Source organism: Roseateles hydrophilus, assembly GCF_026712245.1.
Classification (GTDB): domain Bacteria; phylum Pseudomonadota; class Gammaproteobacteria; order Burkholderiales; family Burkholderiaceae_C; genus Pelomonas; species Pelomonas hydrophilus.
The window spans coordinates 898,350-953,571 of the sequence record NZ_JAPPUY010000002.1; the positions used below are offsets into that span (position 1 = coordinate 898,350).

The window sequence follows — 55,222 nt, forward strand, 5'->3', positions numbered from 1 at the left end:
GCTGCACACGGCGCGCTTCTACTTCGCCAAGCTGCTGCCTGAGACAGCGTCGCTGATCCGCACCTGCCGCGCCGGCCTGTCGCCGCTGATGGCGATGGACGAAGCCCTGTTCTGACCCCGGCCTCACCGCTGAACGATTCACTGGACGACAAGGACAACGCCCGATGAAATCCCTGTTCGCTGCTGCACTGCTGCTGCCCACGCTTGCCTTCGCGCAGGCCACCCCCGTGGGCCTCTGGAAGACCATCGACGACGACGGCAAAACCGCGAAGTCGCTGGTCCGCATCAGCGAACAGGCGGGCACCTTGGTCGGCAGCATCGACAAGCTGCTGGACCCCGCCGCGCAACCGGACGCCAAGTGCGACAAGTGCGCGGACGACCGCAAGAACCAGCCCGTGGTCGGGCTGCAGATCATCCGCGGCGTCAAGGGCGAGGGCGATGGCATCTGGGGCGGCGGCGAGATCCTCGACCCCAACAACGGCAAGACCTACCGCACGCGCTTGAAGCCCGTGGACGGTGGCAAGAAACTGGAGATGCGCGGCTACATCGGCCCCTTCTACCGCACGCAGACGTGGATTCGCGTCGAGTGAGCTGAACACCTTTAGGAGATATCCCATGAGTCGATTCCAAGTCCGCAAGGTCGCCGTGCTCGGCGCCGGCGTGATGGGCGCGCAAATTGCCGCGCACCTCGTCAACTGCAAGGTGCCGGTCGTCCTGTTCGACCTGCCCGCCAAGGAAGGCCCCAAGAACGGCATCGTGACCAAGGCGGTCGAGGGCCTGAAGAAGCTCAAGCCCGCCCCGCTGGGCGACAGCGCGGAAGCCGCGCTGATTCAGCAGGCCAACTACGAAGAGCACCTGGACGTGCTGAAGGGCTGTGACCTCATCATCGAGGCCATCGCCGAGCGCATGGACTGGAAGCTCGATCTGTACACCAAGATCGCGCCGTTCGTCGCCCCGCACGCCATCGTGGCGTCCAACACCTCGGGCCTGAGCATCACCAAGCTCTCCGAAGTGCTGCCCGAAGAAATCAAGCCGCGCTTCTGCGGCATCCACTTCTTCAACCCGCCGCGCTACATGGCGCTGGTGGAGCTGATCAACACCCCGACCACGCAGCCGGTCATCCTCGACCAGCTCGAAGCCTTCGTCACCACTGCGCTGGGCAAGAGCGTCGTGCGTGCCCATGACACGCCCAACTTCGTCGCCAACCGCGTCGGCATCGCCGGCATGATGGCCACGATGATCGAGGCCGAGAAGTTCGGCCTGTCGGTCGACGTGGTGGACGACCTGACCGGCAAGAAGCTGGGCCGCGCCTCCTCCGGCACCTTCCGCACCGCGGACGTGGTGGGCCTGGACACCATGGCCCACGTCGTCAAGACGATGCAGGACAACCTGAAGGACGACCCGTTCTACAGCACCTACGCCACGCCCAAGGTACTGGCCGGCCTGATCGAGAAGGGCGCCCTGGGTCAGAAGACCGGCGCCGGCTTCTACAAGAAGGTGGGCAAGGACATCCAGCGCCTGGACTTCGCCACGGGTGAGTATGTCGCCGGCGGCAAGAAGGCCGACGAGATCGTCGCCCGCATGTTGAAGAAAGCCCCGGCCGACCGCCTCAAGCTGCTGCGCGAAAGCACCAACCCGCAAGCCCAGTTCCTGTGGGCCATCCTGCGCGACAGCTTCCACTACGCCGCCGTGCACCTGAACACCGTGGCCGACACCGCCCGCGAGATCGACTTCGCGATGCGCTGGGGCTTCGGCAGCAGCCAAGGCCCGTTCGAGCTGTGGCAAGCCGCCGGCTGGAACCAGGTGGCCGGCTGGATCGCCGAAGACATTGCCGCGGGCAAGGCGCTCAGCACCGAGCCGCTGCCGGCCTGGGTCACGTCCGGCCCCGTCGCCGACGCCGGTGGCGTGCACACGCCGCAAGGCTCGTGGAGCGCCGCCGAAGGCCAGTTCAAGCCGCGCAGCGAGCTGCCGGTCTACAGCCGCCAGGCCTTCCGTGAATCGCTGCTGGGCACCGGCGCCGCCGACCCCCTCAAGAGTGGCACCGAGCTGTTCAAGAACGACGAAGTGCGCGTCTGGACGCTGGATGGCAAGGTCGTCATCGCCTCCATCACCGCCAAGCTGCACCTGATCAGCCCGGCCGTGACCGAGGGCCTGATCAAGGCCGTCGAGATTGCCGAAGCCGACTATCAAGGCATGGTGATCTGGAGCCCGGACGACGTGTTCTCCGCCGGCGCCAACCTGGAAAGCCTGATGCCCGTCTTCATGAAGATGGGCAGCAAGGGCATCGCCCCGGAAGAGAAGAAGCTGCAGGACGCGATGCTGCGCATCCGCTACGCCTCGGTGCCGGTGGTGGCTGCGATGCGTGGCCTGGCGCTGGGCGGCGGCTGCGAGCTGGCCATCCACTGCGCACGCCGCGTGGCGCATGTCGAGAGCTACGTGGGCCTGGTGGAAGTGGGCGTGGGCCTGGTGCCGGGTGCCGGCGGCCTGACCTACATCGCCCGCCGTGCCGCCGAGATGGCCGCGGCCGGCAATGCCGGTGCCGACATCCTGACCTTCCTGAAGGACGGTTTCCTGACCGCCGCCACGGCCAAGGTCGCCACCTCCGCGCACGAAGCCAAGAAGAACGGCTTCCTGCTGGACAGCGACGTGATCGTGCCGCACAAGGACGAACTGCTGCACGTGGCCACCGCCACCGCGCTGGGCATGGCCGAAGCCGGCTACCGCCCGCCGCACAAGGCCCTGTTCCCGGTGGCCGGCCGCAGCGGCATCGCCACCATCAAGGGCCAGGTCGCCAACATGCGTGACGGCGGCTTCGTCAGCGCCCACGACTACCACCTGGCCGCGGCGATTGCCGACGTGGTCTGCGGTGGCGAGGTCGAGGCTGGCTCCCTGGTCACGGAGGAGTACCTGATGGCCCTGGAGCGCAAGCACTTCTGCTCGCTGCTGGACAACCCCAAGACGCAGGAACGCATCATGGGCATGCTGCAAACCGGCAAGCCGGTGCGCAACTAAGCAGGTCTGCGGTGAATCGGCTTCAACGCACCCTCGCCAAGCTGGACGGCCTGCCCGCCCCGCTGCGCGGCGCTGCGCGCAACTTCGCGCTGCGGCGGGCGGTGCCCCTCACCGGCACGGCGGGGCTGGACTTCGTTGCGCTCACGCCCGAGCGCAGCGAGATCCGCATCGCCAACCGGCGCCCCGTGCAGAACCACATCCGTGGCGTGCACGCGGCGGCCATGACGCTGGTGGCCGAAACCGCCACCGGCATGGTGGTGGGCATGAACGTGCGAGACGACTGCCTGCCGCTGTGCAAGAGCTTGAACGTCGCGTTCAAGAAGCGCGCGACCGGGGCGCTGCGCGCCGAAGCGCATCTGACGGCCGAGCAGCGTGCGCTGCTCGCGTCGCAGACCAAGGGTGAGGTGACGGTGGCCGTGACGGTCACCGATGAAGCCGGCATCGAGCCGATCCAGTGTGAATTTGTCTGGGCCTGGGTGCCCAAAGAGAAGCCCCAGGCTTGAAAGGAAAAGTCATGAGCAAGCAAGTCCAAGACGCCTACATCGTCTCCGCCACCCGTCTGCCGATCGGCAAGAGCGGCCGCGGCTATTTCAAGAACACCCGCCCGGACGAGATGCTCGTCAAGGTGATGCAGGCCGCGCTGGCCCAGGCCCCGGGCCTGGACCCCGCCGCCATTGAAGACGCCATCGTCGGCTGCTCCTTCCCCGAAGGCGAGCAGGGCATGAACATCGCCCGCGTGGCCTCGGTGCTGGCCGGCCTGGGCAACACCATCGGCGGCGTGACCGTGAACCGCTACTGCGCGTCGGGCATCACCGCCGTGCAGATGGCCGCCGACCGCATCCGCGTGGGCGAGGCCGACGTGATGTTCGCCGGTGGCGTGGAGTCCATGTCCATGATCCCGATGGGCGGCAACAAGCCCAGCCTGTCGCCGCTGATCTTCGAGAAGGACGAGAACATCGGCATCGCCTACGGCATGGGCCTGACGGCCGAGAAGGTGGCCGCGCAGTGGAAGATCAGCCGCGAAGCGCAAGACGCGTTCTCGGTGGAATCGCATCGCCGCGCCGTGGCCGCCATGCAGGCCGGCCACTTCGCCGCCGAGATCACGCCGTTCGACGTCATCGAGCGCACGCCCAACCTGGCTGACGGTTCGGTCAACGTCAAGACCCGCACCGTGAGCCTGGACGAAGGCGCCCGCCCCGACACCTCGCTGGAAGGCCTGGCCAAGCTCAAGCCCGTGTTCGCCGCCAAGGGCAGCGTCACCGCCGGCAACAGCTCGCAGACGTCCGACGGCTCGGGCGGCCTGCTGATCGTCAGCGAAGCCGCCCTCAAGCGCTACAACCTGACGCCGCTGGCCCGCTTCGTGTCGTTCGCCGTGCGCGGCGTGCCGCCCGAGATCATGGGCATCGGCCCGATCGAAGCGATTCCCGCCGCGCTCAAGGCCGCCGGCATCTCTGCCAAAGACCTGGACTGGGTGGAACTGAACGAAGCCTTCGCTGCACAAAGCCTGGCCGTGCTGAACGACCTGGACAGCAAGGGCATCGAGCTGGACCGCGCCAAGGTCAACCCCAACGGTGGCGCCATCGCGCTGGGCCACCCGCTGGGCGCCACGGGCGCCATCCGCGCCGCGTCGGTCATCCACGGCCTGCGCCGCACCGGCGGCAAGTACGGCATGGTGACGATGTGCGTGGGCGCCGGCCAAGGCGCGGCCGGCATCTTCGAGCGTCTGTAAGCCATGGACCGCCGCCGCGCGCTGAAGACCACGACGGTGTTGCTCGCGGCGGCGCCGCTGGCCGGTTGCTCGGGCCGGCTCAAGGCCTTTGCGACTTGGCAGCAGGGCCGCCAGGCCGTGCTGGAGCTGCTGTTCCAAGACCGTCTGGTGCAGGGCAACCCTTGGAACTTGAGCCAAGTCCTGCAGCACCTGGCGCAGAGCATCGAGTTCTCCATGCAGGGCTTCCCGGTGCTCAAGGGCGCCTGGTTCCGCTCCACGGTGGGCTCGGCGGCGTTTGCCGTGTTCAGCGGCCGGGGCGAGATGAGCCACGATCTGAGCGAGCCCATCCCCGGCGCACCCGCGCTGGATGCGGCCCAGTCGCTCAAGGATGCGGTGAACCGTTTGCTGGCGGCCATGGACGCGTTTGCTGAATTCAGCGGTACGCTGCGGCCCCATTTCGCCTACGGCGAGCTGACCAAGGCGCAGTACGAACGTGCGCACCTGATGCACCTGGCCAACCACTGGACCCAGTTCCACGCCAGGACGGCACAGGCCTGAACCGGAGAGCCCGATGACCATCAAGACTTACACCGTCAACGGCGTGGCGACCCTCGAGATCGCCCGCCCCGAGAAGAAGAACGCCATCACCCAGGCCATGTATCAGGCCATGGCGGATGCGCTGCGCGCAGCCGATGCCGACCCCGCCGTGCGCGCCGTGCTGATCACCGGGCAGCCCGGCATCTTCACGTCCGGCAACGACCTGGAAGACTTCATGGCCGGCCCCGTGCGTGGCGAGGATGCGCCGACCTTCCAGTTCATGCATGCGCTGGTGGATTGCGGCAAGCCGGTCATCGCCGCGGTGACCGGTGCCGCCATCGGCATCGGCACCACCATGCTGCTGCACTGCGACTTCGTGTTCGTGGCGGACGAGGCCCGCCTGGCCATGCCCTTCGTGGGCCTGGGCCTGGTGCCCGAGTTCGCATCCAGCGTGGTGGTGCCTCAGCTGATGGGCAATGTGCGCGCGGCCGAGAAGCTGCTGCTGGGCGACCCGTTCACCGGCGAGCAAGCCGTGGAGTGCGGCATTGCCAACCGCGTGCTGCCGGGCAGTGAGGTGCTGAACCACGCCCGCCGCGTGGCCGAGCGCTTCAACACGCTGGCGCCGGGTGCCGTGCGCGACAGCAAGAAGCTGATTCGCGACCCGCAACGTGAGGCGGTGAAGGCTGCCATCACGCGCGAGGCGCAAATCTTCGGCGCTCGCCTGCGCAGCCCCGAGGCGATGGAAGCCTTCCAGGCCTTCTTCCAGAAGCGCGTCCCTGATTTCTCGAAGTTCAGCTGAGCACCTCAGACGGGTGTCGAGACACGCCGTCCGCGGCCCGCTGGTTCTCTGTGCGCCGGTCTGGCCTCAGTCGCGCGAGGGGAAGACGCCCTGCAGCGCAATGCACATCTTGAGGCCGAGGTAGGGGTTGCGCGTGGGCACGGGCTGGCTGCCGCCCGCAGTTGCCACCGTGATGGCACTCGCGCCCAGGTTCGTGTCCGCCGCCCCGCTGCTGTAGATGTTGGAACGTGCCAGCTTGGCCGGCACGGCATTGGCGGGGCTGTCGGTGGTGCCGGCAGCCGTTGTGCCGCGAACCACCGCCGCGTGGCTGTGTACCGGCATCTGGCTGACATTCAGGGTCACCGTCTCGGTGCCCGCCTTCTCGCCGAGTTCGACCGGGGACAGGCCGGACCCCTGTCCGGCGCCGATGGCGCTGCGCCCGCGCAGATCAGGCAGTGCGAACGTTGACTGACCATTGCCGCCGTATGTCGTTCCCAGGATGGCGAACAGCGCCGAGTTCTGGCTGATCGGCAAGATCTGGCCGGCGGCCTCGGCATAGCCTCGCGGGCAGAAATTGCCCGCGAACATGCAAACCGAACCCAGCATGGGTTCAAGGGCGCAAGTGGCGTGAGCCGCCGGTGCCAGCAGGGCAGCAGACAGCGGGATCAGGTAGCGCAGGGTCATGACAGGCCTCCGGGGTGATGGACGTGATGGCGAGACTTGCGGGTCAACCCGACCCGCGCGGGGCTGGGTCAGCCGCGGACCTTGCGGACCAACCCCAACAGGCACAGCGCCGTCAAAGCCAACGGCAGGCTGGCCGGCAGCGGCAGCCTGCCTGGGTCGTCACCGCTGGCGTCGATGCGTTGCAGGCTGATGAAGGCATCAAGCCCGGCGCTGAAGTTGCCTGCCTCAAACACGCCGCCCTCCATCTTCTGCAGCGCCGTGAAATAGCCCGACTGACCTGGTGCCAGGGTGATGGAGAAGGTGTTGGCGGCGCTTGCTGCGGCCTTGTTGTTGCCGGGGTTGAGCGTGTCGGTGAAGAAGTCGGTGTAGATCAGTTCGGTGTTGGCCGCGTCATAGACGCTGAGCGAGGAGGCCGCGTAGGCGTCGCCACCGCTGGCCTGTACCAGGTTGCCTTGCCCGTAGGCGGCTTGGAACAGGATGGTGAAGGTCTGGGTGGCTGAGGTGTTGCTCAGGTCGATGCGGTAGTCGGCAAACACCGGCCCGGCGGTCATGTCGGGGGCAGTCCGGCTGCTCAACGTTCCGCTGGCTGACAGGGCTGCGCCGATGCCATCGCCCGTGGCCGTGAAGGCGCCGGACAACGGGCCACCCGCGGGTGTGTCGTTGAAGACATGGCCGGTGGCGATGCCGCCGCTGAGCAGGCTGAGCTGCCCCGTTTGCGTGGCGCCTCCCGTGGGGGCGGCAGAGTTGGCCAGGTCGAAGCTGACTTGGCCGGAGATGCTCAGGCCTGCAGGTAACGGGGCGGCCTGGGCTGTGACGCCAGTCAGTACCAGTGCGGCGATCAGGCCGAGACGGGAACGCGAGAGGAAGGACATGCGAATCTCCCTGAAAGGCGATGTCCAAGCGTCAGCAGAAAGCATGCCGACGGCGGTTTTCCTTTGCGAGTCAAAGACTTGCGCTGCCTGTGGCGCAGCGCCTGCGCCCAGGTGGCAAAACTGCTGACATCGGGAAACTCGGGCTTGAAAACCGCCGAGGTGCGCGGCGGTGGCCAGCCGCCCGCGGGCCCGCAGCGAGCGGCCTCAGGCCGGCGTGGGCTGCGCCGGATTGACCAGGCGCGGCTTGCCGTCGCGGTCGATGGCCACGTAGGTCAGGTTGGCCTCGGTGACCTTGACGACGTGCAGGTTCTCGGGGTCGCGCTCGGCGAACACTTCCACATGCACCGTGATGGAGGTGCGGCCCACGCGGGTGACGGTGGCGTAGAAGCTCAGCAGGTCGCCGATGGAGACAGGCTGCTTGAACGTGAACTCGTTGACCGCCACCGTCGTGATCCGGCCGCGCGACAGCCGGGCCGGCAGGATGGAGCCGGCGATGTCCACCTGCGCCATGATCCAGCCGCCAAAGATGTCGCCATTGGCGTTGGAGTCGGCTGGCATGGGCATCACGCGCAGCACGAGCTCGCGGTCGCCGGGTTTGTGTTGGGCGGGGATGGAATCCTGGGGCATGTCGTTGAGTGGAGAGAATCCGGCGTCCATATTGTCGGGCCTGCACTTGCGATCCTCTTCTTCAGCACCTTCCATGCCATCGGGCGCCTCTGTCGTGCGCGGCGACTGGGGCACTGTCGCCCGGCTGCTGCCCTACCTGTGGCACTACCGCTGGCGCGTTGGCCTCGCCCTGGCCTTCATGGTGGGCGCCAAGCTCAGCAACGTCGGCGTGCCCGTGCTGCTCAAGCACCTCGTCGACAGCCTGGACCTCAAGCCCGGTGCGCCTCAGGCCCTGCTGGTCGTGCCGATGGGGCTGCTGCTGGCCTATGGCGCGCTGCGGCTGTCCACGTCGCTGTTCACCGAATTGCGTGAGCTGATCTTCGCCAAGGCCACCGAGGGCACGGCGCGCAGCATCTCGCTGCAGGTGTTCCGGCATCTGCACGACCTGTCCCTGCGTTTCCACCTGGAGCGCCAGACCGGCGGCATGACGCGCGACATCGAGCGCGGCACGCGCGCCGTGCACTCGCTGATCAGCTACTCGCTCTACAGCATCGTGCCCACGCTGATCGAGGTGGTGCTGGTGCTGACGCTGCTGGGCGTGCAGTTCGACGTCTGGTTCGCCGGCATCACGGTGGCGGCGCTGGCGGTCTACATCGCGTTCACCGTCGTCGTCACCGAATGGCGCACCAAGTTCCGGCGCCAGCTCAACGAGCTGGACTCGGTGGCCCACAGCCGCGCCATCGACTCGCTGCTGAACTACGAGACGGTCAAGTACTTCAACAACGAGGGCTTTGAAGCCGGCCGCTACGACGAGAGCCTGGAGAAGCTGCGCCGCGCGCAGCTCAAGAGCCAGACGACGCTGTCGCTGCTCAATACCGGCCAGCAGCTCATCATCGCGACGGCGCTGGTGCTGATGCTGTGGCGGGCCACGCAGGGTGTGGTGGACGGGCGCCTGAGCCTGGGAGACCTGGTCATGGTCAATGCGTTCATGATCCAGCTCTATATCCCGCTGAACTTCCTGGGCGTCATCTACCGCGAGATCAAGCAGGCCCTGGCCGACATCGAGAAGATGTTCATCCTGCTGGACCGCCAGCGCGAGGTGGCCGACGCGGCGGATGCGCGCGAACTGGCCGTCAGCGGCGCCGCCGTGCGCTTTGACAACGTGCACTTCGCCTACGACCCGGAGCGCCCCATCCTGCATGGCGTCAGCTTCGAGATCCCGGCGGGCAAAAAGGTGGCCGTCGTCGGCCCCAGCGGCTCCGGCAAGAGCACGCTGGCGCGGCTGCTGTACCGCTTCTACGACGTCGGCGCCGGCTGCATCAGCATCGACGGACAGGACATCCGCACCGTTACCCAGGCCAGCCTGCGCAAGTCCATCGGCATCGTGCCGCAGGACACCGTGCTGTTCAACGACACCGTGGCCTACAACATCGCCTACGGCCGGCCGGGTGCCAGCCCGTCCGAGGTCGAGGCCGCGGCGAAGGCCGCCCACATCCACGGCTTCATCGCCGCCACGCCCAAGGGTTACGACACCATGGTGGGCGAGCGCGGGCTGAAGCTGTCAGGCGGCGAGAAGCAGCGCGTGGCCATCGCCCGCACGCTGCTGAAGAACCCGCCGCTGCTGATCTTCGACGAGGCCACCTCGGCGCTGGATTCCACCAATGAGCGCGCCATCCAGGCCGAGCTGGAGGCCGCCGGCCAGGACAAGACCGTGCTTGTCATTGCGCACCGCCTGTCCACGGTGGTGGACGCGCACGAAATCCTGGTGCTGGAGCAGGGCCACATCGTCGAGCGAGGCCGGCATGACGCGTTGCTGGCCCGCGGCGGCCGTTATGCGGACATGTGGCGGCTGCAGCAATCCGCCGGCTGAAGCGCCGGGGATGCCGCGGACGCGCCGTCAGTGCGGCTTCTTGGGCTTCTCGAAGCTCTTGGGGCGGTAGACGTTGCCGTCCCACTCGCCCTCCACGCGGCCGCTCTGGGCGGACTCGCGGGCGCGGCGGATCACGCGTTCAGCCTCCAGCGCGGCAGCGCGGGTCTGGCGCTGGCGTCGGCGCCAGCCGGTCGCACGGTCGATCTGCGCCCGCAGCGTGTCACCCAGCCGTGCAAAGGCGGCATCCACGCGGCGGCGCAGCCGGTCGGGCAGGGCCATGTGCACGGCCAGCGCGATGCAGGTGGCGAGGCCCAGGGCGGCGAGCACGGTGTTGAGCATGGCGGGAGTGTGAAGCAAAGCCGGGGCGGCATCCACCTGTGTTGAGGGGATGCTGCCTGCGGATCACGCTTTCTGGTGAATCGCCCACAACGCCAGCATGGCGTCAGGAATGCCGCGGCTGGCTTCGTCACGCGCCTCGGCGCCGGCCTCGGCCAGCGCGCCATCGGGGCTGCCCAGCGCGGCGATGGGCGCCAGCAGCGGCGCCGTGGCGCCACCCTCGAACAGCGGCGCCCAGGCCTCGGGCGCCAGGTCCACGGCGGTCAGGAAGCCGGCGGCCCAGTCCTCGGCGTCGGCGTACTCGGTGTCCTCGTCCTCGCCGTCGGCGAAGCTGAAGATGGGCTCCCAGGCCTGCGGACGCTCGGCCCAGGCCAGCGCGATGGACTGCAGGTGGCGCAGCACCAGCATCACCACTTTCTTGCGTTGCTTGCCGCTGGCGAAGGGTGCGTTGTCATCGCCCTCGCCGTCGCCGCCCCAGATCACCGGCAGCCAGTCGGCGCCCGGCACGTCGGCCAGCGCACGTCCGGGCGTCAGCAGCAGGCCGGCGAGGTAGCCGTCCAGCGCCTCGATGTTGAGGGTGCCGTCCGCGGGCAGCTCGGCCAGCAGTTCGTCGAGGTCGTTCAGCTCCTCGTCAGACAGCGGGCGGTTGTCGGAGGCGGGGTTGTAGTGGGGGTAGTTCATGGGTGGGGTTCTCAGCCGTGGCGACCGTGGCGGCTCTTGGGTTTCTTGGCATCGAACTCGGCCAGTTGCGTCTTCAGCAGTGCCATCAGCACGCGGGCGTTCTGCTCGGTCATCACCAGCATGCTGCTGGGTTCCATGCCTTCCAGGGGCTCGCGGTGGGACACGAGGGCGTCCACCTTGAACAGCACCTGGCCATGGATGTTGTTGGCCGCAGCCTTGAACTTCTGGATCTCGATCTGATGCGTCTTCATGCGGCTATCTTGCCATTCCGGGCCGGCCGGCATAAGGTCGCCGCATGGCGCGACCCCCTCGACTCGAGATCGCCGGTGCGGTCTACCTCATCAGCGCACGCTGTCCTGCCGATGGCGGGCTGCAGGCTTTTGCCGACGACGTGGACTGCGCCGAGATGCGGGCGCTGCTGGCCCAGGCCCTGCATCGCTTCGATGCGCAGGCCCTGGCCTACGCGCTGATGCCGGAGCACTACGAGCTGCTGCTGTTCACGCGCCGGGCCAATCTGTCGGCGCTGATGCGCCATCTCAATGGCGTCTACACCCAGTACGCGCAGCGGCGCCATGGCTTTGCCGGATCGCTGTTCCAGGGGCGCTTCCATGCGGTGCTGGTGGACCGCGAGCAGCACCTGCTGGACGCCTGCCGCTGGGTTGACCTGAACCCCGTGCGCGCCGGGCTGGCGCGCGGCGCGGCCGAGTGGGCGGGCTCCAGCTTCCGCGCGCTGGCCGGGATGGAGGCCGCGCCGGCCTGGCTGGATGTGGACGGCCTGCATGGCCACCTGCTGGGCAAGCCCGTGGCCACGGCGGCGCAGCGCCGGCTGGCGGGTGAGCGCTATGCGCGGCTGGTGGCGTCTGAGCCCGGGCTGCAGTTGTGGCCGGGGCGGCTGCGCGAGCAGATCTTTCTTGGCGACGCCGACTTCGCCCGCCGCATGCGCGCGGCCGGCGTGGCACCCCGGCGCGTGGCCCGCACAAGCTGGGCCGAGTGGTTGCGCCGGGCCGGCGGCGAGCGTGGGCAGGCGCTGTGGCTGGCCCACACGGAGGGCGGCGTACCCATGACCGAACTGGCCGAGCGCTTGCGGCTGTCGGTGTCGCGCATCAGCCGCTTGATCGCCGCGGCCGAGCGCACGGCCTAGCGCGGTGCGTGGGCCAGGGTCTTGCGGTCGCTGTGTCGTGACGGCGCCGTCTGCCCGAGTCTGGACCGTCAGCGTGTGGCAGCCGGGGCGTCGAGCCCTGGTCAGGTGAACCCAGGATGTTGAAACGCCGTGCGCTGCTGCTGGCCGGCCTGCCGCTCTCCGCGCAGGCGTCGGCCTATGCCGGCCCGCTTTTCGACGCACACTTGCATTACAACGACGACGCGCAGCAGCCGCATCCGCCTGCCGACGTGTTGGCACGCATGGCGCGTGCGGGTGTCCACGGGGCGCTGGTGAACAGCCGGCCCAACGACGGCACGCTGCGGCTGGTGGCCGAAGGCGGCGCGCAGTGGGTGCCGTTCATCCGGCTGTACCGCAACCGGGCTGACTACAGCGGCTGGTTTGCCGACGACAGCATCCGGCGCATGGTGCTGGCGCACTTGGCCGAGGGCAGCCCGGCGGGGCCGTTCCGTGGCTTGGGCGAGTTCCACCTGTACGACAGCGCAAATGCCGATGGCCCCACGGCGGTCGCGCTGATGAAGCTGGCTCGCGAGCGAGGACTCACGGTGCTGGCGCATGTGGACGCTGCGGCCGTGGACCGGCTGCTGGCGCATGCGCCGGGTGCGTCGATGATCTGGGCCCACACGGGCATTGCGGGTGAGCCGGTGGCGCGCGTGCGCGAGTTGTTCGCCAAGCACGCCGGCTTGCGCGGTGAGCTGTCCTACCGGCCAGGCTTGACGCAGGACCGACGCCTCACGCCCGAATGGCGTGCATTGCTTGAGGGGCATGCGCAGCGCTTCCTGATCGGCTCTGACACCTGGGTCACGCCGCGTTGGCAGCACTATGAGGCCTTGTTTGCCGAGTACCGGCACTGGCTGGGTCAGCTGCCCACCGAGCTTGCGCAGCGCATCGCGTGGGGCAATGCGGCCGAACTGTTCGGGCTCAAGGCGGCGCGCCCATCGCCGCAGTGACTGCGGCCTCGGCGTGATGCCCGGGCCGCCGGCGCCGTGGCAGCTGGCGGCCCAGCGCCGCTGACGCGGTGCATGCGGCACGCAAGGGCGGCGCGGCCGCAGACGGTCGTTCTGTGGCCTGCGCCGACGAGCGCTGCGGCGGCAAGCCCCTACGATGCGCGCCATGCTCAAGCTCCTTGCCCGACGTCCCTGGCTGGCCGCGCTGGTTGGCATCCCGCTGGCGACGCTGCTGCTCACCGCCATCGCGGCGGCCATCGTCTGGACCCAGCTGCCCGCGCTGGACACGCTGACCGACTACCAGCCCCACCAGCCGCTGCGCGTGATGAGCGCCGACGGCCAGTTGCTGGGCGAGTTCGGGGCCGAGCGGCGCCGTTTCGTGCCGCTGAAGGACATCCCCAAGCCGCTGCAGGATGCGCTGCTGGCCGTCGAAGACGCCGACTTCTGGACTCATGGCGGCATCGACTTCGGTGGCATCTTGCGCGCCTTCGTGCGCAACCTCACGCACAGCGGGCCGCTGCATGGCGCCTCCACCATCACGCAGCAGCTCGCCCGCGACACCTACCTCAGCAAGCAGCAGCGCTGGACGCGCAAGTTCGTGGAGGCGCTGCTGGCGCTGAAGATCGAAGGAGCGCTCAGCAAGGCCCAGATCCTGGAGATCTACATGAACCAGATCTACCTGGGCAACCGCGCCTACGGCTTCGCCGCGGCGGCCGAGCGCTATTTCGGCAAGCCGCTGGAGCGCCTGAGCACCGGTGAGATGGCGCTGCTGATCGGCCTGCCCAAGAACCCCAATGGGCTGAACCCCGTGCTCTATCCCGAGCGCGCGCGGCGCCGTCAGGCCGTGGTGCTGGAACGCCTGGCCAGCGTGGGCCAGATCACGTCTGCACAGGCCCAGGCGGCCCGCGACAAGCCGCTGCTCATCCAGCGTCCGAAGCGCCTGTCCGGCGTGGCCGACCACGCCGCCGAGCAGGTGCGCCAGGAGATGCTCACGCGCTTTGGCGAGGAGGTCTACACGCGCGGCATCACGGTGACGACGACGCTGCTGTACGCCGAGCAGGCGGCCGCGCAGCAGGCGCTGCGCCAGGCGCTGTTCGACCTCGAACGCCGCCAGCCCTTCCGCGGCCCCGAGGCGACGGCGAAGCTGCCCGCCAGCGACCAGGACGAGGGCTTCGACGACGCGCTGGACGCCGCCTTCGATGCCCACCCCGACCTGGGTGAGCTGCGCACCGCCGTGCTGCTGGCGCAGGACAAGGCCGGCGCCCAGCTCGTGCTGGCTGATGGCGAGCGCTTCCAGTTCAAGGGCGGCGCGGCGCGGCCGCTGCAGTCGGCCAAGCGCGGCGCCGTCGTGCGCGTGCTCGCCTCGGGCAAGACCTGGCTGCTCAGCCAGACGCCGCAGGCCGAGGGCGCCGTCGTCACGCTGGACCCGCAGACCGGTGCCATCCGTGCACTGGTGGGCGGCTTCGACTTCGCGCGCAATCAAGTCAACAACGCCACGCAGGCCTGGCGCCAGCCGGGTTCGGCCTTCAAGCCTTTCGTCTATTCGGCCTTGATCGAGCAGGGGGGCTGGGCCGGCACCCTGGTCAGCGACGAGCCCTTCATGCAGGGCGAGTGGGCGCCGCGCAACTACGACGGCCAGTACGAGCCCGCGCTGACGCTGCGCGAGGGCCTGGCGCGCTCCAAGAACATGGTGACCATCCGCGTCGCCCAGGCGCTGGGGCCGCAGCGCGTGCGCGGCTGGGCCGGCAAGTTCGGGCTGGACGAGGAGCGCCAGCCGCTGAACCTGACGCTGGCGCTGGGCTCCGGCGCCGTCACGCCGCTGCAGATGGCGCAGGCCTATGCCGTCTTTGCCAACGGCGGCCAGTTGCCCACTGGCTGGCTGATCCAGCGCGTGCAGGACGCCCAGGGAGAGCTGTTGTTCCAGGCCGAGCCGCCCAAGCTGCGGCCCGCCATCAGCCCGCGCAATGCCTTCATGACGGCGCAGCTGCTCGCCGCCGTCACGCGCGAGGGCACCGGCGCCCGTGCCAGCAGCCTGCTGGGCCGCTGGGACCTGTACGGCAAGACAGGCACGACCAATGACGCGGTGGACGCCTGGTTCTGCGGCTTCCAGGCGGCGCGCGCCGGCGCGGTGTGGATCGGCTATCCGACGCCCAAGTCCCTGGGCGAGCGCGAGAGCGGCGGCGGCCTGGCGCTGCCGGTGTGGGCCTCGACCATGGCCGTGGCGCTGCGCGGCCAGCCCAGCAGCCCGCTGGCGCCGCCGCAGGACGGCGGCCTGGTGGAGCAGGACGGCCAGTGGTTCTACAGCGAGTTTGCGGGCGACCTGGCCATTGCCCGCATCGGCGTGGCCGACCAGCCGGCCGAGGCCGCGCCGCCCGAGGGCGGGGCGTCGACTCCGGCACCCTGAGCGGGACGGGCTAGCGGGGCTGCAGCGCAGCGCTTGTGCCGCGCGCGGCGAGGCGCCCCAGCAACACCACGGCGGCCTCCAGGTCCGGGTCGCGGCCGGCCTGCAGTGCGGCGCGGTCCAGCGGCACGGCCACGTCCGGCACCACGCCCCGGCCTTCGATGCGCGGGCTGCCTTGCAGCGCGAAGTCCATCTGGCTGAACGACAGGGCGCCGCCGCCGGGCAGCTCGATGAGGCCCTGCACGCCCAGCAGGCAGCCGCAGCTGGTGCGGCCCACCACCTGGGCGCGGCCCAGCCCCTGCAGCGCCGCCGCCACCAGCTCGCTGGCGCTGGCGCTGCCCTCGTCCACCAGCACGACCACGGCGCCGCCGTAGGGCGTGGCGTTGCCGTGCGTCATCAGCTCGGGCCCGGTGACGTTGAACAGCCCGAACAGGCGGGTCAGTGGCTTGCCGTCGCGCGTGAGCAGCTTGCCCACGGCCACCTTGCGCGGGAACAACTCGGTCAGCAGCGTGGTGGCCATGGCCATGGAGCCGCCGCTGTTCTGGCGCAGGTCGATGACCAGGCCGGGCGTCTGGCGCATCTCGAACAGGGCCACGCCCAGCGGGGTGCGCTTGACGAGGTCGGGGTCGAAGGCTGACAGGCGCAGATAGCCGTGGCCCGAGGGCAGCAGCTGGCTGCTCATCACCGGGCGGTCCGGCAGCAGGGCGCGCGTGAGCAGGTGCTGCTGGCGCTGGCCGCCGGCCTCCACCTCCAGCGCCAGCGTGGGTTCGGTACTGCCGGTATCGCCGGCATTCAGCCGCCGGGCGGCGTTGCGCAGCTGGGCCCGTGGCGTCGAACTCTTGCGCGCGTCCGCCAGCGCGGCGTGCCACCAGTCCAGTGCCGGCTGGCCAGCGATGCGCCGCACCGTGTCACCGGGCTTCAGGCCCTGGCGTTCGGCGTCGGAGCCCGGCGCCACGCCCGTGACCACCAGCTCCCCGGCGATCTCGCTGACGCGCAGGCCCAGCGTCAGCGACTGCTTGGCCTTCCACCACGCATGGCGGCGTGGCGACAACACCTGGGTGTGCGCGTCGCCCAGCTCGGCCGTGAGGCGGTCCAGCAGCTCCCAGAACTGCTCGTCGGTGGCGGCGGCCAGGGCCTGCGGGCGCAGGCGAGCGGCGCTGGCGTCCCAGTCCACGCCGCGCAGCTGCGGGTCGACGTAGTGCTCGCGCACGCGCTGCTGCACGGTGTCGAAGGCCTCAGCCCGCTGCGCGGCGTCCAGCGTCGCGCCGGGCGGCTGCGGCGCCACGGCGGCACAGCCCAGCAGTTGCACGAGCAGCAGCGAGATCAGCATCTTCTTCATGGCGGCATCCAGCGGGCGGGAGGTGTTGCCAGCGCCGCCAGGACCGGCGCGCGCCGTACGACGGTGGCGTCAGGCCAACCGGCGGCGGCCATCGTAAGCGCGGGCTCGGCGCCGGCACACAATCGGGCTCCCACTCGACCCGCACACCATGAGCACCGCCTCCGATTTCGCCGCCACCTACGCCGAACAGGGCTTTCTCGTCATCCCCGGCTTCAAGTCCGCCGCCGACATCGCCGCGCTGCGCGAGCGCGCGCTGCAGATCGTCGACGCCTTCGACCCCGGCGAGCAGCGCCCGGTGTTCACCACCGAGGAACAGCAGCGCCATGTGGACGACTACTTCCTCGACAGCGGCGACCAGGTGCGCTGCTTCTTCGAGGAAGAGGCCTTCGATGCTGAGGGCCGCCTGCGCGTGCCCAAGGAGCTGGCCATCAACAAGATCGGTCACGCGATGCACGACCTCGATCCGGTCTTCAGCGCGTTCTCCAAGGGCGAGGCGCTGCGCGGCGTCGCTGCGACCCTGGGCCTGGCGAAACCGCAGGTCTGGCAGAGCATGTTCATCTTCAAGCAGCCCGGCATCGGCGGCGAGGTGCGCTGGCACCAGGACGCCAGCTTCTTCGAGAGCGATCCCATCACCGTGACCACTTTCTGGTTCGCGCTGGAAGACGCGACGCTGCAGAACGGCTGCCTGTGGGCGGAGCCCGGCGGTCACCGCGGCCCGCGTGGCGTGCTGCGCGAGCGCTTTGTGCGCGAAGGCCGCAAGGCCTGGATGGAGCAGGTCGACCCCACGCCCTGGCCGGCGGCCGACTCGAAAGAGGCCGTGCCGCTGGAGGTGGAGGCGGGCTCGCTGGTGGTGTTTCACGGCCTGCTGCCGCATTACTCGGCGGCCAACCGCTCGGAGAAGTCGCGCCATGCCTACACGCTGCACGTGACGGACGCGGCCAGCCGCTACTCGCCGCGCAACTGGCTGCAGCGTGGCGCGCAGCTGCCCGTACAAGGTTTCTGACAGGCCTCACATCCGCTCACGGGCGTTGCCCGTCGTCCTACAGCCCGAGGGCTGCCACGCCGGCACGGCCGGCGCAGGTGCCGGCCCACAGTCACCTCCATCGCAAACGTCGACAGACGACGACAGGAGGCTGACATGAAGTTCCCGACATCTGTGCACGCCGACGGCTGGGCCCGACACCTCGACACGACACCGTCTGCAGGGCCAACGCGTCACGCGCCCCGGCCGGGTGCGCGCGTGGATGCGCGGGCGCCATGGGCTGGCGAGCCCGCGCAGCCCGAGCGGGTGTCCGCCCTGACCGCTGCGCCCGCACCACAGCAGACGCGGCCGACGGCCTGGTGGATGGCCGTGGGCGCAGGCGCCGTGGCGCTGGCCGGGCTGGCCTTGTGGGATCTGCGTGACCTGGGGCACCCGGGCATGGCGCCCGTGTCACCGGCCGTGATCAGCGGCACGGTGCAGCCCGACCCGGTGCTGGCGGCGGCAGCGCCCTCGGCCGAGCCCGCTGCAGAGCCGGTGCCGGCCGCCGTGGCTGCCGAGCCTGCGGCGGAGGGGCCGACCCTGCGCACGGCAGCGCCGCGCGCCGAGCCGGTGGCACGGGCCGCGCCGCGCACGCCGGCGCTGCAGCTGCCGCCGGCCGCCGAGTTGCCGCTGGAGGTGCCGCCGACGGCCGCCGGCCCTGTTGCGGTGGCATCGCCGGTCGAGGCCGCAGCGCAGCCCATCGCCGAGGACAGCGGCATCACGGCGCAGGTGCGCAGCGCGCTCGCCGCGGACGCCACGCTGGCCCCGCTGCCGATTGCCGTCAGCACCCACGAGGGGGTGGTGCGTCTGGAGGGCCAGGCGCCTGATGCGACCACGCGCGAGCATGCGGCGGTCGTGGCGGCCAGCGCGGCCGGCGTGAGAGCAGTGGACAACCGGCTGACGCTACCGCCTGCCGCGGCCGGTATCGCCTGAGGGCTTGTGCAACGAAAAAGGCGCCCGCAGGCGCCTGGTTGTCCGATCGAGGATCGGTGTGTTCAGTGGCAGAACTGACGGTGCGTCGGCGCGAGCTCGGCGTCGATCAGCGCTTCCTGCGTCAGCTCGCGGGCGGCTTCCAGCTGCAGGCACAGCTCGGTGATGCCGTCGTCGCGGCCGCCCACGACCTCGGGCAGCGGGGCGGTGGCGATGTCGGTGGGCAGATCGGCCAGTGCGCCGATGAGCTGGAACAGCAACTCCAGGCTGGCCTCGCCGTCCTGCGGCAGGTCGCGCGCAGCGCCGAGGCTGCGGGCCAGGTAGTAGCAGGCCTCGGCGGCGTTGTCGCAGGCCTGCGCCTTCAGTTCCAGCGCACGGTGGCGTGCTTCGGCGTCGGCAGCTTGCTGCTGCGACTGCACCCGTTCGAAGGCGCCCAAGTCGGCCGGGACGGCATCGTCGAGCGAGAACGCAGCGAAATCGAGTTCGTGGGCCATGGGTACTACCGAGTCCTGGGTCAGCCGATGCTAGCGGCCCCGAGGTGGCGCCACCACAGCTTGCGTGCCATTTGTGCGACGCAATCGCCGGAATAAAGTCACGGCGACCCGCCTGTTCAGCGCTTCTTGGTGGGGCGGGTCCAGCCGGTCAGCGCCACTTGCTTGCCGCGCGCCACGGCCAGGCTGCCGGGCTCGACGTCCTTGGTGATGGTGGAGCCGCCGCCGATGGTGGCACCCGCGCCCAGCGTCACCGGAGCCACCAGCACGCAGTTGGAGCCCACGTGCACGTCATCGCCGATGGTGGTGCGGTGCTTGTTGGCGCCGTCGTAGTTGGCGGTGATGGAGCCGGCGCCGTAGTTGACCCGCTCGCCCACGGTGGCGTCGCCCAGGTAGGCCAGGTGGTTGGCCTTGGCGCCCTTGGCCAGCGTCGAGTTCTTCACCTCGACGAAGTTGCCGATGTGGACCTCGGCGCCCAGCTGTGCGCCGGGGCGCAGGCGGGCAAAGGGGCCGATCAACGCGCCTTCACCGACGCTGGCGCCCAGCGCCTCGCCGTCGATGTGGGTGAACTCGTGGATGCGCACGCCCGAGGCGATGCGGGCGTTGCGGATCACGCAGTTCGCGCCGACGCGCACGTTGTCGCCGAGCGTCACGTCGCCTTCGAACACGCAGTTCACGTCGATCTCGCAGTCCTGGCCGTGCGTCAGCGAGCCGCGCAGGTCGAAGCGGGTCGGGTCGGCCAGGCGCACGCCGGCACGCATGAGCGCTTCAGCCTGTCGGGCCTGGAAGGCGCGCTCCAGTTGGGCCAACTGCACGGGGTCGTTGACGCCCAGCACCTCGATCTCGCTGTGGGCCTTGATGCCCAGCACCGGCAGGCCCTCGGCGACAGCCATCGCGACGATGTCGGTCAGGTAGTACTCGCCCTGGGCGTTGTTGTTGGTGAGCTGGCCTACCCAGCGCTTCAGCGCGGCGGTGGGCGCAGCCATCATGCCGCTGTAGCCCTCGTGGATGAGGCGCTGCTCGGGCGTGGCGTCCTTGTGCTCGACGATGGCCAGCACGCCGCCGTCGTCGGCGTTGCGGATGATGCGGCCGTAGCCGGTGGGGTCGGCCAGGTCCACGGTCAGCAGCACCAGCGCGTGGCCCGCGCAGGTCTCGATGAGCGCCTTGGCGGTGCTGGTCTCGATCAGCGGCACGTCGCCGTTGAGGATGAGCGTGGTGCCGTCGCCGACCAGCGCCGGCACGACCTGCTGGATGGCGTGGCCCGTGCCCAGCTGCGGCATCTGGCGCACAAAGGCAATGCCCGGCGCAGCGGCCGCGGCCTCCACGGCCTCGGCGCCATGGCCGGTGATGACGATGCGGGCAGCGGCCTCCAGCGGCTCGCCGCTCTTGAGCACATGGGCGAGCAGCGAGCGCCCCGCGAGCTTGTGCAACACCTTGGGTGTTGCCGACTTCATGCGGGTTCCCTTGCCCGCCGCCATGATCACGATGTTCAGCGCCATGCCTGCCTTGCGACTTCGTTGTTTTGCGAAGCCGCGATTATGGGCAGGCGCTGCGTGCCGTCCGGCGTCAGCGCGTGGCCTGGATGGAGACGCGGTGCGACTTGGGCGTCACTTTCGGGAACTCCGCCAGCGACGCCGCAAACAGCGGCGCCAGCAGTGTGTCGGCGCTGGCGTTGATGCCCTCGTTGCTGGCGTGCGCCTCGTACAGCGCTTCGCCGCTGGCGCGGTCGCGCAGCAGCACGGCGACGGCGCGGTCGTAGCGGCGGTCGAAGAAGGGGTCCTGGCGCCAGCCCCAGGGCCCGGGGCCCACGTAGCCGTAGCGCGGCGACAGCAGCCGGCCGCGCCAGCGCCACCACAGCGGGTCGTCCCAGGGCACGGGGTCGTAGGCGGTGACGCGGGCGCCCAGCGTGATCAGCACGTCGGCCGTCTTGGCATCCGCGGCCGGCGTGAAACCGGCTTTCTCCAGCGCCGGGCGCACGGCGTCTTCCAGCGCGGTCTGGCGCTTGGCGGCCTCGTCGTTCTGCTGCTGGGAGGGCAGGCGGTCAAAGGCGTAGGTGCCGGGCTTGCGGTCCGCCGGCCAGTTGCCATAGCTGGAGACGTCAGCGGAAAACATGTAAGGGCCGGCGCAACCGGTGACGGCCAGGGCCGCCGCAGCGCTCAGGCCGGTGAGCACCAGCCGACGGGTGGGGTGGGACATGCGTGCCTCCATGACGGGACGATGGGGATGATCTTCAGCCGGCGAGTTTGCCGCACTGTGTAGCGATGCGACGGAATGTCAGCCGATGCTGCATCAGGGGCTTTGACGCCCCTCAAGAACAACGGCGCGCTCATCCGGAGATGGCGCGCCGTGTCGGGCGGGCGGGGGCGGGCTGCGCCTCAGGCGTCGTCGCGCATCAGCCGGATCACCGAGGCCGGCGCCGGCGTGGCGCAGCTCTCGTCATCGTCGAAGGCGATGTCACCGCCCGCATCCGCCTGGCCGGTGGCCTTGATGGTCTCGAACGGGAACAGCTTCTTGTCCATCATGTGCGAGGGCACGATGTTGGTCATGGCGGTGAAGATGTTGTCGATGCGGCCCGGGTAGCGCTTCTCCCACTCGTTGATCATGGCCTTGACCTGCACGCGCTGCAGGTTCTCCTGGCTGCCGCACAGGTTGCAGGGGATGATGGGGAACTCGCGGTGCTCGGCCCAGCGCACGAGGTCGGGCTCCTTCACATAGGCCAGCGGGCGGATCACGACGTTCTTGCCGTCGTCGCTGACCAGCTTGGGCGGCATGCCCTTCATGCGGCTGCCGAAGAACATGTTCAGGAACAGCGTCGTGACGATGTCGTCGCGGTGGTGGCCCAGCGCGATCTTGGTGCAGCCCAGTTCACCCGCCACGCGGTACAGGATGCCGCGGCGCAGGCGCGAGCACAGGCCGCAGGTGGTCTTGCCCTCGGGCACCACGCGCTTGACTACCGAGTAGGTGTCCTGCTCCTCGATGTGGAAGGGCACGCCGCGGCTCTTGAGGTAGGCCGGCAGGATGTCTTCCGGGAAGCCGGGCTGCTTCTGGTCGAGGTTGACGGCGATCAGCTCGAACTTGATGGGCGCGCGCTGCTGCAGGTTCAGCAGGATGTCCAGCATCGCGTAGCTGTCCTTGCCGCCGGACAGGCAGACCATGACCTTGTCGCCGTCCTCGATCATGTTGAAGTCGGCGATGGCCTGGCCCACCTGGCGGTGCAGGCGCTTGGACAGCTTGTTGATCTCGTGCGCGGCCTTCTTGGCGGCGATGTCTTCGGCGGAGGCGGCCGGGGCGTGGTCGATGACGTCGGTGTTCATGGCGGTCAGGGAGTTCGTGGGAGTGGTCACCATTGCCCGGTTTCGGCACTGACGGCGACTTCGCAGTCCGGGAAGATTTCGAGCTTGGTCAGCTTCACGCGCACGCCGACGACGCCGGCCATGCTCATCAGCCGGTTGCAGAGCTTGCCCACCAGCGCTTCGACGAGGTCGGTGTGCTCGGTGGTGCACTCGTCGATGATGGCGGCGCGCACGCGGCGGTAGTCCAGCACGCGGCCGATGTCGGCGTCGCGGGCGACGATGGGCAGCGCGCCGAGGTTGACCTCGGCGTCCACCTGGATAGGTTGCGGCCCGGTGCGCTCGAAGTCGAGGATGCCCAGGTTGGCCTTGAAGCGCAGGCCTTGCAGGTGGATGACCTGGCGGTTGTTGAAGCGCTGCGGTGCGGCGGCCGGTCCTTCCGGGCGCAGCGCCTGCTCGATGAGCTTGGCGGCCTGCACGCCGTCGGCCAGCGCCGTCTGCACGCAGGGGTGCCAGCGGGCGCTGGCGTCACCCGCGACGAAGACATGTGGCCGGTCATGCTCGCTGAACAGCGCAAAGGCCGAGGGCTCGGGCTCGAAGCCCAGCAGTGCGGCCACCATGTCGAAGCGCTCAGTGCCGGCGGCGGAGGTGACGGTCACGCCGCTGTCGTCCGGCCGCAGGCCGTCGGGCAGCGGTGTGGCCAGGCGCAGCTGGATGCGCGGGTGGGCCTCGATGCGGGCGATCAGGTGCGCCTGTGCGCGCCAGTTGCCGCGTGCCCACAGCGTCACGTCGAAGCCGCGCTCGGCCAGGTGCAGCGCGTTCTCGGCCGCGTTGTCGCCGGCGCCCAGCAGCAGCGCGCGGCCAGGGGGCAGGGTGTCGCGCTGCAGGGTCAGCGTGGTGGCGTCCAGCACGCGCGCGTGCGGCACGGCGAAGTAGCGCGCCGGCCGCAGCAGCCGCAGGCCGGTGGCCACCAGCAGCGCGCGGGCCTGCACATGCTCGCCCGTGGCCAGCTGCAGCGTCCAGGCGCCACCTGCATGCCGGGCGGACTCGGCCGTGTTGCCCAGCCGCAGCGCGATGCCCGGCGTGGCCGCCACCTGGCGGGCATAGGCCAGCGCCAGGTCGGCCAGCGCGGCGGCGGGCTGTCCCAGCACCCAGTCCTGGCGGAAGTGCAGGCCGCGCAGGCCGGCGCACAGCTCGGGCTCGCGCTCGACCAGCAGCGCGCTCAGGCCCAGCTGCGCGAGCCATGACGCGGCGCTGCAGCCCGCGGGGCCGCCGCCGAGGATGGCAACGTCGAAGGAGGTGGTGTCGGGCATGGGAGGCCGGGCAAAGCGCCGGATTATCCCAGCCGGGGCCGCTAGCGGGTGGCGCGGCGGTAGACCCGCCACCCCAGCAGCGTGGCCAGGATCACGCCGTACACCGCCGGCTCGGCAAAGTTGTTCTTGCCGGCGCGCATCCAGATGAAGTGCATCAAGGCCACGGCGGCCACGGCGTAGACCGCCTTGTGCAGCCACTGCCAGCGCTTCGCGCCCAGCGCCTTGATGGCCCGGTTGAAGCTCGTCGCGGCCAGCGGCAGCATCAGCAGCCAGGCCGTGAAGCCCATCAGGATGAAGGGGCGCTTGAGGATGTCGGCCGCGATGTCGGCCAGCGCCAGCCCCATGTCCAGCCAGCCGTAGGCCAGCAGGTGCAGGCTGGCATAGGCAAAGCTGAACACGCCCAGCATGCGCCGCAGCCGCGCCAGCGCGGCCAGCCCCGTCAGCTCGCGCAGCGGCGTGATGGCCAGCGTCAGGCACAGCAGCCGCAGCGACCACTCGCCCAGCTCGCGGATCAGTTTCTCGGCCGGGTTGGCGCCCAGCTGGCCGGTGGCCGCGCCGACGACGAGGCCCGCCAGCGGCAGCAGGCACAGCAGGAACAGCGCGGGCTTGGTGAGCGGGTGCAGCAGCGTGCGGGTCAGGCGAGCCCGCATCAGTAGTGCTTCTTCAGGTCCATGCCGGCGTAGAGCTGGCCCACCTGGGCCTCGTAGCCGTTGAACATCAGCGTCGCGCGCTTCTTGGCGAACAGGCCGTCCTCGCCGATGCGGCGCTCGGTGGCCTGGCTCCAGCGCGGGTGCGGCACGTTGGGGTTCACGTTGGAATAGAAGCCGTACTCCTGTGGCGCGCTGCGCTCCCAGCTCGACACCGGCTGCTTCTCGACGAAGCGGATCTTCACGATGCTCTTGGCCGACTTGAAGCCGTACTTCCACGGCAGCACGAGGCGCAGCGGCGCGCCGTTCTGATTGGGCAGCACCTCGCCGTACATGCCGAAAGCCAGCAGTGCGAGCGGGTGCAGGGCCTCGTCCATGCGCAGCGCCTCCACGTAGGGCCAGTCCAGCACGCCCGAGCGCAGGCCCGGCATCTGGCTGCGGTCCGCCAGCGTCGTGAACTCGACGAACTTGGCCTTGCCCGTGGGTTCGGCGCGTTTGATCAGCTCGGCCAGCGAGTAGCCCACCCACGGGATCACCATGCTCCAGCCCTCTACGCAGCGCAGCCGGTAGATGCGCTCCTCCATGGGCGCGAGCTTGAGCAGGTCTTCGATGCCGTAGCGGCCGGGCTTGGCGCACTCGCCCTCGACGCTGACCGTCCAGGGCCGCGTCTTCAGCGTGTGGGCGCGCTCGGCGGGGTCGGACTTGTCGGTGCCGAACTCGTAGAAGTTGTTGTAGGACGTGGCATCGGCGTAGCTGGTGGGCTTGTCCAGCACCAGCGCGCCGGCGACGGCCGAGCGCGCGCCCGGCAGCTTGGGCAGCTTGCCGCCGCCCGGCGCGCCCTGGGCCAGCGCCAGCGGCGAGGCAGCCGCCAGGCCGAGGCCGGCGATGGCGCTGCGGCGGTTCAGGTAGACCTGCTGGGGCGTGATCTCGCTGGGCAGGGGCTCGTGGGGGAAGGGGGTCTTGATCAGCATGGAACTCTCGGCAGGTGGTGGCTGTGCGTCGCCTGGCTAGCGGCGCAACTTACACCGGCGCGGTGCAGGCTGCCCGAGGTCATGCGTAAAGCCGAGGGCCGGGTGGGTTGACGCCCCATGCGCGTTTGCCAGCCGCGCGCCACGCCCTTGATCTGCATCATGGCCAAGGGTTAACCCGAGGATCAACATCGAGTCGCTGCTTGAAACGGCCTTCACCAAAGGCCTCGCAGCGGAGAAACAGGAGAACCCTCATGTCCACGTATGTCGAAGTGCTGGTCCCCGCGCAGCCCTTCACCCCGCGCCTGGCCACCTGGCTGGGCGATGTCATCGACCTGATGCGCACCTGGCGCCAGGTTCACGCGTTGCGCGCCGAGCGCACCCGGCTGGCGCGCGAGGCGATGGCCTTGCGCCAGCTGGCCCACGAGCTGGCGCCGTCCATGCCGAGCATGGCGGCTGACCTGCGTCGCGCGGCGGACGGCGCGTTCTAGCGCCGGCTGCGCTGGCCGCTTTCAGGCGGCCGTCAGCCGGTCGGTGATGAGCGCCAGCGCGCTCAACGCGGCGGCCGCGTCGCCGCTGTACTGGGCCTGCACGATGGCGCCATCGACGGCGGTGGACAGGGCCGCGGCTGTGTGCCGGCGCTGATCCGACGGCGGCAGCAGCGCGGCCAGGGCGTCGGTCATGTCCTGCTTGTGCTGGCGGGTGAGTTCCACGACGGCCGGCAGCACCGGCCCCAGCTCGCTGACGCCGTTGAGGAAGGCGCAGCCGCGGAAGTCGCCCAGCGCCTGGCCGCTGAACCATTCCTGCATCGCCGGCACAAGCGCCTGCGCGCCCGCGGCCGCGCCGCCGTGACGCGCCAGCGCCGCGCTGAACCACGCCATCCACTGCGCGTGGCGCAGGTTCAGGTACGCCAGGATGAGGTCGTTCTTGCTCGGGAAGTGCCGGTAGAAGGTCACCTTGGTCACGCCGGCCTCGGCGATGACGCGGTCGATCCCCGTGGCCCGCAGGCCCTCCGCGTAGAAGAGGTCATGCGCCGTGCGCAGGATGCGTTCGCGGGCGGGGAGGTCGCCGGTGCTGGTGTGCAGGGTCATGTGCAGACTATAGACAGGTCTGTCTACATGCAACAGAATCCGGCGCGTAGACAGGTCTGTCTACGCGCCGCCGGTCTGCGGCTGCTCATGACCTCCTCCCGAAAGCCTCCGCCATGGACACTCGCCCCCCGCTGCCGCCCTTCAGCCGAGAAACCGCGATCCAGAAGATCCGCCTGGCCGAAGACGGCTGGAACAGCCGCGACCCCGCGCGCATCGTGCTGGCCTACAGCCCCGACACCGTGTGGCGCAACCGGGTGGAGTTCCCGCGCGGGCGCGCCGAGGCGCAGGCGCTGCTGGAGCGCAAGTGGGCGCGGGAACTGGATTACCGCCTGATCAAGGAGCTGTGGGCCTTCGAGGGCCATCGCATTGCGGTGCGCTTCGTCTACGAATGGCACGACGACGCCGGCAACTGGTTCCGCAGCCATGGCAACGAGAACTGGGCGTTCGACGACCAGGGCCTGATGACGCACCGCCACGCGAGCATCAATGACCAGCCCATCAAGGCCGAAGACCGCAAGTTCCATTGGCCGCTGGGTCGCCGCCCGGACGACCATCCCGGGCTGACCGAACTCGGGTTGTGAACGGCACGGGCCGTGCCATCCGCCGGCCCGGCGCGCTCGGCGCCGGCTCGCCACGGGCTCACGCCATGAGCCAGCCAGCCGGCAGCATGGGCGCATGCAAGTTCCTCAGCACCTCTCCTCTGCGCCGTCAGGCGCTGCCGACAACGGCCTCCTGGCTCGCGTGCCGAGTCAGTTCGTCGCGCAGGCGGCGCGCACCTTGCCCGACCCTGCCTGCAGCCTGGACGACGTCATGTCCGTCGACATCGAGGCCGCCTGGGCCGGGCGTGTGCGTCTGACGTTCAAGCGGCAGCGCTACTGCCGGCCGCGCGCCAAGGTGTCCTACTTCGCCTGGCACTGCATCCACGCCGTGCCGGCGCCCGCGGGCGCTCCGGGCGATCAGCCGCACGCAGCCCTGCCGTGAAGCCAGCCGCCGCAGGGTTCAGCCGGCGGCGCGATCGCCCAGCAAGCTGCGCACCTTGGTCGTGATGATGTCCACCGCCGGGCCGTTGGCGCCGTGCGGCAGGATGACGTCGGCATTGCGCTTGGTCGGCTCGATGAACTGCTTGTGCATGGGGCGCACGGTGTCCAGGTACTGCTGCATCACCGACTCGGTGCTGCGGCCGCGCTCCGTGATGTCGCGCTGCAGCCGGCGGATGAAGCGCACGTCCGAGGCCGTGTCCACATAGATCTTCAGCGACATCATGTTGCGCAGCTTGGCGTCGTACAGCGCAAACAAGCCCTCGACCACGATCACGGGCGCGGGCTTGACGGTGATGGTCTGGCTGGAGCGGTTGTCGGCCGCGAAGTCGTACACCGGCATCTCGATCGCTTCGCCCTTGCGCAGCGCGGCCAGGTGTTGCGCCATCAGCGGCCAGTCAAACGCATCCGGGTGGTCGTAGTTCTGCTTGCGCCGGTCTTCCGGCGGCATGTGGGACTGGTCGCGGTAGTAGTCGTCCTGCATCACCACCGCCACGTTTTCCGGCCCGATGGCGGCCAGCACCTGGCGTGTCACCGTTGATTTGCCGCTGCCGCTGCCCCCGGCGACACCGATGACGAAAGGTTTGTGAGTGTTCTTGGGCATGAGATCGTGAGGCAGGCGTGAGCAATGCCTGCAAATTTACAGGCGCGCGAGCATAGGGTGGGCGGCGCCAGGGGCGCCAGGGGCGCCAGGGGCGTGTCAGCCGAGGCTCATCTGCGCGCGATCAGCGCATTGCTCAGGGCAGGCTCAGGTCCATGCCCAGCATCCGGGCGAGCCCGAACGTGAAGAGCAGCACCAGCAGCAGCAACAGCACAAAGGCGGCGACGAACTTGCTGCCCATGCGCACCAGCGTGCGGCGGTCCGTCCCTTTCAACTCCTGGTCGTAATGCCACTTGATGGCGAAATGCATGCCCGCGACGAACACCAGACCCTTGAACAGAGCGAAGGCGATAAGAACCCAATCCACGGCAGCATTCCCGGCTGTTTCTCGAAGCCGCCTATCTTGACCGCGATGCCGCGCCGGCGGTATTGGGCGTTTTGACTCAGTGGCTGCGCGTTCACCGGAAATCCCGGCTCTCCGTCGCCAATCTCCCCAGCCACGGGTTGAGGTTCTTGAACCCCCGTGCCAGCAGGTGGCGCACATCGCCATCCCCGCGCTGCCAGATGCCCTCCACGGCCAGCAGGCGGGCGCTGAGGATGGTGCTGCGGTGCTCTTCGTAGACCTGGGGCCACACGATGACTTGCACGTTGCCGGTCTCGTCTTCCAGCGTGACGAACAGCGTGCCTTTGGCCGTCTGCGGTTTCTGGCGGCCGGTGACGATGCCGCAGGCCTTGGCGAAGCGGCCGGCCTTGACGGCGTCGAGCTGGCGTGCGGTGAGCAGGCCCTGCTTGGCAAGCTTCGGGCGCAGCAGCGCCAGCGGGTGGCGGCGCAGCGTGAGGCCGGTGGCGGCGTAGTCCCACAGCACTTCCTCGCCTTCGGCGGCCTCGGGCAGGGCGAGCTCGTCCTCGGGCAGCAGGCTGCCTTGCAGCAGTTGCGGCATGGCGTGCAGCGCCGATGCCTGCCAGACCTGCTGGCGGCGGTGGCCGGCCAGGCTGGTGAGCGCATCGGCGGCCGCAAGGTGCTGCATGTCGGCCTGCGTGAGGCGTGCGCGGTGGGCCAGGTCTTGCGGGTGGGTGAAGGGGCCGCCCTGCAGGCGCATGTGTGTGATGCGGCAGGCCGCTTCGTCGCCCAGCCCGCTGACCAGCCGCAGCCCCAGGCGCACGGCGGGCTGGTGCTGGCCTTCGCGCAGCTCCAGCGTGCTGTCGCGGTGGCTATGGTTCACGTCGATGGGCCGCACCTCCACATCGTGCCGGCGCGCATCCTGCACCAGCTGGCTTGGGGTGTAGAAGCCCAGCGGCTGGCTGTTGAGCAGTGCACACAGGAAGGCGGCGGGCTCGTGGCATTTGAGCCAGCTGCTGACGTAGGTCAGCAGCGCGAAGCTGGCGGCGTGGCTCTCGGGGAAGCCGTAGCTGGAGAAGCCCTTGATCTGGCGGAAGATGCTTTCGGCGAAGGCGTCCTCGTAGCCGTTGCGGCGCATGCCGCTGACGACCTTGTCGTAGTACTTGTCGAGCACGCCGGGGCGCTTCCAGGCGGCCATGGCGCGGCGCAGTTCGTCGGCCTCGCCGGCTGAGAAACCGGCCGCGATCATGGCGATCTGCATGACCTGCTCCTGGAAGATGGGCACGCCGCAGGTGCGCGCCAGCGCCGCCTTCAGTTCCTCCTTGGGGTACTGGATCTGCTCGGGCGGCAGCGCCCGGTTCTTCAGGTAGGGGTGCACCATGCCGCCCTCGATGGGGCCGGGCCGCACGATGGCGACTTCGATGACCAGGTCGTAGTAGGTGCGCGGCTTGAGCCGCGGCAGCATGGACATCTGCGCGCGGCTCTCGATCTGGAAGACGCCGACGGTGTCGGCCTTGCAGATCATGTCGTAGGTGGCGCTGTCGTTGTCGGGGATGGTGAGGTCAATGCTGGTGCCGCGCAGCGGGTTGACGAGGTCGAAGCAGCGGCGGATGGCGCTGAGCATGCCCAGGGCCAGCACGTCCACCTTCATGAGCTTGAGCTCGTCGATGTCGTCCTTGTCCCACTCGATGACGCTGCGGTTCTCCATCGTCGCGTTCTCGATGGGTACGAGACGCTCCAGCGGCCCTTGCGTCAGCACGAAGCCGCCGACGTGCTGGGAGAGGTGACGCGGCAGGCCGTTGAGCTGGCGCGCCAGCGTGATGAGCTGCAGCAGGCGCGGGTCGTCCCCGGCGATCCCGTGGGGGGCCAGGCTGTCCAGCAGCGCAGCGCGGTGTTCCTCGGGCAGCACCTGGGTGGACCAGCCGCTGTGGTCCTGGCTCATCACGGCCAGCTGCGCCTCGCTGAAGCCCAGCGCCTTGCCGACGTCGCGGATGGCGCTCTTGGGGCGGTAGCAGATGACGACGGCGGTCAGCGCGGCGCGGTCGCGGCCGTACTTGGCGTAGAGGTGCTGGATGACTTCCTCGCGGCGCTCGTGCTCGAAGTCGACGTCGATGTCCGGCGGCTCGTTGCGCTCGCGGCTGATGAAGCGCTCGAACAGCAGCGTGCTGCGGTCGGGGTCCACCGACGTGATGTGCAGGCAGTAGCACACCACGCTGTTGGCGGCCGAGCCGCGTCCCTGGCACAGGATCTGGATGCTGCGCGCGAATGCGACGACATCGGCGACGGTGAGGAAGTAGTGCTCGTAGCCCAGCCCCTCGATGAGCGCCAGCTCATGCTCGATGCGGGCCCGCCATCGGTCGGGAATGCCGTGCGGCCAGCGTTTGCGGGCGCCCTCGTGGGTGAGCTGGCGCAAGTGCTGGCGGGGTGTCATGCCGGCCGGCACGACCTCGCTTGGGTACTGGTAGCGGATTTCGTTGAGGCTGAAGGTGCACCGCGCCGCGACCTGCAGCGTCTCGGCCATCAGCGTCGGCGGGTAGAGCTGGGCCAGTCGGGCGCGGCTGCGCAGATGCCGCTCGGCGTTGGGCTGCAGGTCAAAGCCGCAGTCGGCCACGGTGCGGCCCAGCCGCGTGGCCGTCATCACGTCCTGCAGCGCCTTGCGCGAGCGCACGTGGAAGTGCACGTCGCCCGCGGCAACGAGTGGCAGCGCGGTGGCGTCGGACAGCGTCTGCAGCCGCTGCAGCCACAGCGCATCGCTGGCCTCGCGCAGCAGCTCCACGGCCAGCCAGGCGCGGCCGGTGAAGTGCTGCAGCACCCAGTGTGCCGGGGCCAGCAGTTCGGCGTCGGGCGCCTCGCGCGGCAGCACGAGCAGGGCCAGGCAGTCGCTCAGCTGCTCGGGCGCCAGCTGGCGCCAGCGCAGCAGGTACTCGCCCTTGACCGGGCTGGCGCGGCGCAGCTGCGTGATGAACTGGCTGAGATTGCCGTAGCCGTTGAGGTTCTGCGCGATCAGCACGAGCTTGAAGCGCGGCGTGCCGGCGTCGTCGCGCACGAGGAATTCGCTGCCGATCAGCAGCTTCAGCGTGACGGGCGCGCTGCCTTCCTGCTCGGCCGCCTCGCGCATCTCGCGCAGCTGCTTGTGCGCCCGCACGACGCCAGCCAGCGAGCATTCGTCGGTGATGGCCAGCGCCTCGTAGCCCTGCTTGACGGCACGCTCCACCAGCTCGGCCGGCTCGGACGCGCCGCGCAGGAAGCTGAACGCCGTCAGGCAGTGCAGCTCGGCGTAGCGCGGCAGTTCGCGGGGCGGCCACGGCGCGGCGTGCGTCGGATCGCGGGGCATGGCGGTGGGCGAGCGTGCATCGGCCAGGCGCCGCATGGCGGCATCCGACGCGAAGCCGAGCCGGCGCAGCGCATGCAGGTGATCGTCGCGGTCGGACTGTGGCGGGCTCATGCAAACACCCCGTGCAGGAACCAGCCCGACATGGCCGCCTCGCGGGTGCGCTCGGTGGCCGACAAGCGCTCGTGATAGACCCACAGCAGCCCGCGTGCGGCGCTGCGGTAGACGTAGTAGTCGCGCGTCTGCAGCTGGCCCGGGCCCGCCCACCAGCCGGCCTCCACGCGGTGCGGCCCGCTGATGCGCGCCAGCGCGCCGCAGTACATCGGCTGCTCCCGCGCATCGCAGCGCAGCGGCAGCGGCGGCTCCACCAGCCAGGTGGGCTGCGGCCCGGGCGGGGGGCGCACGGGCGGCGACGCGGGCGCGGGCCAGGGCAGCCAGTGCTGCATGTGGTCCAGCCGGTGGTCCTCCTGCAGCCGGCCTTCACAGACATGATCAGCCCCCAGCCGCACCGACAGCCGCTCCAGCAGCGCATGCGTCGTCGCGCGCTCGGCCGGGTCGGTCGGGCCGGGCAGCAGGCTGTGGCTGCTTTCCTGCAGTGGCAGCAGCGTGTCGGCGCTGAGCGTGATCTCGCCGGCCGGCGCGGCCAGCGTCGTGCGCGCCAGGTGCTCGCCCAGCAGCCGGGTCAGGCGCGGCAGGTCGCGCGTGGTGTCGGCGGTGGCCACGGTCAGCTCGCCGCCGCCGGCCACGTCCCGGGCGCGCATCGCGTCGTGCTGCCAGGCCAGCCGCAGCAGGCGCACGCCGGCATGGCGAGTGGCGAGAAAGGCGCAGAGCTGGTGCAGCAGGGTTTCGGCAAAGCTCAGCAGCACCGGCGCATGCTCGACGCGCCAGGGCAGCTCCAGCCGGGCCTCGAAGCGGTCCGGCAGCGTCAGCCAGTCATGCACCTCGGGCAGGTCGCCGTAGGCCTGGTCCAGTGCCGTCAGCAGCGCAGGGCCGAAGCGCCGGGCCAGCGCCGCGCGAGGCAGCCGGCGCAGCTCACCCAGCCGCGTGCAGCCCAGCCGCGCCAGCATCGCGTGGTGGGCCTGGGCGGCGGTGAGGGCGGCCAGCGGCAGCGCGTCCAGCCGGTCGGCGAGCCGGCCCTGCCGGGGCGCGTCGGGGCAGCGGGCCAGGGCCAGCGCCGCCAGCGCAGTGGGCGCCCAGGCCAGGGCGCCCAGCGGCAGGCCGGCTCGCACCGCGTCGGCCTGCAGCCTCAACCGCAGCGCGCGGGCACCGCGGAACAGCCGCAGGCTGCTCGACACCTCGGCCACCACCGCCTCCTCCAGCCGGGCGACGCGCGGCGTGAAGCTCAGCGCCAGCCAGGCCAGGGCGTCATTGCCTGCCGCATCAGGCGTGCAACACAGTGCGAGCCAGCGCATGGTCGCGCTCCAGCGGAGGAGAAGCCGGCGCGGGGGCGGGCGAGGGCACCGGGCCTGGCGCCGGCTGTGGCTTGCGCCGCGCCGCCGTCAGCAGCGGCTCCACCGCGCCGGGCACGGCGGGCAGCGTCAGCCAGCCCTCGTGCGCCGGCCCGCGGCGCTTGAGCAGGTGCACGTCCAGCGCCCAGCCCTCACCGGGCTTCACCGCCAGGCGCAGCGGTGCGGCCGAGGACTGCTGGCCCGCGCGCTCCGGCCGCATGAGGAAGGCCGGCGCGTCCGAACTCAGCGCGCTGACCTGCAGCCGGCGGATCTGTTCCGGCCGCGCCTCGGGCAGCCAGGCCAGCACCGCCACGCGCGACTTGATGGCCTGCTCCGCGGCCCACAGCGCTTCAGCCGGTGTGGCGGCATCCACCCAGATCAGCGCGGACGGCGGCAGCCCCAGCGCCTGCAGGCCCGGCAGGTGCGGCGCGTGCGGCGGGTTGATGAGCAGCAGCGAGCGCAGCACCGGCGCTGCCGTGTGCCGGCGGCGGCCTGTGGTGGCGGGCAGCGCCTGGGCGCACCACCAGCGCCGCAGCGCCGGCGCCAGCAGCCGCCACTCCAGCACACCGAACTGCGGCGTCAGCAGCTCGGTGACGGCCTGCAGCGGCCAGCCGTCGCCGGGCAGTTCGGCGTCCAGCGCCGCGAAACCGCTGGGCAGCGTGGGCGCGGCGCTGGCGCTCAGGCTGCTGCCGCGCCACAGCCGGCCTGCCAGCCGGGCGTCCAGCGGCGGCAGGCCCGGAAAGCCCGGGGCAGCGGTAGGGGAGTGCAGGGCGGACAGCATGGCCGGACGAACGCAACCAGGGGCGGCAGGGGAAGCAAGTGGAGCGTGGATGAGACCACAATACTGTATGTATATCCAGTATTTTCCGACTGCCGTCCCGGGTCACCGCGATCCGACGCCCGGCGTGGCGGCGCGCGCTCAGGCGAAGCCGTCGCCGTCGAAGTTCACTTCGTCTTCGTCGCGGGCGAGCACCGGCGGTGCGTCCTTGGGACGCATGGCCTCCAGCTGCTCGCGCAGCTTGGCCACCTGGTCCAGCCAGTAGTTGGGCGTGCCGAACCACGGGAAGGCCAGCGGGAAGGCCGGGTCGCCCCAGCGGCGCGCCAGCCAGGCGCTGTGGTGGATCATGCGCATGGTGCGCAGCGGCTCGATGAGACGCAGCTCGCGGTCGTCGAACTCGGCGATCTGCTCGTAGCCGTCCAGCACGGCGTTGAGCAGCTGGCGCGCGGCGTCGGGCTCGCCCGGCAGCAGCATCCACAAGTCCTGCACGACCGGGCCGGTGACGGCATCGTCCAGGTCGACGAAATGCGGCCCGCGATCCGGCGTCCACAGGATGTTGCCCGGGTGGCAGTCGCCGTGCAGGCGCGTGAGCGCCAGGTCGGGCAGGCTGTCGAAGGCGGCCTGGATGCTGTCGATGCAGCGACGCGCGGCGTCGTCCCAGTTGGGCGCGATCTCGGGCGGGATGGCGTCGTTGTGCATCAGCCAGTCACGCGCCGCTTGGGCCGGCGCGGCACTGGCCCAGGACAGGCGGTGCTCGAAGGGGCGGGCGCGCCCCACACCGTGCAGCCGCGCCAGCAGCCGGCCTATCCAGCGCAGCACCTCGGGGTCTTCCAGCTCCGGCCCGCGCCCACCCTGGCGCGGCGTGACGGCCAGGCGCTGGCCCTGGTAATGGAACAGCGTGGTGCCGCCGTCCAGCAGCCAGGGCGCAGCCACGGGCACCTCGGCGGCAGCCAGTTCGGCGGCGAAGGCGTGCTCCTCCAGGATCTGCGCGTCGCTCCAGCGGCCAGGCCGGTAGAACTTGGCGACGCCCACGCCGCGGCCGGGGCGGTCGTCCTCCAGGTGGACCTGCAGCACGCGGTTCTCGAAGGAGTTGAGCTGCAGCATCCGGCCGTCGGCACGCAGGCCGGCGGCATCCAGGGCGTCGAGCATGAACCCCGGCGTCAGGTCGCCGAAGCTGAGGTCAGGGGTCGCGTGGTGCATCCGGCGAGTGTCGCCGGTCGGGCTGGCTCAGCGGCGGCGGGGCCGTTCGGTCGCGTAGCGCGGCGCGTCGACGACGACGCCCACGATGTCGTCCATCATGGCTTCTTCGTCGGCATCGTCCAGCACCGGCAGGCTGCGCGGGTTGTAGCGCGTGGTATCGAGGCGGCGCGGCGGCGCGCGGCGTTCGATCGGCGGCTGGACACGCGGCGGCGGGGCGGGCATGCGCGGCTGGCGCGGTTCGGCGTAGCCTGGCTCCTGGCCGCCGAAGGCATGGGCGTCCTGCCACAGCGGCAGCGGCTGCGAGAACGGCGCCCAGTCGCTGCCGAACTCGTCCTCGCCACCGCGACGGCGCGGCAGGCTGTGCGTTGCAGCCGGCGCCGGCAGCGGGCCGCGCGGGTTGCTGCCTTGCGGCACCAGCAACTGCAGCTCGGCGACGCTGGGCAACTGGTCCATCGCGCAGCGCAAATAGCGCACGCGGCAGGCGGACAGCACGGCATGCTTGATCTGCAGGCTGCGCGGCGTGACGCCCCGCTCGCCTTCCAGGTCGATGGCGGCCAGCACGCGCCCGTTGGGGCTGCAGACGGCAAAGGTCACATGCGAGGCACCCAGCAGGTCGAACCAGTAGCGCACTTCCTTGGCCTCGGTCGGCTGGCAGAAGCGCACCAGCGGCAGCTTGGACAGCACGACATGGTGTGGAAGGGCTTCACGCAGCAGCCGGAAGACGCGCCGCTCGTCGGATGTGAACACCGGCCGGGCCGTGAGTGACCACTCGCCAGGGAGGCCTTTGTTGGCGTAAGCCGGCCGCCGCAGCGCCCAGACCAGGCAAATGGCCAGGCCCAGCACGCAAACAGCCAGCGCGGCGATCCAATAGATGGCGTACGGCATGTCCCTCGGGAATTCGGCGGTGTCGCCGACGGACTCGCGGCGTATCGGGAATTCAATGTAGCGTAATCAAGGGACAGCTCATTGCTCGCTATTCCTGATTCCCCCGGCATGAGGGGCCCCAGGGCAAGGGGCCGCTGGCTACTCCTTGGCCGCGCGGCCCGAGGCGTCGAAGTGCGACTTGACCTCGGCGACGCTGTCGACGAAGTCGTTCAGCACCCGGGCCTGGCGCTTGAACTGGAAGTCCAACTCACCCAGGTGGCGCTCCAGGGCCTGCTCGACCTGGGAGCCGAAGGAGTCGGGCGGCAGGCGCAGCCAGGCGGCGGACTCGCTGCCGTCGCGCTCGACGACGGCACCCGCTGCGGTCGCGATGTGCAGCATGGGGCGGTTTTCGCTCAGTGCGTGGATGAAGAGCGTGTCGATGCCGCGATTGCGGGCGTGCAGCGCCGCTGTCTCGAACAGCCGCCGCCCCAAGCCCCGGCCGCGCGATTCGGGCAGCACCGACACGCCGAACTCCGCCATGGTGCGCGGCGGGTCGCCCTGCGCGGGCAAGCCGTAAGCCAGGTGGGCCATGGCCACCAGCCGCAGCCGGCGGTTGAAGATGCCCAGCACCTCATCGAGAGAAAAGTCCAGTGACAGCGCGTAGCGCCGGATCTGCTCGTCGGACGCGGCGTAGCCGAAGCGCAGATAGCGGTCGCGGGCATCGAGTGCGAACAGGTGGTCGATGATGCGGCGGCGGTGGCGGCGTGCCAGCGAGCGGATGGGCACCCAGGTCGACAGCCGCTCCAGCGCGGCGCGTGCAGTCGCCAGCAGCGGGCCGCTGCCTTCCTCGGGGCGTGCAGCGGCGGCGGGGGCTGGATGCGGGTCGGGCCCGAACGCCGACAAGACCTCGTCCCAGCCGGTGGCCGGGGCGTCCGATGAGGGGGCTGTGGTGGGCTTGCGGGGCATGGCCTGGCGCTCCTGGGCATAGAGTAGCGCGCCGGGCCTTTTCAAACCAGTGGGCTGCCTGCTACACTCGCCGGCTTTTCCGTCAAAAGGCTGCGGGAAAGAAGCCGCTCGAGAGGCTGTGCGTCAGATACAGCACCGAGAGTGACAAGAAGTTCAGCCATCCATCGCCGGCGTGTTCAACCCGCCGGCACAGCGAAAGCAAATCTCATGAAGACCTTCAGCGCCAAGCCGGCCGAAGTGACGCACGAGTGGTTTGTGATTGACGCCACCGACAAGGTGCTCGGACGTGTTGCCAGCGAAGTGGCACTCCGTTTGCGCGGCAAGCACAAGGCCATTTACACGCCTCACGTCGACACCGGTGATTTCATCGTCATCGTCAACGCCGACAAGCTGCGTGTCACCGGCAACAAGGCCACCGACAAGGTGTACTACCGTCACTCGGGCTTCCCCGGCGGCATCTACGCCACGAAGTTCAAGGACATGCAAGCCAAGCACCCCGGCCGCGCGCTGGAGAAGGCCGTCAAGGGCATGCTGCCCAAGGGCCCGCTGGGTTACGCCATGGTCAAGAAGCTGAAGGTCTACGCTGGCCCGACGCACCCGCACACCGCCCAGCAGCCCAAGGCTCTGGAAATCTAAGGAACGGCCATGATCGGAAACTGGAATTACGGTACCGGCCGTCGCAAGTCGTCGGTCGCTCGCGTCTTCATCAAGAAGGGCACGGGCCAGATCGTCGTCAACGGCAAGCCCATCGAGAGCTACTTCGGCCGTGGCACGTCCATCATGATCGCCAAGCAGCCCCTGCTGCTGACGAACAACGGTGAAGCCTTCGACATCAAGGTCAACGTGCACGGTGGCGGCGAGTCCGGCCAGGCCGGCGCGCTGCGCCTGGGCATCACCCGCGCGCTGATCGACTACGACGCAGCCCTGAAGCCCGAACTGAGCCGCGCCGGCTTCGTCACGCGTGACGCGCGTGAAGTCGAGCGTAAGAAGGTCGGTCTGCACGGCGCCCGTCGCCGCAAGCAGTTCAGCAAGCGTTAATCCGACGCTTCGACTCAAAAGGCCGCTTCATGCGGCCTTTTGTTTTTGCGCTGACAATCCCCATCTACGTTTCCCGACAGATTCCAACAGGAGCCCGCCATGAGCGCCGTGCTTGACACCCCCACCGACATCCCCGTGCCCCTGGTCTTCACCGACAGCGCCGCCGACAAGGTGCGCGACCTGGTCGCCGAAGAGGGCAACCCGGACCTGAAGCTGCGTGTGTTCGTGCAGGGCGGCGGCTGCTCCGGCTTCCAGTACGGCTTCACGTTCGACGAGGCCGTCAACGATGACGACACGCAGATGCAGAAGAACGGCGTGACACTGCTGATCGACTCGATGAGCCTGCAGTACCTGATGGGCGCCGAGATCGACTACAAGGAAGACCTGCAAGGCGCGCAGTTCGTCATCAAGAACCCGAACGCGACGACGACCTGCGGTTGCGGCTCGTCCTTCTCTGTTTGATCGACCTGCGGAGGCAGGTTCGGCTTGTCCCGGTCTGATCAGGCCGGGTACAGGCAACCCAGGAGCCGCAGCCCGGCGGCTCCCGTGACGGCCGGCAGATTGCCCGGCCGTTTTTCATGGAAGCACTGCGCCAGCCAGGCGAAAGCGGCGGCCTCCACCTGATCCACCGGCAGACCGTGGTCAGCGCTGGATTCGAGCGTCACGCTGGGCAGCAGGTCCGCCAGGCGCTGCATCAGCCGCCCGTTGCGCGCGCCGCCGCCGCAGGTGATCAGCGTGGCTGCAGAGGGCATTTGCGAGCCCAGGGCCTCGGCGATGCTGCGCGCCGTCAGCTCCAGCAGCGTGGCCTGCACGTCGGCCGGCGCGGCGTCGGGCGGGAGCCGTGCGTCCAGCCAGTCGAGGTGGAAGAGGTCGCGGCCGGTGCTCTTGGGCGGTGTGGCGGCGAAGAAGGGCTCGGCCAGCAGGCGCTCCAGCAGGGCGGGCAGCACCTGGCCGCTGGCGGCCCAGGCGCCGTCGGCGTCGAAGGCCAGGCCGCGGTGGCGGGCGATCCAGCCATCCATCAGGCAGTTGGCCGGGCCGGTGTCGAAGCCGCCGGTGTGCCCGTCGGCAAACAGCAGGCTGAGGTTGGCGATGCCGCCCAGGTTCAGCACAGCAACATCTTGCTGATTGCTGCCGAAGAAGGCGCGGTGGAAGGCCGGCACCAGCGGGGCGCCTTGGCCGCCGGCAGCCACATCGCGGCTGCGCAGGTCGCAGATGACGTCGATGCCGGTCTGCTCGGCCAGCAGGGCGCCGTTGAGCAACTGCGTGGTGTAGCCGAGCGGGCCGTCGGGGCGGTGGCGCACGGTCTGGCCGTGGGCGCCGAGTGCGGTGATCTGTTCGCGGCGATGGCCCGTAGCCTCCAGCAACTGGGCGACGACATCGGCGTAACTGCAGGCCACGCCGTTGGCGGCCAGGGCTGCGCGGTGCAGTTCGTTGTCGCCAGGGCTGTTCAGGGCGAGCAGTTCATCGCGCAGCGCGTGCGGGAAGGCCCGGTGGACATGTCCCCGCACGGCCCGGCCGTCGAACAGCACGGCATCCACGCCGTCGAGCGAGGTGCCCGACATCAGCCCGACAAACAACTGACCTTCAGGCGCGGAAGGTGTCCGGGCCTCCTCGGGGGCGGTTGTGCTCAGCTCGGGGTGGCCCGTCGCCGACGCATCGAGGCGGCCTTCAGTCGGCGGCAGAGATGCCATCCACTGTCTGGGCCACGCTCAGCTGGGTCTTCACGCTGGCGACGACCTGCTGGAACTGGGCCTTGGCGTAGTTGGGCAGCGTGACGGCTTCGGAGGCGCGGGCGATCACGCGCGGATCGACATGGCGGCCGCCAACGCGGAACTCGAAGTGCAGGTGCGGGCCGGTGGCCCAGCCCGTGGAGCCGACGGCGCCGATGCGCTGGCCTTGCTCGATGCGCTGGCCTTTCTTGACGTCGATCTTGCTCAGGTGGGCGTAGACGGTGGTGCGGTCGCCGGCATGGCGCACATGCACCACGTTGCCGAAGCCGTTCTGCCAACCGGCCATCTCGACGACGCCGTCACCCACGGTGCGCACGGCCGTGCCGGTGGGGGCGCCGTAGTCCAAGCCGTTGTGCTGGCGCCAGGTCTTGTGGATGGGGTGAAAGCGCATCGCGAAGCCGCTGGTGACGCGCGAGAACTCCATCGGGCTGGCCAGGAAGGCGCGGCGCTTGCTCTGGCCGTCGAAGCCGTAGAAGCTGCCGCGGCCGGTGGCGCTGTCCTTGAAATAGACCGCCGAATAGGTGCGGCCGTTGTTCGTGAACTCGGCGGCCAGCAGGCGGCCGGCGCCGCCGTCCCACTGCACAGGCTCGCCGTCGGCGGTCAGCGTTTCGTAGACCAGGCTGAAGCGGTCGCCCTTGCGCAGTTCGCGGTGGAAGTCGATGTCGCCCGAGAACATGTCGGCCATCTGCGAGGCGATGGCGTCCGGGATGTTGGCGTCGTCCGTCGCGGCGAACAGCGAGGTGCGGATGCTGCCGCTGCCCAGCGCGATCTGGGCCTGCAGCGGGGCAGTCTCGGTGCGGGCTGTGAAGCGCTCGCCGTCGCGCGCGATGGTCAGCCGCGTGAAATGCGTGCCCGCCTGTTCGGCCTTCTCGGCCGGGAAGCGGGCAACGATCTGGTGCACCCGGCCGGAGGCATCGGCCGTCACGTGCACCATCTTGCCGGCACGGCCTTGCAGCACGCGGCGGGCCAGCGGGTCGGTGCGCAGGAAGGCAGCGGCGGCGGTGTCGAAGGCGCCGGCACGGCGCAGCAGGCTGTCAGGCGTGTCGCTGGAGCGGGTGGCCTCGGCGCGGGTCAGGCCGATGGCGTGGGTGGCCAGCGCTTCCAGCTGGGCTTCGATATCGGGGGTGGCAATCGTCTCGACCACCGTGCGGCGCGGCAGCTCGGTAGCGTCCGGGGCCAGCGGTGCGATGCCGAAGGCGGTGACGGCGAAGCAGCTGAGCGCGCCGACCACCGAGGCGGTCAGGGCGCGGGGGTGCTTGGCGGCGAAGGTCTCGGCGCTTTGCAACGCCGTCTGCAGCTGTCGGACTCGTTGTTGGAAGGCGGTCACGCTGGGCAATCTCGGGGTTGTCGCTGGGGCAATCCCGGCCAGGCCGGTTCCACGCGAGGGCCGCTGGTGGCGGCCTTAAAATCCATGACGGTTGTGTTGAAGCAACACCCCGTGCTCGAAGGGTGAATTCTAACGGCTCCCGCCTACACGGGGTGCCGGTTTACCCCGATGGATCAACAACTTAACAATTTCGTTCGGCGTGCTGCCGAACGGCGCTGCGCCATGTCCGACGACGCCAAGTTCCCCGTCACCGATGCCGTCCTGGAGGCGCTGGCCATCACGCGCCGCGGCGTGGATGAGCTGCTGCCCGAGGCGGAGTGGACCCGCAAGCTGGCGCGCTCGGCCGCCACCGGCGTGCCGCTGCGCATCAAGCTGGGCCTGGACCCGACGGCGCCCGACATCCACGTCGGCCACACCGTGGTGCTCAACAAGATGCGCCAGCTGCAGGACCTGGGCCACCAGGTCATCTTCCTGATCGGCGACTTCACCTCGTTGATCGGCGACCCCTCCGGCCGCAATGCCACGCGCCCGCCGCTGACCAAGGAGCAGATCCAGGCCAACGCCGAGACCTACTACGCCCAGGCCAAGCTGGTGCTGGACCCGGCCAAGACCGAGATTCGCTACAACTCCGAGTGGTGCGAGCCGCTGGGCGCGGTGGGCATGATCCAGCTGGCGGCCAAGTACACGGTGGCCCGCATGATGGAGCGCGACGACTTCACCAAGCGCTTCGCCGCCGGCACGCCGATCTCGGTGCACGAGTTCCTGTACCCGCTGATGCAGGGCTATGACTCGGTCGCGCTGAAGGCCGACCTGGAGCTGGGCGGCACCGACCAGAAGTTCAACCTGCTGATGGGGCGCCACCTGCAGCAGGAGTACGGCCAGGAGCCGCAGTGCATCCTGACCATGCCGCTGCTGGAGGGCCTGGACGGCGTCGAGAAGATGTCCAAGTCCAAGAACAACTACATCGGCATCACCGAAGCGCCGAACACGATGTTCGCCAAGATCCTGTCGATCAGCGACGTGCAGATGTGGAAGTGGTACGACCTGCTGTCGTTCAAGTCCATCGCCGAGATCGCCGCGCTGAAGGCCGAGGTCGCGGCTGGCCGCAACCCCAAGGACGCCAAGGTCGCGCTGGCCAAGGAGATCACCGCGCGCTTTCACAGCGCCGCGGCGGCCGATGCGGCCGAGCAGGACTTCATCAACCGTTCCAAGGGCGGCATCCCGGACGACATCCCGACGGTGGAGCTGACCGGTGCGCCGCTGGGCATCGCCCAGGTGCTCAAGGCCGCCGGCCTGGTGGTGTCCACCAGCGAAGGCCTGCGCATGGTGGAGCAGGGCGGCGTGCGCCGCGGTGGCGAGGTGATCTCGGACAAGGGCGTCAAGCTCGATGCCGGCGAGCACGTGCTGCAGGTGGGCAAGCGCAAGTTCGCGCGCGTCGTGCTGGGCTGAGCCCTTGAGCGCGCCCGTGCGCCTGGCCGTGCCCGAGGCGGCTGACCTGCGCGCACTGGCGGCCGGGTGGGTGAGCGCCGGGCGGCTGGATGCGGCGCTGGACCTGAGCGTCGTCGAGTTCGACGACCTGGCGCAGCTGGCCGGGGTCACCGTGACCGAGGTGCTGCTGTCGGGCGATGAGGTGGCGCTGCACTACCGCGTGGCCTGGACGGCCTTCCACGCCTGCGACGACCGCCACATCGGCGGCCAGCATGCGCGCGTGCTGCGCGGCCAGCGCGAGGGGGCTGCATGGGTGTTCCCGCCGCAGGCGCCCTGGCCCACCGCGCGAGACACGGCCGACGAGTTCTGAGCGCCAACAAAAAAGGGAGGCCGCGGCCTCCCTGTGGCGTTCACGGCTTCACGGGCCGAGGGTAGGGGCCGGGCTTCACGACCGGCACGGGCTGTTCGGCGATCTTGCGCTGGAGCTCGGCGATGGCGGCATCCAGCTGTGCGTCCTGGCCCAGGAAGGTGGCGCGGGGCGGGTTGTCGACGTCGATGTCGGGTTTCACGCCGATGCCCTCGATGAGGAAGCGGCCGTCCGGTGCGATCTGGCCGAACTCGGCGGCGCGCATGATGCCGTTGTCCAGCAGCCGGTTGCCGTCGGACAGCCACACGCCCGCGCCCGAGCTCTGGCGGCCGATGACCGGGCCCAGTTGCAGGCGCTTGAAGCCCTCGGCAAAGGTCTCGCCGTCGGAGTAGGTGGCCTCGTTCATCAGCACCACCGTGTGGCCGCGCCAGACGTTCTGCATGTTGGGATAGGTCGCGGCGCCGCCCGGCGAGCGCGGCTGCCAGAAGGCCCAGGCGCGGCGCAGCAGCTTCTCCAGGATCCAGCTGTCGATGCTGCCGCCGTTGTTGTGGCGCACGTCGATGATGAGACCGGCGCGGTCACCGGCGGCGTAGAACTCGCGCACGAAGTCGGCGATGTCGGCGCCGCCCATGGCGCGCAGGTGCACATAGCCGATGCGGCCCTGGCTGGCCTGCGCTACGGCCCGGGCGCGGCTGGTGCGCCAGTCGTTGTAGCGCAGCTGGTTCTCGCGCATCTGGTTCACCGGCGTGACGATGCGCTGCACCGGCTTGCCGCCCGCCGCCGGCTTCACGTCCAGCAGCACCTGGCGGCCGGCCTGGCCGCGCAACAGCTCCAGCAGGTGCGGTGCCTCAGCCGTGGCGCGGCCGTTCACGGCAGTGATGACGTCGCCCACCTTGAGCGCCAGGCCCGGTGCGGCCAGCGGCGGCGCGTCGGACGGCAGCTCGGTGTCGTAGGCGTAGATGGCGTCGATGCGCCAGCCGTCGGCCACCTTGGAGAAGCGGCCGCCCAGGCCTGCAAGCCCTGGCACCTCGCCAGCCTCACGCGTGTCGCCCGCGCCGATCTGGCTGTGCAGCGCGCCCAGCTCGCTGGCCATCTGGGCCATCAGCTCGGCCAGCTCCAGGCGGTCGGTCACGCGGTCCACCAGCGGCTCGTACTTGGTGCGCATGGCGGCCCAGTCAACGCCGTGCATGCCCTTGTCGTAGAAGTGGTCGCGCTGCAGGCGCCAGGCGTCGGCAAACATCTGCCGCCATTCGGCGCGCGGCTGCGTGGCGATCTGCCAGTCACTCCAGCGCACCTGATGCTTGGCCAGCTCGGTGGGCAGCTTGGGCGCGGCGTCCACGATCAGCACCTCCGGCGCGCCCTGGCCCTGGTTGCGCATCAGCATGAGCTTCTTGCCGTCGGCGCTCAGGTCGTAGCCGCGCACGTCCGGGGCCAGCGTCTCGGCGGCAGCGCCCTGGTTGTCGATGGCGATGGACTTGAGCTGGGTCTTGCGCTCCAGGTCGGTGTCCAGGAACCACAGCCGCTTGCCGTCCGTCTTCAGGGCCCGGTAGGTGCCGGCCGGCACCGGCAGTTCATGCAGCCGCTCGGCCAGGCCGTCGAAGACGATGGCGGGCTTGGCCTTCTTGTCGTCCTTCTTGTCCTCGGCCTTCTTGTCGGTGGCCTTGCTTTCAGGTGCGGCCTTGTCTGCGGGTTTCTCGGCAGGCTTGTCGGTGGCCTTGTCCGTGCTGCCCTCCAGCTCGTCCTTGGCGGCGAACGGCGAGCGCAGGCCCGGCTGCAGCGCCAGCGCAAAGAGCTTGCTGCGCGAGCCGAAGAACGGGCCGGTGTTGCGGTCGCCCCAGGGGCTGGAATTGCCGGTCACCGCGAAGTGGCGGGCCGAGGCGAAGTACAGCCACTGGCCGTCCGGGCTGAACGTGGCGCCGCTGACGTCGAAGCGGTCGCTGGTCAGCGTGTGGGTGCGGTTCTCGGCGATCTGGTGCAGCTGCAGCTGGCTGCGGTCGTCGTGGTTCAGCGGCACGGTCCAGGCCAGCACCTTGCCGTCGGCGCTGAAGCCTTGCAGCGTCGGCACGTCGTTGAAGCGGCCGCGCGCGATCTCGCGCGTGGCCAGCGTCTTCAGGTCGGTCAGCCAGACGTGGCCTTCCTTGTCGGTGTGGGCCAGCCAGCGGCCGTCGGGCGAGGGCAGCAGGTCACCGCGCTGCGTGACGACGCCGTTCGGGTTGCCGCGCGTGATCTGTTCGGGCTTGCCCGTGCCGTTGGCGGCAAAGCGCCAGATCTCGGTTTCGCCGCTGAAGTCGCAGGTGGCGAACACCTGCTTGCTGTCGCTGCTGAACTCGGCCTTGCGGCAGCGGCCGTCGGCGGGCTGCAGCAGCTCGGCGCGTCGAAGCTGCTGCACGCCCTGCGTGGCCAGGTGGCCGCGCGCGGCCAGCACGACGCGCTCGCCGTTGGGCGCGAAGGCCACGTCGGTCAGGAAGTCCTGTGGCTTGCGCACCCAGCGCTCGCGGGTCTGGTCGAAGTCGCCGCCGAGGGCGACGGCGAGCCGGGTCGGTGCGCCGCCCTGGGCGAGGTCCAGCGTGTGCAGGTCGGCCCCCAGCGCGTAGACGACGCGGCTGCCGGCGATGGAGGCGTGGCGGATGTCCCAGCCTTTGTGCGTGGTGTGCTGGCGCAGGTCACCGCCTTGCGCGTTGGCCGACCACAGGTTGACCGTGCCGTCGCGGTCCGACAGGAAGGCCACGCGGGCCTCGCCGGTGGCCGTGCGATAGGGCAGGGGGCGGCGGTCGTTGTGGCCCTCGGCGATGAAGGGCCGGGCCTCGGCGTTGCCGCTGAGGTCCAGCGCCCACAGGCGGGCGATGTCGCCACCGCGGTACTGGCGGGCGTTGTCGTTGCGGGTCTGGCCGTTGCGCGTGAAGTACAGCGTGCGGCCGTCGGCGCTGAGGGCGCCATCGGCGGCCTGGGCCACGGGCAGCTGGCGGCGTTGGCCGGTCTGCGGGTCCAGCGCATACAACTGCGTGCCGGGGTGGGCAGCCAGGCCGGTGTAGATCACCTCGCCCGCGGCGCTGAAGCCCCACACCTTCACACCGCCGCCTTCCCAGGTCAGCCGCCGCGGTGCGCCGCCGGCCGTGGGCATGACGTAGACCTCGGTGCCGCCGTCGTACTGCCCGCTGAAGGCCAGCCAGCGGCCGTCGGGCGAGACAGCGGGCTGGCTCTCCAGGCCGGGGTGGGTGGTCAGGCGCTGGGCCGCGCCGCCCGCGACACCGGTGCGCCACAGGTCGCCCTCGGCGACGAAGTAGACGTGATCGCCGCTCAGCGCGGGCTGGCGATAGAAGCCGTTGGTGCTGGCCCAGGCGCTGGTGGCGCCGGCCATGCACAGGGCCGCGGTGAGGGCGGCAAGGGGCAGACGGGGCATGGGGGTCTCCTCAAGGAGGCCGCATTGTGGGCCGGCGCTGTGCGCCGGCTATTCGTCACCCGCCCGCAACGCCCATGGCCACCTGGCCTGCTGGCACGTGGGCGGCGGCGCTCTGCACATGGCCGGCCTGGTCGTCGAAGAAGAAGTCCGGCTCGAACTCGCGCAGGAACTCCCCCTTGGCCAGGCCACCGAGGAACATGGCCTCGTCCACCTCGATCTGCCAGTCCATCAGCGTGCGCAGCGCGCGCTCGTGGGCCGGCGCGCTGCGGGCCGTCACCAGCGCCGTGCGCACCCGCATGCCCGGCGCCTGCTGCAGCGTGTGCAGCGCCTGCAGCAGCGGCTTGAACGGGCCGGCGGGCAGCGGTCGGTGGGCGTGGTGGCGCTCATGAGCCTGGAAGGCAGCCAGGCCGTCGCGCTGGAACACCTGCTCGGCCTCGTCGGAGAACAGCACGGCGTCGCCGTCGAAGGCGATGCGCAGCTCACCCGGGTGGGCGGCCGAGGCGCGGGCCGCATCGGGCAGCACACGTGCTGCAGCCACACCGGCCGCCAGCGCCTGGCGCACATCGTCCTCGTTGGCCGACAGGAACAGCTCGGCCGACAGCGGCCGCAGATAACGCCACGGTGACGCGCCACGCGTGAACACGCCGCGCTCGATGGCCAGCCCGTAGTGCTTGGCCGAGCGGAAGACGCGCATGCCCGAGACCGGGTCGTTGCGCGACAGCACCACCACCTCCACGCGCGGCGTGCCGCCGGTGTTGAAGGCCAGCAGCTTCTTCACCAGCGAGAACGCCACGCCGGGCGGCGCGGGCTCCTCCATCAGGCGCTGCTGCAGCGCCATGTAGGCCCGGTCGTCCCCGGCCTCGAAGACGCGGTTCTCGGCTTCGAAATCGAAAAGGGCGCGCGACGAGATCGCGACGACGAGCTGACCGGTGAGCGTGGCTGGCATGCGCGTGATTGTCGCGGCAGCAGCCGCGCCCTAGGATGCGGCCGCTCTAGGGAGAAAGCATTGAAGCGTCGACACTGCATCGCCGCCTGTATCGCCTGTGCCGGTGGAGCGCGGGCCCAGGCCTTGCGTCCGCTGCCGGCTGCCATCGGTTTTGATGAGGGCAGCCTGCCCACCATGTACCGCTCGGGCGCGCCCGCGCCGGCTCATGGCATCTACCCGGCCCTGGTGGGCGCGGCGTTCGCGCAGATGGGCCGGCCGTGCGAGCTGCAGGCCGTGCCCTTCAAGCGGCTGATCAGCGAGACCGACGCGGGCCATGTGCTGGCCGGCGCCGTCATCCGCACGCCTGAGCGCGAGCAGCGCTGGTTGTTCAGCCAGCCCTACTTTGTCGAGCGGCTGGCGGTGTATGGCACCGGCGCGCCCTTCAGGGGGCTGGACAGCCTGGCCGGCAAGCATGTGGGCGTGATCCGTGGCTGGTCCTACGGCGAGGCCTTTGACAACGCGCGCCGCCAGGGGCTGTTCCAGTGCGAGGAGGTGGCCGCCGACGTCAACAACTTCGCCAAGCTGCTGCGCGGCCGCATCGACTACGCCGTGGCCACGGAGCTGGGCGGCCGCATGCTGCAGCAGCTGCCGGCCTATGAAGGCCGGGTGCTGGCCGGCAGTGCGCCGCTGGGCGCCACACCCATCCACCTGGCGGTGCTGCGCGGCCTGGACGGTGCGGCGGCCTTGCTGCCGTCCTTCAACGCGGCGATGGAGTTGATGCACCGCAGCGGGCAGGCCGACGCGCTGGTGGCGCGCGAGATCGCGGCAGCGGCCGAACTGGTGAGATTGCTCCCCGCCGGCTGAGCTGGCTGGCCCTACCATGCGGCCCGCGCTGGGCCCGGGTGGGCGGGTGCATGTCATGTTCACGCTCTGAGCAGGGAGGCTCTGGATGCAGAAGTTGGCTCGTGCGACGCTGGCGCGCTCGTGCCCGTCGGCGCAGCACTGCACGGTCGAGGTGGTGGCGCTGGACCTCGCCGGTGCGGCCCGCCATGTCGTGACGGTGCGCGATGGCGTGCGCGAGTCGGCGCTCACGGCCATGCCCTGCGAACTGCCCGAGGCGCGGCGACTCGCGCTGGACTGGCTGCGCCGCCGGCTTGGGGCCGGCGACCGGCTGGTGTCGCAGGACGGCTTCCCCGAACTGGCTCAGGACGCCGTCGGCCCGCGCATCGTGCCGCTCGCGCCCGCGCCCGTTGCCGCCGCGGTGCAGCCCGCCGTGGCGGCCCTGGTGGCGCGCTTCCAGCCGGCGCGCTGGAAGCTGGAGTCGCCAGCACGGCGTGCCCGCGCCGCCTGGCGGGTGGCTGAACTCAGTGCCGCCGATGCGCATGGCGCCAGCCCCACGCAACAGGCCTTGCGCGGCCTGGTGCCGCGCCTGGTGGACTTGCTGGGCAGTGGCGATGACCTGCTGGACCTGTGCCTGGCCGCGGCCATCGGCCGGCTGGGCGATGCCGGCGCGGCCGAGGCCATGCGCCAGCTCGCGCAGCGCGGCCGCAGCCCGGCCTGCTGCCGCATGGCCCGCCAGGCCTGGCTGATGCTGCTGACGCCGGCCCAGCGTGAGGCTGAGGTTGCCACGCTGCTGCCTGGCTGGCGCGACGAGCTGTGCAGCGAGCTGCCAGCCGAGGCACTGCAGGCGCGCATCGAGACCGCGCTGCCGCTGCGCGGCGCCGCCTGGCCGGCGCTGCTGACCGACTGGTACGACATCGCCTGGGCCGAGCCCGCAGCGCGTGCGGCGCTGCTGCGGCTGCTGGCGGCCCTGCCGTTGCAGGCGCCGTACTTCCAGGGGCTGCGCTACCTGTACAAGGCGGCCGAGCTGCGGCGCGATGCCGACCTGCTGGGGCTGCTGCATGCCCGCTTCGAGAACACCACGCCAGCCCTCGGTGCCGCAGCGCCTCGGCGTTATGTGTCGCCCGCCACGGGGGGCTGGTTGCAGCGCGCCACCGGTGGCGCCCGTGCCCCGGCGGTGGCGTTTGGCGCCCGCACCCGCGACTACCTGCGCCTGCGCGCCTGGCGCCAGCTGCGCCGGCTGGCGGCCGTGCAGCATCCGTACGCGCCCACCCTGGCCGTGGCCCTGCTGCTGGGGCTGGTGGATGACGAGCAGCCCGCGCCGCGCGAGGAGCAGCGCTGGGAGGTGGTGGACGGCCGCTACCAGCGCGCGACGCGCCTGCATCACCGCGGCGCCAGCTGGCTGCTGGTGCCCCGCCTGCTGCTGGCCCACTGGCCCGGCCTGTGCACGAGCCGCCGCGCCATGCGCTGGTGGACGCGTCTGCCGCTGGACACCTCGCGCCCCTTTGCTCAGCGCCCCGAGGCGCTGCAGCCGCTGTGGGATGCCCACCCCGAAGCCCTGCTGACGCTGGCGCTGCGCAGCCGCAGCTCGCTGGTGCAGGCCGTGGTGGCCCGCGCGCTGCAGGACCATGCAGCCTTCCTGCAGCAGCAGCCGGCCGAGGTGCTGGGCGCGCTGCTGCGCAGCGACTACGAGACGGCGGCCGGTGTGGGTTTCGGCGCTGCCCGCGAGCGCCTTGCGGCGCTGGCCGATGTGGCTGCCCAGGCGCCGTGGCTGGCGCTGCTGGCCACCAGTGCCCATGCGCCGGCCCGCGACCATGCCTTGCTGCAACTCGCCGCCGACCCGGCTGCGTTCGCGACGCAGGTGGCGCTGGTCGTGGCCCTGTTGCTGGCCGCCGACGGGCGTGTGCGCGCCCAGGCGCGCGGCATGGCCCAGCTGGCACCGGCCGAGCCGCTGCTGCGCGAGCTGCTCGCCGCGCTGCTGGCGGCCGATGCGCAGGCGCCGGGCGTAGCGGCCGGCGCAGCGCTGGCCGCCCAGTTGCTGCAGGGGCCGCTGGCGGCGGCCGCGGCTGGCTGGCAGGGCCTGGGTGAGTTGCTGCCGCTGCTGGCGCATCCGTCGGCCGAGGTCGTCGCGCTGGCGGTGGACTGGCTTCTGCTGCACCCGGCCGGCCTGGTGGTGCTGCCGCCAGCCACGCTGACGCGGCTGCTGGCCGCGCCCGAGGAGGCCTTGCGCGCCTGTGGCGCCCGCCTGCTGGCGGGCCTGCCGGACGCGCAGCTGGCCGGCCAGGTGGCCCTGCTCGTCGAGCTGGCCCTGCAGCCGGCTGCCAGCGTGCGCGCCGCCGTTGCCCCGGCGCTGCTGCGCCTGGCCGCGCGCGACGAGGCGCTGGCCCGCACGCTGGCCGACCGCCTGCATGCCGCGCTGTTCCAGGCTGAAGCGGGCGAGGGTCTGCATGACGACCTGCTGCGCTGGCTGAGCCAGCACCTGCAAGCGGTGGCGCCCGCGCGCGACCCGTCCGGCGTCTGGCGCGCGCTGCAGGCCCGCAGCGCCGGCGCGCAGCGCTACGGCGCCTGGGCGCTGCCCGGCCTGGCGCCGGCCGACTACAGCCTGCGCCAGCTCGCCACGCTGGCGCGGCATGCCGACGCCGCGGTGCGTCGCTGGGCCATGCAGGGGCTGGACACCTGCCTGCCGACGCAGCCCACGCCGGAGCAGGTGGCCGAGCTGCTGCCGCTGGCCGACACCGCCTTCGACGACGCCCAGGCCTACACCCGCACGCTGTTTGGCGAGCGGCTGGCCGATACGTCGCTGAATGTGGAGCTGCTGATCGCCTGGGTGGACCATCCCCAGCCCTGGGTGCAGGCGCTGGGCCGCAGCCGCCTGGTGCGCCGCATGAGCGCAGCCGACGCGGCGCTGTGCCTCACGCGGCTGAGCCAGCATCCCAGCCCGGCGGTGCAGCTGTTCGTCACGCAGTGGCTGCTGGCGCTGCCCACCGACGACCCCGCCGCGCTGGCCCGCCAGCTGCGCGCGCTGACGCCCTATCTGCTGACCGTGCTCAGCCAGGTGCACCGCGGCCGCGTGGCCAAGACGCGCGTGACCGAGTTCCTGCGCGCACAGGTGGCGGCGCCCGAGACGGCGGAGGTGGTGGCCGAGATCTTTGCGCGCCAGGTCGTCACGGCCAGCCTCACCGACAAGCCCCAGTACATCGCCGGCCTGCGCGACATCGCGCGCCGCCATCCGCAGCTGCCGCTGCCCTTCCTGGCCTGGAACAGCGCCGCCTGAGTCATGCAATTCCGCTACCAGTACTACGGTGCCAGCACGGTGGACGACAGCGCCACGGCGCAGGCCTTCCGGCTGGCGCCCGACACGCTGCGCCCGCCCACCCACTTCCAGGGCCAGCTGCGCCGCGACGCGCACGCGCACCTGGTGTTCCGCGAGGCGCTGTCGGCGCTGCATGCGGTGGTGGTGAGCGACCAGCGCCCGCGCGGCCGCAACCCGGCGGCCTACCAGGCCTGGCTGCAGGCCCACGAGGGCGAGCTGCTGGCCCGCTTCATGGCCCAGGCGCAGACGCTGAAGGCGCGCGCGGCGGCAGCCACTGCCGAGCTGGCCCAGCTGCGCGAGAAGAAGGCGTCGCTGCTGGCGCCGTTCTACAAGGCGCGCCAGCGCTACTTCGACTGGCTCTACCAGGCCCACCGCGACACCTGGTTCGTGCTCGACCCGGTCATCACCGTGCACCCCGAGCGCCTGCTGTTCGAGGCCTTCAGCCAGGATGAGTCCAGCTACTGCGCCGTCAGCCTCTCTCACGAGCTGTTCGAGCGCGTGGGTGACATGGCCTGCGGCACCACCAACATCGACTACTCGGCCAGCCTGTACGAGGAGTTCCAGAAGGTCCGCGACTACAAGGCCACGCAGTTCGCCGTGGACCCGACGGGCTTCACCGTCGCCACCGGCGACGACCCGGCTTTCGTGGAGGAAAAGATCGACCTGCCTGACAGCTGGGTGCGCGGCTTCCTGCAGGTCTCGAGCGCAATGACGCTGCCGGCCACCGTGCTGGAGCTGCACCCGATGGACCTGCACAACCTGTGCAGCCTGCTGCGCCAGCGCAAGGAGCGCGCCGGGCCGCGCTCGCTGCGCTTCGAGCTGGTGCCGGGCCAGCCGGCGCGCCTGGTGCTGGAGCCGTGGAACCTCACGCTGACCGCACGACGCAGCGCCATCGTCGGCGCGCCGCTGGCCGCGCCGCGTGCGGTGCGGCTGTGGGGGCGCCGCCGGCTGTTGACGCTGGAGCGGCTGATCCCGCTGGCCACCCGGGTGCGCGTGCACTTGCTGGGCTCGGGCATGCCCAGCTTCTGGGTCGTGGAGATGGGCGGTGTGACCGTCACGCTGGGGCTGTCGGGCTGGACGGCCAACGACTGGTCGGCCGCCGGGCGCTTCGACCTGCTGCAGGCGCGGCACGAGGTCAGCGAGGCCAGCCAGCTGGCGGTGGCCGGGGCCCTGCAGTCGACCTGGCTGGCCACACCGGCCGAGCTGGCCGCACGCACCGGCCTGCCGCAGGCCGATGTGGATGCGGCCATGACGGCCTGGGTGCAGGCCGGTCGCGCGATCTTCGACCTGCCCACGGGCCGCTACGCGTGGCGTGAGCTGTCGCGCGAGCCGCTGCCGCTGAACACGCTGCGCTTTGCCAGCCCTGAGGAGTCACAGGCGCTGGCGCTGGTGCACGCGCGCGGCGTGCGCCTGGGCGGCATCCGCCGTGAGGGCGGGCGCCTGCTCATCGAGGGCACGGTGAAGGCCGGCGAGCGCAGCTACACGCCGCGCCTGACGTTGAATGCCGACGAGCAGCTGCAGGACGGCCACTGCGGCTGCAACTTCTACAGCCAGAACAAGTTGCGCCGCGGCCCATGCCAGCACCTGCTGGCCTTGCGCCAGGTGGCCCAGCCGCAGCTGGACGATGCGAGGACCCAGGGGGAGTGATGAGGAATTCCGTGGCTACACTGCCGGCGAGTGCAGTGCGTGGGCTCTTGCAACCCGGGCGGTGTTTCGCCGCCCTTGTGAACTGCCGTTCTACGCACCACGGGGTCCGTCTTCACTGTGCCGGGCTGCCACCCGTAGCGCCGTGCCGATGGGGTTCGCTTCGAACGCACAGGCGCTACGGGTGGCGCCCGGCGTCGAGTGGACAGACCCCGCCCCTCAAGCCCTGCGGGCTCTTCGATGAGAAGCGCACTGCACTCACCTTTTCTGCCTCGAGCGCGGAGGCTGCATGACCGAGCGCATGCCCACCCGCGCGGAGCTGCTCGCCCGCATCGCGGCCAGCAGCAAGGACGCCGTCGTTCTTGCCGAGATGCAGCGCCTGGGCTACTGGCCCCGCGATGCCGACCAGCCCACCATCGAGGCCGCGCTGCTGCAGCGCGAGGCCGAACTGCACCAGGCCTTGCAGCAGCTGCAGCAGGAACTGCAGGTCAAGGGCGATCCGCAGGCTGCGCTGCAGGCCATGCGTCGCGAGCGCATGGCCCAGGCCCGCGAGCAGCGCGAGGCACGCGCGCAGGCCCGCGAGCGCGGCCGCTACGAGCGCGCGCTGCGCTGGCACGCGACGCGCCAGACCACGGCGGGCTACCTGGGCGAGGGCGTGTCGGGCGGCCTGGGGGCCGAGACCGACCCCGAAGCCGCCAAGGCCCGGCTGCAGGCGGCCGGCCTGCCCGCGCTGACCACGCCGCTGGAACTCGCCCAGGCCATGGGCCTGAGCCTGCCGGAGCTGAAGTTCCTGTGCTTCCACCGCGAGGTGGCGCGCGGCACGCATTACCGGCGCTTTCACCTGCCCAAGAAGACGGGCGGCGTGCGCACCATCTCCGCCCCCATGCCGCGCCTGAAGCGTGCGCAGTACTGGGTGCTGGACAACCTGCTCGCCAAGGTGCCCGTGCACGCGGCGGCGCACGGCTTCCTGCCGGGGCGCAGCATCGTCAGCAACGCGCGGCCGCACTGCGGGCAGGACGTGGTGATCAACCTCGACCTGAAAGACTTCTTCCCCAGCGTGCACCAGCCGCGCATCAAGGGCGTTTTCCGCGGCCTGGGCTATGGCGAGGCGGTGGCCAGCCTGCTGGCGCTGCTGTGCAGCGAGAACGCCTGCGACGAGCTGACCGTGGATGGCGAGCTCTTCTTCGTCGGCGGCAAGGGCCGTGAGCGCGTGCTGCCGCAGGGCGCGCCCACCAGCCCCATGCTCACCAACATCCTGTGCCGCAAGCTGGACCGCCGGCTGCAGGGCCTGGCCGCCAAGCTGGGCTTTGCGTACACACGCTATGCGGACGACCTGACGTTCTCCGCCGCGGGCGAGGCCGCGCAGCGCGTCGGCAAGCTGCTGCGCCAGGTGCACCACGTGCTGCGCGACGAGGGCTTCACGCCGCACCCCGACAAGCAGCGCGTCATGCGCCGGGGGTCGCGCCAGGAGGTGACGGGCGTGGTCGTCAACCACCAGCCCTCGGTGTCGCGCGACGAGCGCCGCCGCCTGCGCGCCGCGCTGCACCGTGCGGGCCAGCAAGGCCTGCAGGCCGCCACCTGGCAGGGCGCGCCGGCCACGCGCGACACGCTGGTGGGCTACGCGCGCTTCGTGCACATGGTCAACACCCAGCAGGGGCAGGCGCTGTTGCAGCGGGCGCTGGCACTGCCGGGCGCAGCGGCCGCGCGGCGCCCCGACGCCTTCCGTGCCCAGGCCGCGCAAGGCCTGGCCCCGGCGCGCCGGCAGGGCGACTGGTGGCAGGTGGCGCCGCCGCCCGAGCCGCAGCTGGCGCTGACGGCAGGCCAGCTGAAGGCGGCGCGCCAGCAGCGCATTAATGCCGAACGCGCGGCACGCCAGCCGCCGCGCCAGGAGCGCTCAGCGGCGCCGCCACGTGCCGGGCAGGCCACGGCACCCACGGCCGAGCCCATCGGCACGAGTCTTGGCA

Annotated in this window: 52 protein-coding genes and 1 pseudogene (2 of these 53 only partly in view); 25 read left to right on the forward strand and 28 right to left on the reverse strand. The window is 70.6% G+C overall.

What is annotated here, in order from left to right:
• The 7 genes in view from NYO99_RS11150 to NYO99_RS11180 are tightly spaced (at most 49 nt apart) and all read left to right on the forward strand, a layout consistent with a single transcriptional unit that may run on beyond the window.
• A protein-coding gene (locus tag NYO99_RS11150) for an acyl-CoA dehydrogenase C-terminal domain-containing protein (protein WP_268167253.1) crosses the window boundary here: on the forward strand, window positions 1-115 show its end. 1,676 nt of this gene lie to the left of the window's left edge; 115 of the gene's 1,791 nt are visible here — the last part of the coding sequence; its start codon lies off the left edge, out of view; the stop codon is at window positions 113-115.
• 49 nt (window positions 116-164) lie between these two features.
• On the forward strand, window positions 165-590 hold the full coding sequence (locus NYO99_RS11155; RefSeq protein WP_268167254.1) for a DUF2147 domain-containing protein: 426 nt from the start codon (window positions 165-167) through the stop codon (window positions 588-590).
• Window positions 591-615: 25 nt separating this feature from the next.
• A complete protein-coding gene (locus NYO99_RS11160) occupies window positions 616-3,012 on the forward strand; it encodes a 3-hydroxyacyl-CoA dehydrogenase/enoyl-CoA hydratase family protein (protein WP_268167255.1) in 2,397 nt (798 codons plus the stop codon).
• 11 nt (window positions 3,013-3,023) lie between these two features.
• Window positions 3,024-3,515, forward strand: coding sequence for a DUF4442 domain-containing protein (locus tag NYO99_RS11165; RefSeq protein WP_268167256.1), 492 nt, complete (start codon window positions 3,024-3,026; stop codon window positions 3,513-3,515).
• Between the two features lie 11 nt (window positions 3,516-3,526).
• Window positions 3,527-4,741: an acetyl-CoA C-acyltransferase gene (locus NYO99_RS11170; RefSeq protein ID WP_268167257.1), complete on the forward strand. Its 1,215-nt coding sequence runs from the start codon at window positions 3,527-3,529 to the stop codon at window positions 4,739-4,741.
• Between the two features lie 3 nt (window positions 4,742-4,744).
• Window positions 4,745-5,278 carry a DUF1569 domain-containing protein gene (locus NYO99_RS11175; protein WP_268167258.1) on the forward strand — a complete coding sequence of 178 codons (534 nt, stop codon included), beginning with the start codon at window positions 4,745-4,747 and terminating at the stop codon, window positions 5,276-5,278.
• Between the two features lie 13 nt (window positions 5,279-5,291).
• On the forward strand, window positions 5,292-6,056 hold the full coding sequence (locus NYO99_RS11180; RefSeq protein WP_268167259.1) for an enoyl-CoA hydratase: 765 nt from the start codon (window positions 5,292-5,294) through the stop codon (window positions 6,054-6,056).
• A gap of 66 nt (window positions 6,057-6,122) precedes the next feature.
• Here NYO99_RS11180 and NYO99_RS11185 read toward each other — a convergent pair whose 3' ends face one another.
• The 3 genes from NYO99_RS11185 to NYO99_RS11195 all read right to left on the reverse strand — a co-directional run bounded on the left by NYO99_RS11185 (window position 6,123) and on the right by NYO99_RS11195 (window position 8,218).
• On the reverse strand, window positions 6,123-6,719 hold the full coding sequence (locus NYO99_RS11185) for a phage tail protein (RefSeq protein WP_268167260.1): 597 nt from the start codon (window positions 6,717-6,719) through the stop codon (window positions 6,123-6,125).
• A gap of 68 nt (window positions 6,720-6,787) precedes the next feature.
• On the reverse strand, window positions 6,788-7,591 hold the full coding sequence (locus tag NYO99_RS11190; RefSeq protein ID WP_268167261.1) for a hypothetical protein: 804 nt from the start codon (window positions 7,589-7,591) through the stop codon (window positions 6,788-6,790).
• 204 nt (window positions 7,592-7,795) lie between these two features.
• On the reverse strand, window positions 7,796-8,218 hold the full coding sequence (locus NYO99_RS11195; RefSeq protein ID WP_268167262.1) for an acyl-CoA thioesterase: 423 nt from the start codon (window positions 8,216-8,218) through the stop codon (window positions 7,796-7,798).
• 73 nt (window positions 8,219-8,291) lie between these two features.
• Between NYO99_RS11195 and NYO99_RS11200 the strand changes: the two genes are divergently transcribed.
• Window positions 8,292-10,067 carry an ABCB family ABC transporter ATP-binding protein/permease gene (locus tag NYO99_RS11200; protein ID WP_268167263.1) on the forward strand — a complete coding sequence of 592 codons (1,776 nt, stop codon included), beginning with the start codon at window positions 8,292-8,294 and terminating at the stop codon, window positions 10,065-10,067.
• Window positions 10,068-10,094: 27 nt separating this feature from the next.
• Here NYO99_RS11200 and NYO99_RS11205 read toward each other — a convergent pair whose 3' ends face one another.
• The 3 genes from NYO99_RS11205 to NYO99_RS11215 all read right to left on the reverse strand — a co-directional run bounded on the left by NYO99_RS11205 (window position 10,095) and on the right by NYO99_RS11215 (window position 11,335).
• Window positions 10,095-10,406, reverse strand: coding sequence for a hypothetical protein (locus NYO99_RS11205; RefSeq protein WP_268167264.1), 312 nt, complete (start codon window positions 10,404-10,406; stop codon window positions 10,095-10,097).
• Window positions 10,407-10,469: 63 nt separating this feature from the next.
• Window positions 10,470-11,084 (reverse strand): UPF0149 family protein, encoded by a 615-nt coding sequence (locus NYO99_RS11210; protein WP_268167265.1) that lies wholly within the window; start codon window positions 11,082-11,084, stop codon window positions 10,470-10,472.
• 11 nt (window positions 11,085-11,095) lie between these two features.
• Window positions 11,096-11,335 carry a hypothetical protein gene (locus tag NYO99_RS11215; RefSeq protein ID WP_268167266.1) on the reverse strand — a complete coding sequence of 80 codons (240 nt, stop codon included), beginning with the start codon at window positions 11,333-11,335 and terminating at the stop codon, window positions 11,096-11,098.
• 44 nt (window positions 11,336-11,379) lie between these two features.
• Here NYO99_RS11215 and NYO99_RS11220 point away from each other — a divergent pair, with 44 nt between their 5' ends.
• The 3 genes from NYO99_RS11220 to NYO99_RS11230 all read left to right on the forward strand — a co-directional run bounded on the left by NYO99_RS11220 (window position 11,380) and on the right by NYO99_RS11230 (window position 15,594).
• Window positions 11,380-12,225 carry a transposase gene (locus tag NYO99_RS11220; protein ID WP_268167267.1) on the forward strand — a complete coding sequence of 282 codons (846 nt, stop codon included), beginning with the start codon at window positions 11,380-11,382 and terminating at the stop codon, window positions 12,223-12,225.
• A gap of 116 nt (window positions 12,226-12,341) precedes the next feature.
• Window positions 12,342-13,193, forward strand: a complete 852-nt coding sequence (locus NYO99_RS11225) for an amidohydrolase family protein (protein WP_268167268.1) — start codon at window positions 12,342-12,344, stop codon at window positions 13,191-13,193.
• A gap of 163 nt (window positions 13,194-13,356) precedes the next feature.
• Window positions 13,357-15,594, forward strand: a complete 2,238-nt coding sequence (locus NYO99_RS11230) for a penicillin-binding protein 1A (protein ID WP_268167269.1) — start codon at window positions 13,357-13,359, stop codon at window positions 15,592-15,594.
• Between the two features lie 10 nt (window positions 15,595-15,604).
• Here the strand turns inward: NYO99_RS11230 and NYO99_RS11235 are convergent, their stop codons facing one another.
• A complete protein-coding gene (locus NYO99_RS11235; RefSeq protein ID WP_268167270.1) occupies window positions 15,605-16,930 on the reverse strand; it encodes a S41 family peptidase in 1,326 nt (441 codons plus the stop codon).
• A gap of 148 nt (window positions 16,931-17,078) precedes the next feature.
• On the opposite strand from NYO99_RS11235, the gene NYO99_RS11240 reads away from it, so the two are divergent.
• Window positions 17,079-17,933 (forward strand): phytanoyl-CoA dioxygenase family protein, encoded by an 855-nt coding sequence (locus tag NYO99_RS11240; protein ID WP_268167271.1) that lies wholly within the window; start codon window positions 17,079-17,081, stop codon window positions 17,931-17,933.
• A gap of 135 nt (window positions 17,934-18,068) precedes the next feature.
• Complete coding sequence (locus NYO99_RS11245) at window positions 18,069-18,884, forward strand: BON domain-containing protein (protein ID WP_268167272.1); 816 nt, start codon at window positions 18,069-18,071, stop codon at window positions 18,882-18,884.
• Window positions 18,885-18,946: 62 nt separating this feature from the next.
• On the opposite strand, the gene NYO99_RS11250 is transcribed toward NYO99_RS11245, so the two are convergent.
• The 8 genes and pseudogenes from NYO99_RS11250 to msrP form a co-directional block, all read right to left on the reverse strand.
• Window positions 18,947-19,375, reverse strand: coding sequence for a hypothetical protein (locus NYO99_RS11250; protein WP_268167273.1), 429 nt, complete (start codon window positions 19,373-19,375; stop codon window positions 18,947-18,949).
• Between the two features lie 116 nt (window positions 19,376-19,491).
• Window positions 19,492-20,871 carry a bifunctional UDP-N-acetylglucosamine diphosphorylase/glucosamine-1-phosphate N-acetyltransferase GlmU gene (glmU, locus tag NYO99_RS11255; RefSeq protein ID WP_268167274.1) on the reverse strand — a complete coding sequence of 460 codons (1,380 nt, stop codon included), beginning with the start codon at window positions 20,869-20,871 and terminating at the stop codon, window positions 19,492-19,494.
• A 67-nt stretch (window positions 20,872-20,938) separates the two neighbouring features.
• Window positions 20,939-21,568, reverse strand: a complete 630-nt coding sequence (locus NYO99_RS11260) for a DUF4136 domain-containing protein (RefSeq protein WP_268167275.1) — start codon at window positions 21,566-21,568, stop codon at window positions 20,939-20,941.
• 179 nt (window positions 21,569-21,747) lie between these two features.
• Complete coding sequence (gene ttcA / locus NYO99_RS11265; RefSeq protein WP_268167276.1) at window positions 21,748-22,686, reverse strand: tRNA 2-thiocytidine(32) synthetase TtcA; 939 nt, start codon at window positions 22,684-22,686, stop codon at window positions 21,748-21,750.
• Window positions 22,687-22,712: 26 nt separating this feature from the next.
• Window positions 22,713-23,111 carry a dihydroneopterin aldolase gene (locus NYO99_RS11270; RefSeq protein ID WP_268167380.1) on the reverse strand — a complete coding sequence of 133 codons (399 nt, stop codon included), beginning with the start codon at window positions 23,109-23,111 and terminating at the stop codon, window positions 22,713-22,715.
• 138 nt (window positions 23,112-23,249) lie between these two features.
• Window positions 23,250-23,975 (reverse strand): annotated as a pseudogene (locus NYO99_RS11275) (FAD-dependent oxidoreductase); the annotation flags it as partial.
• A 41-nt stretch (window positions 23,976-24,016) separates the two neighbouring features.
• Entirely contained in the window at window positions 24,017-24,625 is a 609-nt protein-coding gene (locus NYO99_RS11280; protein WP_422395491.1) for a protein-methionine-sulfoxide reductase heme-binding subunit MsrQ, read from the reverse strand.
• The gene (gene msrP, locus NYO99_RS11285; protein WP_268167277.1) at window positions 24,625-25,593 is read right to left on the reverse strand and encodes a protein-methionine-sulfoxide reductase catalytic subunit MsrP; all 969 of its coding nucleotides are present in this window, start codon (window positions 25,591-25,593) and stop codon (window positions 24,625-24,627) included. Before msrP ends, NYO99_RS11280 begins: the two co-directional genes overlap by 1 nt.
• Before the next feature lie 251 nt (window positions 25,594-25,844).
• Here msrP and NYO99_RS11290 point away from each other — a divergent pair, with 251 nt between their 5' ends.
• Window positions 25,845-26,081 (forward strand): hypothetical protein, encoded by a 237-nt coding sequence (locus NYO99_RS11290; protein WP_268167278.1) that lies wholly within the window; start codon window positions 25,845-25,847, stop codon window positions 26,079-26,081.
• 21 nt (window positions 26,082-26,102) lie between these two features.
• Here the strand turns inward: NYO99_RS11290 and NYO99_RS11295 are convergent, their stop codons facing one another.
• Window positions 26,103-26,681 carry a TetR/AcrR family transcriptional regulator gene (locus tag NYO99_RS11295; protein ID WP_268167279.1) on the reverse strand — a complete coding sequence of 193 codons (579 nt, stop codon included), beginning with the start codon at window positions 26,679-26,681 and terminating at the stop codon, window positions 26,103-26,105.
• 113 nt (window positions 26,682-26,794) lie between these two features.
• Here NYO99_RS11295 and NYO99_RS11300 point away from each other — a divergent pair, with 113 nt between their 5' ends.
• Together NYO99_RS11300 and NYO99_RS11305 are read left to right on the forward strand one after the other, a co-directional pair.
• Entirely contained in the window at window positions 26,795-27,262 is a 468-nt protein-coding gene (locus NYO99_RS11300) for a nuclear transport factor 2 family protein (RefSeq protein WP_268167280.1), read from the forward strand.
• 94 nt (window positions 27,263-27,356) lie between these two features.
• Window positions 27,357-27,662 (forward strand): hypothetical protein, encoded by a 306-nt coding sequence (locus NYO99_RS11305; RefSeq protein WP_268167281.1) that lies wholly within the window; start codon window positions 27,357-27,359, stop codon window positions 27,660-27,662.
• An 18-nt stretch (window positions 27,663-27,680) separates the two neighbouring features.
• On the opposite strand, the gene udk is transcribed toward NYO99_RS11305, so the two are convergent.
• From udk to NYO99_RS11345, 8 genes are all read right to left on the reverse strand, one after another.
• Window positions 27,681-28,322 (reverse strand): uridine kinase, encoded by a 642-nt coding sequence (udk, locus tag NYO99_RS11310; RefSeq protein WP_268167282.1) that lies wholly within the window; start codon window positions 28,320-28,322, stop codon window positions 27,681-27,683.
• Window positions 28,323-28,455: 133 nt separating this feature from the next.
• Entirely contained in the window at window positions 28,456-28,686 is a 231-nt protein-coding gene (locus NYO99_RS11315; protein ID WP_268167388.1) for a hypothetical protein, read from the reverse strand.
• Window positions 28,687-28,777: 91 nt separating this feature from the next.
• On the reverse strand, window positions 28,778-31,993 hold the full coding sequence (locus tag NYO99_RS11320; RefSeq protein WP_268167382.1) for an error-prone DNA polymerase: 3,216 nt from the start codon (window positions 31,991-31,993) through the stop codon (window positions 28,778-28,780).
• Window positions 31,994-32,100: 107 nt separating this feature from the next.
• Entirely contained in the window at window positions 32,101-33,402 is a 1,302-nt protein-coding gene (locus NYO99_RS11325; protein ID WP_268167283.1) for a DNA polymerase Y subunit UmuC family protein, read from the reverse strand.
• Entirely contained in the window at window positions 33,371-34,219 is an 849-nt protein-coding gene (imuA, locus tag NYO99_RS11330; RefSeq protein ID WP_268167284.1) for a translesion DNA synthesis-associated protein ImuA, read from the reverse strand. The genes NYO99_RS11325 and imuA overlap by 32 nt, the downstream gene beginning before the upstream one ends.
• A 138-nt stretch (window positions 34,220-34,357) precedes the next feature.
• Window positions 34,358-35,416, reverse strand: coding sequence for a serine/threonine protein kinase (locus NYO99_RS11335; RefSeq protein WP_268167285.1), 1,059 nt, complete (start codon window positions 35,414-35,416; stop codon window positions 34,358-34,360).
• 27 nt (window positions 35,417-35,443) lie between these two features.
• On the reverse strand, window positions 35,444-36,301 hold the full coding sequence (locus tag NYO99_RS11340) for a DUF2726 domain-containing protein (RefSeq protein WP_268167286.1): 858 nt from the start codon (window positions 36,299-36,301) through the stop codon (window positions 35,444-35,446).
• Window positions 36,302-36,439: 138 nt separating this feature from the next.
• The gene (locus tag NYO99_RS11345; protein WP_268167287.1) at window positions 36,440-37,246 is read right to left on the reverse strand and encodes a GNAT family N-acetyltransferase; all 807 of its coding nucleotides are present in this window, start codon (window positions 37,244-37,246) and stop codon (window positions 36,440-36,442) included.
• A 207-nt stretch (window positions 37,247-37,453) separates the two neighbouring features.
• Here NYO99_RS11345 and rplM point away from each other — a divergent pair, with 207 nt between their 5' ends.
• The 3 genes from rplM to erpA all read left to right on the forward strand — a co-directional run bounded on the left by rplM (window position 37,454) and on the right by erpA (window position 38,746).
• Entirely contained in the window at window positions 37,454-37,882 is a 429-nt protein-coding gene (rplM, locus tag NYO99_RS11350) for a 50S ribosomal protein L13 (RefSeq protein ID WP_088482271.1), read from the forward strand.
• A 9-nt stretch (window positions 37,883-37,891) separates the two neighbouring features.
• Window positions 37,892-38,284: a 30S ribosomal protein S9 gene (rpsI, locus tag NYO99_RS11355; RefSeq protein WP_268167288.1), complete on the forward strand. Its 393-nt coding sequence runs from the start codon at window positions 37,892-37,894 to the stop codon at window positions 38,282-38,284.
• A gap of 99 nt (window positions 38,285-38,383) precedes the next feature.
• Window positions 38,384-38,746, forward strand: coding sequence for an iron-sulfur cluster insertion protein ErpA (gene erpA, locus NYO99_RS11360; protein WP_268167289.1), 363 nt, complete (start codon window positions 38,384-38,386; stop codon window positions 38,744-38,746).
• Between the two features lie 38 nt (window positions 38,747-38,784).
• Here the strand turns inward: erpA and NYO99_RS11365 are convergent, their stop codons facing one another.
• Window positions 38,785-39,915, reverse strand: a complete 1,131-nt coding sequence (locus NYO99_RS11365) for an anhydro-N-acetylmuramic acid kinase (protein WP_422395495.1) — start codon at window positions 39,913-39,915, stop codon at window positions 38,785-38,787.
• 37 nt (window positions 39,916-39,952) lie between these two features.
• Window positions 39,953-41,341: a M23 family metallopeptidase gene (locus NYO99_RS11370; RefSeq protein ID WP_268167291.1), complete on the reverse strand. Its 1,389-nt coding sequence runs from the start codon at window positions 41,339-41,341 to the stop codon at window positions 39,953-39,955.
• A gap of 222 nt (window positions 41,342-41,563) precedes the next feature.
• On the opposite strand from NYO99_RS11370, the gene tyrS reads away from it, so the two are divergent.
• A complete protein-coding gene (gene tyrS, locus NYO99_RS11375) occupies window positions 41,564-42,790 on the forward strand; it encodes a tyrosine--tRNA ligase (RefSeq protein WP_268167292.1) in 1,227 nt (408 codons plus the stop codon).
• 4 nt (window positions 42,791-42,794) lie between these two features.
• Window positions 42,795-43,139 carry a hypothetical protein gene (locus tag NYO99_RS11380; RefSeq protein ID WP_268167293.1) on the forward strand — a complete coding sequence of 115 codons (345 nt, stop codon included), beginning with the start codon at window positions 42,795-42,797 and terminating at the stop codon, window positions 43,137-43,139.
• Window positions 43,140-43,179: 40 nt separating this feature from the next.
• Here the strand turns inward: NYO99_RS11380 and NYO99_RS11385 are convergent, their stop codons facing one another.
• Window positions 43,180-46,536 (reverse strand): S41 family peptidase, encoded by a 3,357-nt coding sequence (locus NYO99_RS11385; protein ID WP_268167294.1) that lies wholly within the window; start codon window positions 46,534-46,536, stop codon window positions 43,180-43,182.
• Window positions 46,537-46,591: 55 nt separating this feature from the next.
• Window positions 46,592-47,482 (reverse strand): 5'-nucleotidase, encoded by an 891-nt coding sequence (locus tag NYO99_RS11390; protein ID WP_268167295.1) that lies wholly within the window; start codon window positions 47,480-47,482, stop codon window positions 46,592-46,594.
• A 60-nt stretch (window positions 47,483-47,542) separates the two neighbouring features.
• On the opposite strand from NYO99_RS11390, the gene NYO99_RS11395 reads away from it, so the two are divergent.
• From NYO99_RS11395 to NYO99_RS11410, 4 genes are all read left to right on the forward strand, one after another.
• Entirely contained in the window at window positions 47,543-48,325 is a 783-nt protein-coding gene (locus tag NYO99_RS11395; protein ID WP_268167296.1) for a substrate-binding periplasmic protein, read from the forward strand.
• Window positions 48,326-48,410: 85 nt separating this feature from the next.
• Window positions 48,411-51,575: a hypothetical protein gene (locus tag NYO99_RS11400; RefSeq protein ID WP_268167297.1), complete on the forward strand. Its 3,165-nt coding sequence runs from the start codon at window positions 48,411-48,413 to the stop codon at window positions 51,573-51,575.
• 3 nt (window positions 51,576-51,578) lie between these two features.
• On the forward strand, window positions 51,579-53,261 hold the full coding sequence (locus NYO99_RS11405) for an SWIM zinc finger family protein (RefSeq protein WP_268167298.1): 1,683 nt from the start codon (window positions 51,579-51,581) through the stop codon (window positions 53,259-53,261).
• Window positions 53,262-53,547: 286 nt separating this feature from the next.
• On the forward strand, window positions 53,548-55,222 hold the 5' portion of the coding sequence (locus NYO99_RS11410; protein ID WP_268167299.1) for a reverse transcriptase family protein. It continues 206 nt past the right edge of the window; only the first 1,675 of its 1,881 coding nucleotides appear in the window; it begins with the start codon at window positions 53,548-53,550; its stop codon lies off the right edge, out of view.

Excerpts from the sequence above, each read along its gene's own strand:
- NYO99_RS11400 (WP_268167297.1), top strand. The coding sequence starts at position 48,411 with ATGCAGAAGTTGGCTCGTGCGACGCTGGCGCGCTCGTGCCCGTCGGCG.
- NYO99_RS11170 (WP_268167257.1), top strand. The coding sequence starts at position 3,527 with ATGAGCAAGCAAGTCCAAGACGCCTACATCGTCTCCGCCACCCGTCTG.
- rpsI (WP_268167288.1), top strand. The coding sequence starts at position 37,892 with ATGATCGGAAACTGGAATTACGGTACCGGCCGTCGCAAGTCGTCGGTC.
- NYO99_RS11260 (WP_268167275.1), bottom strand. The coding sequence starts at position 21,568 with ATGTCCCACCCCACCCGTCGGCTGGTGCTCACCGGCCTGAGCGCTGCG.
- NYO99_RS11195 (WP_268167262.1), bottom strand. The coding sequence starts at position 8,218 with ATGCCCCAGGATTCCATCCCCGCCCAACACAAACCCGGCGACCGCGAG.
- NYO99_RS11295 (WP_268167279.1), bottom strand. The coding sequence starts at position 26,681 with ATGACCCTGCACACCAGCACCGGCGACCTCCCCGCCCGCGAACGCATC.
- NYO99_RS11245 (WP_268167272.1), top strand. The coding sequence starts at position 18,069 with ATGAAGTTCCCGACATCTGTGCACGCCGACGGCTGGGCCCGACACCTC.
- NYO99_RS11185 (WP_268167260.1), bottom strand. The coding sequence starts at position 6,719 with ATGACCCTGCGCTACCTGATCCCGCTGTCTGCTGCCCTGCTGGCACCG.
- NYO99_RS11290 (WP_268167278.1), top strand. The coding sequence starts at position 25,845 with ATGTCCACGTATGTCGAAGTGCTGGTCCCCGCGCAGCCCTTCACCCCG.
- NYO99_RS11325 (WP_268167283.1), bottom strand. The coding sequence starts at position 33,402 with ATGCGCTGGCTCGCACTGTGTTGCACGCCTGATGCGGCAGGCAATGAC.
- NYO99_RS11280 (WP_422395491.1), bottom strand. The coding sequence starts at position 24,625 with ATGCGGGCTCGCCTGACCCGCACGCTGCTGCACCCGCTCACCAAGCCC.
- NYO99_RS11320 (WP_268167382.1), bottom strand. The coding sequence starts at position 31,993 with ATGCCCCGCGATCCGACGCACGCCGCGCCGTGGCCGCCCCGCGAACTG.
- NYO99_RS11405 (WP_268167298.1), top strand. The coding sequence starts at position 51,579 with ATGCAATTCCGCTACCAGTACTACGGTGCCAGCACGGTGGACGACAGC.
- glmU (WP_268167274.1), bottom strand. The coding sequence starts at position 20,871 with ATGGCGCTGAACATCGTGATCATGGCGGCGGGCAAGGGAACCCGCATG.
- NYO99_RS11220 (WP_268167267.1), top strand. The coding sequence starts at position 11,380 with ATGGCGCGACCCCCTCGACTCGAGATCGCCGGTGCGGTCTACCTCATC.
- NYO99_RS11200 (WP_268167263.1), top strand. The coding sequence starts at position 8,292 with ATGCCATCGGGCGCCTCTGTCGTGCGCGGCGACTGGGGCACTGTCGCC.
- NYO99_RS11250 (WP_268167273.1), bottom strand. The coding sequence starts at position 19,375 with ATGGCCCACGAACTCGATTTCGCTGCGTTCTCGCTCGACGATGCCGTC.
- NYO99_RS11345 (WP_268167287.1), bottom strand. The coding sequence starts at position 37,246 with ATGCCCCGCAAGCCCACCACAGCCCCCTCATCGGACGCCCCGGCCACC.
- NYO99_RS11225 (WP_268167268.1), top strand. The coding sequence starts at position 12,342 with ATGTTGAAACGCCGTGCGCTGCTGCTGGCCGGCCTGCCGCTCTCCGCG.
- NYO99_RS11340 (WP_268167286.1), bottom strand. The coding sequence starts at position 36,301 with ATGCCGTACGCCATCTATTGGATCGCCGCGCTGGCTGTTTGCGTGCTG.
- NYO99_RS11160 (WP_268167255.1), top strand. The coding sequence starts at position 616 with ATGAGTCGATTCCAAGTCCGCAAGGTCGCCGTGCTCGGCGCCGGCGTG.
- NYO99_RS11305 (WP_268167281.1), top strand. The coding sequence starts at position 27,357 with ATGCAAGTTCCTCAGCACCTCTCCTCTGCGCCGTCAGGCGCTGCCGAC.
- NYO99_RS11205 (WP_268167264.1), bottom strand. The coding sequence starts at position 10,406 with ATGCTCAACACCGTGCTCGCCGCCCTGGGCCTCGCCACCTGCATCGCG.
- NYO99_RS11335 (WP_268167285.1), bottom strand. The coding sequence starts at position 35,416 with ATGCACCACGCGACCCCTGACCTCAGCTTCGGCGACCTGACGCCGGGG.
- NYO99_RS11385 (WP_268167294.1), bottom strand. The coding sequence starts at position 46,536 with ATGCCCCGTCTGCCCCTTGCCGCCCTCACCGCGGCCCTGTGCATGGCC.
- NYO99_RS11240 (WP_268167271.1), top strand. The coding sequence starts at position 17,079 with ATGAGCACCGCCTCCGATTTCGCCGCCACCTACGCCGAACAGGGCTTT.
- imuA (WP_268167284.1), bottom strand. The coding sequence starts at position 34,219 with ATGCTGTCCGCCCTGCACTCCCCTACCGCTGCCCCGGGCTTTCCGGGC.
- NYO99_RS11215 (WP_268167266.1), bottom strand. The coding sequence starts at position 11,335 with ATGAAGACGCATCAGATCGAGATCCAGAAGTTCAAGGCTGCGGCCAAC.
- NYO99_RS11235 (WP_268167270.1), bottom strand. The coding sequence starts at position 16,930 with ATGAAGAAGATGCTGATCTCGCTGCTGCTCGTGCAACTGCTGGGCTGT.
- erpA (WP_268167289.1), top strand. The coding sequence starts at position 38,384 with ATGAGCGCCGTGCTTGACACCCCCACCGACATCCCCGTGCCCCTGGTC.
- NYO99_RS11210 (WP_268167265.1), bottom strand. The coding sequence starts at position 11,084 with ATGAACTACCCCCACTACAACCCCGCCTCCGACAACCGCCCGCTGTCT.
- udk (WP_268167282.1), bottom strand. The coding sequence starts at position 28,322 with ATGCCCAAGAACACTCACAAACCTTTCGTCATCGGTGTCGCCGGGGGC.
- NYO99_RS11175 (WP_268167258.1), top strand. The coding sequence starts at position 4,745 with ATGGACCGCCGCCGCGCGCTGAAGACCACGACGGTGTTGCTCGCGGCG.
- NYO99_RS11155 (WP_268167254.1), top strand. The coding sequence starts at position 165 with ATGAAATCCCTGTTCGCTGCTGCACTGCTGCTGCCCACGCTTGCCTTC.
- NYO99_RS11180 (WP_268167259.1), top strand. The coding sequence starts at position 5,292 with ATGACCATCAAGACTTACACCGTCAACGGCGTGGCGACCCTCGAGATC.
- NYO99_RS11230 (WP_268167269.1), top strand. The coding sequence starts at position 13,357 with ATGCTCAAGCTCCTTGCCCGACGTCCCTGGCTGGCCGCGCTGGTTGGC.
- rplM (WP_088482271.1), top strand. The coding sequence starts at position 37,454 with ATGAAGACCTTCAGCGCCAAGCCGGCCGAAGTGACGCACGAGTGGTTT.
- msrP (WP_268167277.1), bottom strand. The coding sequence starts at position 25,593 with ATGCTGATCAAGACCCCCTTCCCCCACGAGCCCCTGCCCAGCGAGATC.
- ttcA (WP_268167276.1), bottom strand. The coding sequence starts at position 22,686 with ATGAACACCGACGTCATCGACCACGCCCCGGCCGCCTCCGCCGAAGAC.
- NYO99_RS11300 (WP_268167280.1), top strand. The coding sequence starts at position 26,795 with ATGGACACTCGCCCCCCGCTGCCGCCCTTCAGCCGAGAAACCGCGATC.
- tyrS (WP_268167292.1), top strand. The coding sequence starts at position 41,564 with ATGTCCGACGACGCCAAGTTCCCCGTCACCGATGCCGTCCTGGAGGCG.
- NYO99_RS11190 (WP_268167261.1), bottom strand. The coding sequence starts at position 7,591 with ATGTCCTTCCTCTCGCGTTCCCGTCTCGGCCTGATCGCCGCACTGGTA.
- NYO99_RS11390 (WP_268167295.1), bottom strand. The coding sequence starts at position 47,482 with ATGCCAGCCACGCTCACCGGTCAGCTCGTCGTCGCGATCTCGTCGCGC.